The sequence below is a fragment of the Sphingobacterium sp. UBA7631 genome, from assembly GCF_002483935.1.
In the GTDB taxonomy this organism is placed as follows: Bacteria; Bacteroidota; Bacteroidia; order Sphingobacteriales; family Sphingobacteriaceae; genus Sphingobacterium; species Sphingobacterium multivorum.
This window is the reverse complement of record NZ_DLIX01000010.1, coordinates 1,125,587-1,183,257: the sequence shown is the minus strand read 5'-3', so window position 1 is coordinate 1,183,257 and position 57,671 is coordinate 1,125,587. Positions and strand designations below refer to the sequence as shown.

Here is a 57,671-nt window from a genome sequence, read left to right as displayed (position 1 = left end):
TGGAATCGTCCAAAGCGCTTCCACCCGCAAAATCAAAATAGGTATTTATTTCAAAGTGTTGTAATATTTTGTGGGCGAATATTTCGGGTTTGGAGGTCGCCAGATAGATGCTGTACCCTTTTGTTTTCAGGAGCGTTAAAAGCTCGGGTATGCGATCAAACAGGATGTTCTCGTACAGTCCTATGACTGAAAAGCGCTCCCGATATTTTTCTACACAGGCAATTGCTTCGCTTTCCCCAAATCCAAAGGTATGTATGAAAGAATCTTTAAGGGGCGGACCGATCAAGGGTTTGAGGCTATTCAGATCGGCTGTATGGATGCCTTTGGACTCCAAGGCATAGGCAATACATTTTGTAATCCCTTCTGCAGGGTCGGTCAGGGTTCCGTCCAGATCGAATAAGATATGTTTGTAAGACTTCATGCTGCAATATTACGGAATAGAATAGGAGTAAGCGAGTTTGTTTGCCCTGAAAGCAGATAATGACCTAGGGCAGACCAAAAAATAGGGAATATTATCATTTTTAAGACCTAAGGCATGCTCAATATTTGTTAAATTTGCCGAATGAAACAAAAGAAGAAAGTTCAAGAAGTCGAACCTTTACGTCCCGTAGATAAGTATTTTGCGGAGCTGGATGCTAATTTTCAGGATCCGACCAACCGCCTGATTCAGGCCATCTTTTTACCATTATTATTTTTTGGTATCATGGGCTGCATCTGGATGATTCCATTTCCACAGTTCGAATTCTTGGTCAAACTCAATTGGCATACCTTTTTGAATTGGGGCTCTTTCTTCATCGCTATTGTCATTTATTATTATTTAAAGCTGTCTGCAACCTTGTCCTATGCGATATTATTCTCGATCGGGGGTATGAGTTTCTTTATCGTGCAACTGGAATACGCACAGAAGAACGGTGGCCCGGCTGTCATCTGGGTGTGTTTGGGAATCGCATTGCTATCTATTGTCGCGCTGTTTATCGGTAAGGGAAAGGAAAAGAAGAAAATCACAGGACAACAGTTTCTGCAGTTTTTACTTGTCGGACCGATATGGCTGTGGCATTTTGTCTTTAAAAAATTGAAATTAAGATATTAATTGAGCTGTCCTTAGGAGCTGATCGCATTGCATCTGATCGCATCCTAATCGGGGGCTTAAAAGAACGGGGCCAAATTGCTTGCAATTTGGCCCCGTTCTTTTAGTTGAGCGCTGACATAGATCGGGGATATCCGACAGCCATGCGTAATTAGTTCAGTACATAACTAACTTTTGTAATTGAACCATTTGATGATTTCTTTGAGATTTGCCTTTTTTCCATAGATCAAAATCCCGACGCGGTAGATACGTGCAGCGACCCAGGTTACCAATAAGAAGGTCAGTATGAGCAAGGTCAACGAGGTCAGGATCTGCCATAGGGGTACACCAAAAGGTATGCGAACGAGCATGGCGATCGGTGAGGTGAATGGAATAAAGCTCAACCATGTTGCAATCGGTCCATTGGGATCATTGATAATGACGCCGAAAGAAAGAATATAGGTCAATAGCAAGGGCATGGTAATGGGCATGGAAAACTGATTGGCCTCTGTTTCGTTGTCGACAGCTGAGCCTGCAGCAGCGAAAATAGCACTATACAATAGGTATCCGGCAATAAAAAACAGAAAGAAGAAAATGATGACCTCCGTGAAATTAAAGCTTTGGATCGACGTAAGGATCGAAGCGGAATCATTCTGGGCCATAGCTTTTGATACGGTACTCATATTACCCGCTCCAGGTTGGCTAGCGGCTACTTCCTGCATATCCTGCGGATTGACAAACAGTAGCGTTGCTGTGATAAATAAGCCCCCGGTAAGCACAAGCCACATCACAAATTGGGTCAGTCCAACCATACCGATTCCAACAATTTTACCCATCATGAGCTGAAAGGGCTTGACCGAGGAAATAATAACTTCGATGATACGATTGCTCTTTTCTTCGATAATACCACGCATTACCTGGGCACCATAAAGAAACAGGGATAGATAGACTAAGATAGCCAAAGCGACACCAAGGCCCATTGCAATGGCCGTGTTGCTGTTCTTTTCTTCGCCGTCGGCTGTTATTTCTTTTGCATCGATGCTGACTTTCGGCTTAATGGACTGGATAATCTGCAGGTCAATTCCCTTGGCTTTATATTCCTTTTCACGGATGATCTCTTCCAGCTGTCCGCTAATGATCTCCTGTATGACAAAGCTGGTCTTGCCACTGGTAATGAGTTCGGCTCTTTGGCTTGTTAAAATATCTTTTGGGATATAAAGGATCGACTGTTTTCCTTCACTTTGGGTCAGCTGCGCTTTTTGTGCCTGGAGATCCAGTTTACTGATTGTATAACTTACATTTTTATTGCTTTGCAGTTTTCCCGCAAAGTCGCCTTGTTCATCTAAAATAAAGACTTCGGTGTGTGAATCTTTAAAGCTCTTTTTTGTCAGATAAAACATGCCTGCATACAATGCAAAAAAGAACAATGGCACGGCAAAAGTCATGACAATAAAAGATTTTTTCTTGACACGGGATAGGTATTCCCGTTGAATGATAAGTAATATTTTATGCATGATCTTGAGATAGGGGTGAGACTTGTGTAACTTTTTGAATGAAAATATCCGCCATAGAGGGAACGATTTCGATCAACTGGTTGAGCTGTATTTGGGGTAAGAAAAGCATTAAGACATTATTGATATGAATATTGTTATTTAGCTGAATTGTAGTGTTGTATGTTTTGTCGTGCTTTGTGTACGTGATGACTTTAAATAGGCTGTCTTCGGATAGAAGAAAATTATCTTCATTGGCTGTATATTCCAATCGATAGGTTTGATTTCGGTATTCTTTTTTAATCGCCTGTACGGAACCATCGAGTATTTTCTTGGATCGGTTGATGAGGGCGATATTATCGCAAAGCTCTTCCACAGTCTCCATACGGTGTGTGGAGAATATAATGGTCGCCCCCTCTTGATTCAATCGGAGAATCTGTTCTTTTATGATATTGGCATTGACGGGATCAAATCCCGAAAAGGGTTCATCCAAGATAATCAATTGTGGTTGGTGGATGACCGTGGCGACAAATTGTACTTTTTGCTGCATACCTTTACTGAGATCTTCAATTTTTTTGTCCAACCAGGATGTGATGTCCAGGCGCTGGCACCAATCTTGGATGCGTGCTAGGGCTTCTCGCTTGGAAAGTCCTTTAAGTTGCGCCAAATACAACATTTGATCGCCGATTTTCATTTTTTTGTACAGCCCCCGCTCTTCGGGTAAATAGCCGATTTGTGCAATATGCTGTGGACCCAGCGCTTCGCCATTAAACAAAATCTCACCGGAATCGGGCGCGGTAATTTGGTTAATAATACGGATCAGGGACGTTTTTCCAGCCCCGTTTGGCCCCAATAGTCCGAAAATTTTACCCTTTGGGATTTGAATGGATACGTCGTCCAATGCACGGTGATTGGCGTAATCTTTGGTGACATGATTGATTTCGAGTAACATCTATTTTAAGGTTTAATTAATTCGTTCTTTGAGTTTGTTAGAAATATTCCTTTTTTCCCAAAGACTGACGTTTATTTATGTGATTAGTATCTTGAGCAGCTGAATTGTTACAGCAGCTCCGAAAAATTTCTTGTTTGGTGATGCTTCCATTTTACCTATTGGACTTCTTATTACAAGATTTATTTTTTTTATGGCATGCAGGACTTCTTTTATTTGGCTAATAAGACGTATACCCAACCGCATAGTGCATCTTCGGAATGCGCTCAGTTGTTTGATGAATCGTTTGAAGTGAAAGTTAAAAATAATTGGGGACATTTTAGTCCCTGGCCAATTAAATAGGAGACGGAGCTTTTTTATGGAATAGAAGCGGTACACATCTTGTCAAAGGGATTCATTTAACGTACCTTTGTTCCATGGAAGTGAAAAAAGCCGAATTCGTGTGCAGTAACACGAGAGTTGACAAATTACCTGCACCCAATTTGCCGGAGTATGCGTTTATCGGACGTTCGAATGTCGGTAAATCATCGTTGATCAATGCAATGACCAACAAGAAAGGACTTGCCAAGACCTCCCAAAAGCCTGGTAAGACTCAATTGATCAATCATTTTATCATCGACGATACCTGGTATCTGGTGGATTTGCCCGGTTATGGTTTTGCCAAAGCCTCTAAAACAAGTCGCACGGAATGGGAGAAGTTTATCCGTAGGTATCTTACTCATCGGGACAATTTGCAATGTGTTTTTGTATTGGTAGATAGCCGTCATGAACCACAGAAGATAGACTTGGATTTTTGCTATTGGTTGGGTGAATGCGGTTTACCCTTTATGTTGGTTTTCACCAAGGCCGATAAGCAATCGACCGTCAAATCCGATGTGAACATTGCGAAATTTAAAAAATCATTGCTTCAGTGGTTTGAAGAGGTGCCGCCGATTTTCCTAACTTCAGCGGAAAAGAAAATGGGCCATGAGCCTATTTTAGAAGCCATTGATGAAGTTAATGGCCGATTTGTTCGCCCTGAACCCGAAGGAAACGAACAGTTTTAGCTAGATCTTAAGTTCAGATGAAAAAATACTTGTCCTTAGTTTTATTTGCCCATAGTGTATTTGCATTACCATTTGCCTTCATCGGCTTCTTTTTGGCATTGCACACAACGGACTACACCTTTTCGTGGAAATTATTGGTTTTGATGCTCGTGTGTATGGTAACGGCCCGTAATGCCGCTATGGCATTCAATCGTTATTTGGATCGCGATATTGATGCCATTAATCCGCGAACGGCCATGCGTGATATTCCTGCCGGAAAAATTTCTGCTAAAAATGCATTGATTTTTACGTTAGTAAATTGCCTGATTTTTATCGCAGCGACATATTTTATCAATTCTCTTTGCTTTATGTTGTCGCCCATTGCACTTTTTGTTGTGCTTTTTTACTCCTATACGAAGCGCATAACACCCTTATGCCATCTTGTGTTGGGAGCAGGACTAGGATTGGCTCCAATAGGTGCATATATGGTTATTACAGGACAGTTTGCGACTGTTCCGGTACTTTATGGCTTCGCAGTGTTGACCTGGGTGAGCGGCTTCGATATTATTTACGCGTTGCAGGATGAAGCGTTTGATCGGGCCAATCAGCTGAATTCTATACCCGTTTGGTTGGGAACGAAGGGAGCCATGCGCGTTTCGGAAGGTCTGCACGTGTTTTCTTTTATATTTATTTTAATACCAGCATTTTTGATGCCTGTCGGTTGGATTTATTATTTAGGTGTGGCCTTTTACGGTGCATTGCTAATTTACCAGCATACCCTGTTTTCATCGACTAATTTAAGTCGGGTCAATCGTGACTTTATGACAACCAATGGTTATGCCTCGGTGATTTTTGCGGTATTCTACCTCTTGGATATCTGGTTGATTAAATAAACGTTTTAGCATAAAATAAGAAAGGCTTTAGGATTTCCTAAAGCCTTTCTTATTTTTGCATCTAAACCAATACACATGCTATGAAGAAAAGTATTCTTTTTACGTCTATTTTATGTTTGTCATTGTCGTCGCAGGCGCAAAAGCTGTCGAGTTATGTCATTCAATATAACCAAAGTTTCAATGGGAATACAGCTGCCAATCAAAATGCCATCCTCGTCTATGCCAATGAAAAGGAGACTTTTGTCAGTTCAGCGAAGGAAATGCAGGGACAGTTGGCGCCGCCATACGAGCGGGTTGTGGTGGAGCGTTCCGGAGGCAATGCCTTACTTAAAATTGCTAAACTCAAAGATGGATCAATCATTCTAGCCAAAGATTCGCTCGCGCTTTCGAAGCAAAAATTTAACACAACAAATGAGACTAAAACAATCTTGGGCTATCCCTGCAAAAAAGTGGAGACCAGCATCAATTCCAATAAAATAGAAGTTTGGTATACCGATAAATTAGGGGTAAAAGGTGCACCCACCGAACTTGGTCAGGACCTTGGTCTGGTACTCGAGGTGATCCGCAACGGGAATACACGGACTTTTGCCACCAAAGTAGAAAAGGTAAAGACGATACCGGAGCAACTGCGGCTGAAAGGAAATGAAAAATTGTACGATGAACTTTCGTATAAAGATCTGATCTGGAAGAATCGTTTTATCCAAATACCTGTTTTTCGGAAGGAGCGCATACGTTTTGCGGATGATGTAAAGTCGGATTCTATTTTGCGTTTTGCCAATGGGACTGTTTTGGTAAAAAAGGTGAAGATCCCAAAAATAAAGACTAGCGATAATGTATTTGTGCAGTTGGTCGAACAATCGAAGGGTGATGCCTATGACCGTACGGGATCAGTTTTTATCATCCCGACCAACAAGGCGCAAAGCTTTTTGGATGGCATGAAAAATGGTATGGGTACCCTGCCTACGTATGAAAATGGAAATGGTAAAGCTTATCAAGGCGTTGTAAAAACAGCATCTTTTGAGCCCATTGTTGAATTGATGCGTTTCTTTACACCCTTTGGTGTTAAGCAGTTTAACTATCTTCAGTTAAAGGATAAGGTTTGGCAAGATTCAGTACTGTACCGTCAGGACGTAACGGAATTGGCTGGTATGTTGAGCGAGCAGGAAGTTTATGTAGGGGCCTTCATCGGCAATTATGATAAAAACGGACATGAGGTGAGTGTGGAGCTGACGGTGCATCCGGGTTTTGATGCCGAGTCAAAGGGCAGCCTGAAAAAGACGATGTCTTTATTCACCACAACCAACGTGATGGAAATGGGCGGCCAGGAGTATGGATCTATGTTTGATAAGGAGAAAGGTCTTACTGTTTCGTTTCATTTAGACCAGGACGCTAAAAACGTGCAATTACGCTACATTACCACAGGGCATGGAGGCTGGGGGAACGGAGATGAGTTTGTGCCGAAGGAAAACCGCATTTTCCTAGACAATTCATTACGCTTTAAATACACGCCTTGGCGTAATGATTGTGGCTCGTACCGTTTGTCAAACCCAGCTTCAGGCAATTTTGCCACAGGTCTGTCTTCATCCGATCTGAGCCGCTCCAATTGGTGCCCGGGTACAGTAACACCACCAATCTACATTGATCTGGGGGATTTAAAAGCCGGCGACCATACAATGCAGGTGCAGATTCCACAGGGAGCTCCTGAAGGAACGAGTTTTAGTAGTTGGAATGTGACAGGAACCTTGTTGTTCGATTAGATGTTTTTTCAGCGCTGTCATGTGCTATAGAGCACGGTGACACATGACAGCGCTTTTCTTTCGTTTTTAATACGACCTTTAAAGGGGGTAGGCCGTCTCGCTTTTTGTCTCCGATAATACAAAGTAGGTCTGTACGGTATTTACTTGCGGTAGTACGGCCAGTCGATGCCGCAGAAAAATATGATAAGCATCCATATCTTTGGTTGCGATACGTAACATAAAGTCGTAAGAACCCGCCATTTGGTAGCATTCCATCACCTCGGGAAATTTAGCTACCTCTTTTTCGAATTCATTCAACACTTCAAAAGTATGCGCCTTGAGAAAGACCTGAGAAAAGGAAATTAACCCAATGCCTATCTTGTGGCGGTCCAAAATTGCCACCGTTTTTTTGATGTAGCCCAACCGCTTTAGCTTTCTAACGCGTTCGTGAACAGCAGCGATAGATTTGTTAAGTTCAAAGGATAGCGCTTTATTGCTCATGGAGGCATCTTGTTGTAGGAGGCGTAATAATTTTACATCTATTTCATCCAATTCCATAATCTGAATATTTTCGGTACGGTTGTAAAAATACGCTATTGTTCTGAATTATTTATTGGTTTTGATATCTTTTAATTTAATTTTTATTGAAATTATAGTGATGTGTTGAATATTATCTTGTCAATGGTCAATTTTGCAACAGAATAATCATTTATAAGAAATGGCTGAACAAGAATTATTAAGTGCGTGTTTGTCACCTGCATTGGACAAGAGATTCAAACATCTGTGGAGATTGGTCGGAAATACACCGATGTTGGAACTACAGTATACTTACAAAGGTAAACCCGGACGAATTTTCGTGAAATGTGAGAACTACAATCTGACTGGTAGCATTAAGGATCGGATGGCGCTTTATATTTTATACAAAGCGTATATGAATTGTCAGATCCGGCCGAGTGATGTTGTCATTGAAGCCACAAGTGGCAACACAGGGATTGCCTTTTCAGCAATCGGTAAAGCACTTGGTCATCAGGTAAAGATTATTATGCCTAATTGGCTGAGTAAGGAACGTACCGATATTATTCGCAGTATGGGTGCCGATATACAGCTGATAAGCAAAGAAGAAGGCGGTTTTTTAGGAAGTATTCGTTTAAGTGAAGAGCTTGCTGCAAAAGGTGGTGTTTTTCTTCCACGGCAATTCGAGAATCAATATAATGCCGAAGCGCATGAGAAAACCACCGGTTATGAGATTGTCAAGCAACTGGAAGAACAGGGCTTAGTTGCTGATGCTTTTGTTGCTGGTGTGGGAACTGGTGGTACGGTCATGGGTGTGGGTAGAAGCTTAAGAAAGGTAAACCCAAATGTCCGCGTCCATCCGCTAGAACCGGCAGAAAGTCCAACTTTAACTACAGGGCATAAGGTAGGTTCACACCGTATTCAGGGAATATCTGATGAGTTTATTCCTGCCATTGTGGATTTGGATGAACTCGATACGGTCGTATGTGCCAACGATGGCGACTCCATTATCATGGCGCAGAAGCTATCGCGCCAATTGGGATTGGCTGTTGGAATCTCTTCGGGAGCAAATGTAATCGGAGCGATTAAATTACAGCAGGAGCTGGGCGATGAAGCTGTCGTGGTGACCTTACTTTGTGATGATAACAAAAAATACCTAAGTACCGATTTGGTGAAAGAGGAGCCGGTAAAAGAAGGGTATCTTTCTACGGACGTTGATTTCTCGGGTTTTCAACCGATCTGCAGATTGGCAAATCCGGTATTTGGTGCTTAAAAAGATTTAGTTTCATATGTTTATAGTTAACTCGGGGAGTCTCTAGCTCCTCGGGTTTCATTTATTCAAAAACCAATTTATACCTAAGAATAACACAACATGAAAGTCAATTTTAAATTATTAATCCTTTTGTTGTTGTTGGTTGCGCCTGTGGCAATGTTTGCCCAAGCGGATACAACAAACACGTTGGAGAGGCTTGAGTTTACGGATGGTACGATAAGTCCCGATTCACTGTCCTTTGAGGAGTCTCCAGATACCGCTACCGTAAAAGCCGATTCCGCCCAGATGAAATCGGTAGCTGGGCCAATCGTAGACAAAGCTGGGGCAGAAGGCAAAAAATCGCTGTGGAGTATCTTTATTGCGGGCCTTTTAGGCGGTTTTGCCGCTTTATTGATGCCTTGTATTTTTCCGATGTTACCGCTGACGGTGAGTTATTTTACCAAACAGGCGGGGAGTCGTGCCAGTGGTATTAGTAAAGCCCTGTTATATGGATTATTTATTATTGTGATTTATGTGGCTCTGGGGATGATTATCACGATCGCATTCGGGTCTGATGCACTCAATGCACTTTCCACCAACGGTATCTTCAACTTCATTTTCTTTTTGTTGTTGGTGGGCTTTGCGGCATCTTTTTTTGGTGCTTTTGAAATTACCTTGCCAAGCTCCTTTGTCAATAAAATGGATGCCAAATCGGATAAAGGTGGATTAGTGGGGTTGTTCTTTATGGCCTTCAGTTTGTCCTTGGTTTCATTTTCTTGTACGGGACCGATTATAGGGACACTGTTGGTTGAGGCAGCTTCGAAAGGCGAGCGATTGGGTCCAGCAGTTGGGATGCTGGGATTCTCCATTGCCCTGGCCATTCCTTTTGGTTTGTTCGCGATGTTTCCTTCGATGCTTAAATCCTTGCCGAAATCTGGCGGTTGGCTGAATAGTGTAAAAGTCGTTTTAGGCTTTTTGGAACTCGCTTTAGCGTTGAAATTTTTATCCAATGTCGACCTAGCTTACCACTGGAACTTGTTGGATAGAGAGGTGTTCCTGTCGCTATGGATTGCTATTTTTGCGTTGATGGGGCTATACCTGATTGGCAAGATCAAGTTCTCCCATGATAGTGAGCTGAAATTCCTGTCTGTTCCTCGAACTATTTTGGCCATTGTTGTTTTTTCTTTTGTGGTCTATATGGTGCCAGGTTTATGGGGAGCGCCTTTAAAATCAATTTCCGCTTTTTTACCGCCATCGGCAACACAAGATTTTGATCTTTCTTCGGGCGTAAGTGCCGGAGCTGTTGCGCATTCAGATGGAAAGGTGAAAAAATATGCTGAAATTTTTCATGACAGAGGCACGCCTAAGGGATTTGATCCTTATTATGATTACGACCAGGCCTTAGCTACGGCTAAAGAATTAAACAAGCCTGTTTTAATTGATTTTACGGGCTGGAATTGTGTCAATTGTCGTAAAATGGAAGCGAATGTCTGGACGGACAAAGCTGTGGCAAAATTATTAAAAGAAGAATTTGTGATGGCCGAACTTTTTGTGGATGATAAAACCGAGCTGGCTGCAAACGAACAATTTGTTTCAAAGTATAGTGGCAAAAAGATCAATACCATCGGCAAGAAAAACAGCGATTTTCAAGCGGCTACATTCGATAGCAATTCGCAGCCGCTGTACGTTATTGTCGATCCGACGGGCAAAAAACTGGTGCCCCAGAGTGGTGCCAACTACAATGTAGAAGAGTACAAGGCATTCCTACAAAGTGGCGTGGATGCATTTAAACATAAAAACTAACCATCGTCATATGCTAATTTTATCCTCCTTGTACTATGCAAGGGGGATTTTTTTGTTCATAAGCCATCGGTTTTTGTGTCTGCAGGCCTGATGCAGTGGGGCTTTCCTCGTATCGTGTTCGTACCAGCTTCGGAAGGCGACAATCTTGCAATAAATATTGACCAGCCCCTGACCAGGTAATTCCTGGTCAGGGGCTGGTCGGAATCTGATCAACATCTGTACAACATCTGTTGTATCTCCGAATAAGGTACGAAGCAGGTACGAAGCTTTCTCCGCTATTTCGTCCAGAAATCGTTGGCGGGGGAGCCTATGTTGCGGAAGTCTAGGGCAAAAAAAGAAGCCCCGTCATTTATATGAACAGGGCTTCAAATTATACTATAAATTTATGGAAACTATTAGAAGTCAAATCTGACCCGCGCACGAATACCCCAAGCTGGTGCATCGACGTGATCAAGATAATTTAGACGTTTTACGTAGTCCACGCGTAATATTTTAAAAATGTTGGATAGACCGATACTGGCTTCCATATAAGGTTCTGAACCGAAGGTATAAGAACTCTGTACACCTTCTGCATTGTGCTGCCAAGTGAATACCTTTGAGCCATAGTTAGGATCGTCAGGATTGTTTTCCTTGCGCAGTCCGCCATATACACCTTTGAAGCTAAATACTTCACGTAATTTAAGCTTTTTGATCAAAGGAATTTTATTCAACAGAAAACCGTTCATGTAATACTGCACGTTCAATGAGGCATTGTGGTCACTAACAAACTCCAGGAAGTTCATTAAGTTATACGAGTTCAATTGATAAGCATAGGTCTGATTGGCACGATGGATTGTCAAGAAAGGGAATGGGATCTCTTTACCTGCAATATAGTTGCCTTCAGCTGTTACGTCAGCAAATCCAAATTGACTAAAATAAAAGCGTTTGAATGCACCAACATTAAAGTTGTGATAATTGTATTCACCTTTAGCCAATCCTTTGATTCCAGCAGTATAATTGAACGTGAAGATCGGATATTGATTGAATATAGGTGTCCGGTAAATCTTGCCTTGATAGAACTCTTCATGTGGAGCATATCTGAAATTTACGGATACTTCTGTCGAGTTCAATTCATTAAACAGTCTACTTTCATTGTTGGCATCTACCATCTGGTAGGTAAGGCTTCCAGCAGGTGTTTGTCTGTTGATATTGAATGCCGCGCCAATAGCCAAGTGGTTTAAAAATTCTTTTTTATACTCTAAGCCGTAATTTGTCTCATAGATGTAACGGTCATTATCACCGCGTTTGAAAGACAGCAAGAAGTTGTCTTCCTGAATAAATTCCAGTTTTTGTCCTGGAATCTTCGTATCCTTTTTATAAGAGGCCCTGATGTAGTGCATTGGGAAGGAGTAGACCGATTTGTTGTTAAATGCGTAGGTACCGCTGAAAAAGTATTTCCATTTCTGATCTTTAAAACCATAGGCCGCATACGATTCAGCATAGAAACGCTTGCTTAGCGCTTCTGTTGTACGTCCGCCGACACGTAAACGGAAACCTTCTACGGGATTAAAGCTATAGAATGTATTGACTGGACCGATCTCAACTGGGCCGGCCTGTTTGTATCCTGACAGCAATAAGGCAGCGATATCCATGAACGAACGGAATGAAGGGATCTTTTGTAAGGTGTCAATATTATGATAAATATTCAGTTCGTTTTGCGCAAGGACAAGCGGACGTTGTGTCTCAAACAATGTTTTAATCGCTTTCTTATTTTCTACATTATAGGCAATGACCGTAGATGGACCATCATAGGTACTATCAGGACGCTGAATGCCGACTTTGTAATTGTTGTAATCAACTGTACGACTTCCGCGGATCCCCATGCCTTTTTCCGTTAAAGAAAAATCGATACCCAGGGTACTTGTTTTTAGGTAGAAGCGACTTTTGCTGTCTTTCTCAAATTTAAGCTGTATCTGAAGGTCACGTACAAAGTTTAGATTGATATCATCGGCCACAGTCATATTGGCGCCCTGCACTGCATAATTGCCGTCTAGCGTCACATACAGTTGACCTTTAAATAACATGTCGGCCTTGTTGCGTGGAAAGAAGCTTAATTCGACCAACCAGGGTTGAACAGTCTTAATGGTATCCGTTATAAAAAACTTATAAAAAGTAGGAGCGGAATTAGCAATTGGACTTAAAAACTGATTGGTAACCAATGAAATGTTGTTGTCGTAAATATCAACTTGTTCGTACAGTTTATTGAAGTAGGCTGTCAGACCATCATTATCAATAAATCTAGGGTCAAATTGTGCCCGTTGGTCACCAAGGATATACTGTTTGGTTTTGCTTGGATCTTTACGGTAATATACCTTGGACATTTTTTCTTCAATAAAGGCAGGCAAAACATATTTGTTGGCTGTTTTAGCGGAGTCGTCCGTTTCAAAAAGAAATTGATAGTTTTTGAATATTTTTTTATTGACGAATTTCTCCGAAAGATTGCTCAGTCCTAAAGACATCTTCTCATACTGGTCAAATTCAGCATATTGTTGTCCTGAAAGTCTATTTTTCTCCTTATTCTCGATGACTTTTCGGATCAGTGCGACAGCAGGATTATCTTTGTTGCTGTATTTTTTCTTTGTGGCCTTGACAACAACTTCTTCCAGCATGTTGTCCTGTTGATCCATCAGAATTTCTTTTGTTTGCGTTGCATCATTCGTAACAAAAGCGTCTTTGCTGTCATACCCAATGTAACTTGCTCTGATTTTTACATACGATGTTGGAAAGACAAGTTTAAATTCACCATTTGCATTGGTCGACGTCGTGGTTCCAGCAGAAGCCGGAGCGCCAACGACGGCTACGGTAGCATAGGGTATAGGATTCTTGGTCTTTGCATCTTTAACTGTACCGGTTACGGTCTTGTTTTGGGCAAAAGCCATGGACACCGTTAGTACGAGCGTTATCGAAAGAAAGAGTTTAGTTATGAAGGTTGTTGCGTCTATTTTAGCTCTCATTATATTGCTATAATCTTGAAAATTCAAAATTGTTTTCCTGTTTCTACTTTATTTTTGACTTTATAGGTATTAAAATCAAAAAATCAGTGAACAAAGGAAACAAAAAATTAAGAATAATTAAAATTTTATTGTAATGTAATAAAGGAAAGTAGTTGAATTACATTTGTTTGTAAGTCTTTGTTTGTGAGTTGTTTATGTTAAATTATTGATTTGGGTCAATAATTTTCACATTACATTTTGACTTGGCGATGATTTTCCGCTACTTTATTTACTGACTTTTGTAACGATATAGTCAGCGCTATTAAAAATCTGGCTCGATTTCGAAGGTCATTTCTTTTTTGGAACGAGGGTGTATAAAGGTAATTGAAGCGGCATGAAGATGTAATCTATTAGCTTTTTTGCCATAGAGATCGTCACCAACAATAGGTGTATTTAGCCCATTGGGGTGCACGGCATGCATGCGGAGCTGGTGGGTTCGGCCAGTCAACGGATAAAACCTGACCCTAGTTTGATTATTCTCTATCGCAATTTTTTCCCATTTTGTCTGCGCTGGCTTGCCATAGGTGTAGCAGACCATTTGTCGGGGTCTATCATCCAGATCGACGCGAAGAGGGAGGTCGATCAAGCCGGATGGAGCTTCGATAATACCATCAAGTAAGGCAATGTATGTTTTTTTGATGGTATGCTGAATAAATTGATCCTGAATAAATTTATGCGCTTCTTTGTTTTTGGCAACAACCAATAGGCCGGATGTCGACATATCCAGGCGGTGGATAATAATCGGGCCTGCTTTTGGATAACGTTGAAGAATACGGTTGTAGACCGAATCCTTGACATATATTCCTGGTACAGAAAGAAATTCTGCTGGTTTGTTGATGATGATAATATCTTCATCCTCATAAATTTGAGGAAGTGCGATATCCAAGGTCGTTTCCTGCTGCATGGGATTCGGATCTACGACCAAGCCTTGGAGCATATACCCTAAAATCGGTTCACATTTTTTGCGGCATGCCGGATAGTAGTTTTTGTGCCTGCGTATTTCAGATGCAGGGGAGCAGCCCCACCAAAATTCGGCCAAAGCTAGGGGTGTTAACTGGTTTTCATATGCATATTGCAGCAGTTTTGGCGCAGCGCATTCCCCCGATCCCGCAGGCGGAGTTATCGTGTCAAATTCATGGAATATGTCGACGACATTCTTGCGTTGCCCTTTTGCATTGCGAAAATTATATTGTTCGAAAAGCTGTTTTTGCAGATTGCCTGAGCGTGTTTTGCGTTCCTCTTTTAGCGCGGTAATCGTAGATAGCAATTGTTGTAAATGGTTACTCTCTGTTTCCAGAGCCAAATGCATGTCATATTGAAAGCGCTGAAGCTGTTGTTTGTCTTTTAAACTCTGGCTCCGCATGTCTTCCATCAATAATTCATATTCCGCATCGGATAAACTGACCTTCAGTTTTGTACGGGTTTCTTTTCGTTCCTTCTTTTGGATTCTTAATTTCGATTTTAGCTCATCGAGCGACTTATCCCATTCATTTTTTAACCGGTCAAGATTACGCTGCGTGTCTGCTAGCTCTTCACTATTTTCAAGCCTTTCTATTTTGCGGTTCAGTGCATTGAGATGCACCTCTTCGTTTAGAAAAAAACTGTTTTCTTCCAACATATCGAATATTGGCGGTACAAAATAGCGGTGTTTGTTGCTTCCGGCCAGTTTTCCCGAAACAGCGGCAAGGTAGCCAAGCTCATTGTGTTGGTTTCTGACAACCAGCACACCGAACATTTTTCCAATAGCGAGGCCCTCCATGGCGCTGTCCAGGCCAAAATTGTGGGTCCAGTCCTCTTGTGTTTCGATGTAATATTGAAGTTCTTTTGCGGCGGTTACGGCAAGGGGGTGCGGTTCATAGCAAAATGGGAAGGTAAATCGTGTTGGAAGTTCAATCGCTGAAATATCCTGTTTGAATTTGTGAAAATAGGTATTGTTGTCCATGTTGTCCGCAGCTTTCCCTCAAAATAAAGATGTCTGCAAAAATACAACATTATGTGCTTTAAATAATAGCTTGATCGATTTTTGTTTAAAATGTTTCGTTCATAAGGTACAATCTAGGTCTTATCTGTTTCTACAAAGAACACTGTCGGTGCAGCCTTCGCTTTTCATTTTTCAGTCTAGCAAACGCTTTGCAGTAATACGAAATGTAAGTCTGGTTTGGTATAGTGGGGTGAGGTAATTGTTGTGAATTTGACTGGCTTTTATTTGGTTTTTACCGCATTTTTGGGTAAATTTAACTAAGCATTTAAAACATATAGTTAACAAAAGATTATAATATGAAAACTTCAATTGGAATTAAAGATGCGGACTTGAAAAAAGTTGCAAAGTTGTTAAATGTGCTGTTGGCAGATGAACACATTGTCTACATGAAGACGCGTAACGCGCATTGGAATGTGGAAGGTGCGGATTTTCATGCTGCTCACTTATTTTTGGAATCACAATACGATGAACTAGCTGAAGTGATCGATGAAGTAGCAGAACGTGTACGTACTTTAGGGCATTATGCGGTAGGTACCTTTGATAAATATTTGAAATTGACTCGTTTAACGGAGTCTACTTCAGAAAAAACCGACAGTCAGTCCTATTACAAAGAATTGTTGGCTGACCATGAAGCTATAGCGATGTCAATTCGTGCCGACATTTCTGTGGTTAAAGGCACTTCAGATAATGGTACGGAGGACTTTTTGGTTGGACTATTGGAAAAGCATGAAAAGATGGCTTGGATGCTTCGTGCGCATTTTGTTAAGTAAGCTGTATAAGTTTATCCACAGGTATTGAAAAAAATCCCGTCTATCCCAATAGGCGGGATTTTTTTTTGTGTTTTGTTGTCAGCGCAGGATTAATTTTCTATCTTAAAGAGGAATTAAGCCTTCAGAAACTTTTTAACATATTACAATTATGCTTGAAGACGACAACCTAAATCAAACCACACTACATGAGGAGGAAAATGATGGTACTTTGGAGAGTATGCATCATGTGAATAATCCGGTATTGGATTTACCGAAAATTGAAAAGAAATACCTTGAAACGATAGTAGCCCACAATCAAAACGATAAGTCTTATTATTTTTCTGACGGCAAAGCCAAGGTAGAAATTAAGATCGTCACGGATGAGATCGTGCGAGTACGGCTGGCTCCACAAGGGACTTTTTTGGAGGATTTTTCGTATGCCTTGGCCAAGAAAGATCACCGCGTCAGTATACATCAATGCAAGGAAGAGGCAGATCATTATCTGGTGCATACGAATACTATTTCCTGTAAGATCAATAAGAATGACTTTTTGATTTCTTTTGCTGATCGTTCAGGTAAACTGTTCAATGCAGATTTGGCGCCGATGCACTGGGAGGAAAACCCTGATTTTGGAGGCTATTATGTATATAGCACAAAAGTGGCCTTTGAAAACGAAGCTTTTTATGGACTGGGGGATAAGGCCACTAAATTGAACCTGAGAGGTAAAAGACTTAAAAATTGGAATTCAGACACTTATGCTTTTGCTTACGATCAGGATCCACTTTATAAAACTATTCCGTTTTATATTGGTTTAAAAGATGGTGAAGCCTACGGTATATTCTTTGACAATACCTTTAAAACGTATTTTGATTTCGCCGCGGAAGATCCGGGAAAAACAAGCTTTTGGTCCGAAGGAGGGGAACTGCAGTACTACTACATCCATGGTCCACATATTATCGACGTTATCCGTCGCTATCATACGCTGACAGGTACGCATTACCTGCCACCGCTGTGGGCAATTGGTTACCATCAGTGTCGCTGGAGTTATTATCCCGAAGCGAATGTCCGGAAGGTTGCGGAGGAGTTTCGGAAGCGACAGATCCCCTGTGATGCGATTTATCTTGATATCGATTACATGGAAGGATACCGCTGTTTTACCTGGAACAAGCAGTATTTTCCCAATCCTAAGAATATGATCAGCGATTTGGCCAATGATGGCTTTAAAACGGTGGTGATGATCGACCCGGGCATCAAGGTTGATGAGAACTACTGGGTGTTCAGGGAAGGAAAGGAAAATAGGTATTTCTGTCGCCGCGGGGATGATTATTTTATGGAAGGATTTGTGTGGCCGGGACGTTGTCAATTTCCTGATTTTACTAATCCGGAGGTTCGTCAATGGTGGGGCACCTTATATCAGGGCCTTGTGGAAGATGGCGTGGCTGGCTTCTGGAACGATATGAATGAACCGGCCGTATTTGGCCGCGGAACGTTCCCCGACGATGTACGTCACCAATATGACGGGCATCGGGGTTCGCATCGTAAGGCACATAATATCTACGGCATGCAGATGGTCCGGGCAACCTATGATGGTTTAAAGAAATTGTATAAAAATAAACGGCCATTTACCATCACCCGAGCGGCTTATGCGGGAACACAACGCTATTCTTCGGTCTGGACCGGCGATAATTTGGCGAGTTGGGAACATCTCAAGTTGGGAACCTTGCAGTTACAGCGTTTGTCGACTTCGGGCATGTCCTTTTGTGGAACGGATATCGGTGGGTTTACGGGTGAACCCGACGGTGAGTTATTTACGCGATGGATGCAATTTGGCGTTTTCTCGCCTTTTATGCGTGTGCATTCCGCTGGCGATACCCGCGACCGGGAGCCCTGGAGTTTTGGGGAGGATTGGGAAAAGATCAATCGGAAATTTATCGAACTCCGTTATAAGTTGTTGCCGTATATCTATACCTGTTTTTGGGAGCAAACGAAGTATGGTTTTCCCATATTACGTCCGATTTCCATGGTCGAACAGCATATACCGACCAATTGGCAACGTGAGGAGGAATTCTGTTTTGGGGATAAAATATTGGTATCCCCAGTTTTGCAGCCGGGACAAAAAAGCAAGATTGTCTATCTGCCTGAAGGTACTTGGTTTTATTATTTCAATAATGAAACCTACGTGGGCGGTAAAGAACATACTGTTCCTACGCCGATTGATGAGATGCCGATTTTCATTCGTGGGGGATCTGTTATCCCCGAATATCCAGTGATGCAATATACTGGTGAAAAGAAAATTGAGGAGCTGCAGCTCAATGTTTACTTCGCTGAAGGTGTAACCCGTTCGTATGTGTATTCGGATCATGGTGACACCTTTGCCTATGAGCAGGATATTTATCTTGAAAAATGCTTTACCGTATCGGGGCTCAAAGATTCCCTGTCGATTAAACAGACGCAAGATGGGCTTTTTACGGAGCGGTATGAGGAATATAAATTACAGTTAATCGGCTTGCCTTTTCAGGTTAAGAAGGTGAAGACTGATGGTATTGAGACAAAAGTACAAGTAGATGATAAGGGGCGGTATTGGATTAATGTCGCACGAGAATTTGATAACATATTGATAGAAGGTTAAAACATGACCAATGAAGTAATTCTGCATAGTCTATTTTCTGAATTTGATGTCGCCTTATTCCAGTCGGGTAAGCACTTCAAATTATACGAAAAGTTCGGTTCACACGAGCTGGAAGTCAATGGTGAAAAAGGCGTTTATTTTGCGGTTTGGGCTCCAAATGCAAAATCGGTCTTTGTAACCGGCAACTTCAATTTTTGGGATAAAGCGCGTCACGCGCTCTATGTGCGCTGGGATGGTAGCGGAATCTGGGAGGGATTTATTCCGGGGCTTGGCAATGGGGAGGCGTATAAGTATGTTATTGAGACTTATACTGGCGAACAACTTGAAAAAGGAGACCCCTTTGCTTTTCAGTGGGAGATCGCGCCAAAGACTGCTTCCATTGTTCATTCGACCTGGTTCGAGTGGCAGGATAAGCAATGGATGCAGGAAAGGGCTGTTAAAAACAGGCTGGATCAACCATTGTCTGTCTATGAAGTGCATTTAGGATCTTGGTCGCGGGATCCCGAAAGTCCGGATACTTTGCTCAACTACCGCGAAATCGCTGTGGCGCTCGTATCCTATGTGAAGGAAATGAATTTTACCCATGTAGAATTTATGCCCCTGATGGAACATCCCTATTACCCTTCTTGGGGATACCAGATAACGGGCTATTTTGCTGCGAGTTCACGCTACGGATCGGCACAAGATCTCATGTATCTGATTGAGGAGCTGCATGCCGCCGGGATAGGGGTGTTGCTGGATTGGGTTCCGTCACATTTTCCAGGTGACGCACATGGTCTTTATCGTTTTGATGGCACGAGCTTATACGAGCATGAAGATCCCCGGAAAGGGTTTCATCCCGATTGGCAATCCTATATTTTCAACTACGGACGTAATGAAGTGCGTTCTTTTTTGATCAGTAATGCATTTTATTGGTTGGATCGTTTTCATATCGATGGACTTCGGGTCGATGCGGTTGCTTCTATGCTCTATTTGGATTATAGTCGAAACGCAGGCGAGTGGATTGCCAATGAGTTTGGTGGAAATGAGAATCTTGAAGCGGTACAATTTTTAAAAGAACTGAATGAGGCCGTTTACGGACATTTCCCACATGTGCAGACCATCGCGGAAGAATCGACTTCCTGGCCGGGTGTCAGTCGCCCAACCTATGCTGGTGGATTGGGGTTTGGAATGAAATGGATGATGGGCTGGATGCATGACACATTGGATTATTTTAAAGAGGATCCGATTAATCGCAGCTATCATCATGATCGACTGACCTTTGCGACAGTATATGCTTTCCATGAAAATTTTATGCTACCGCTGTCACATGATGAGGTTGTCTACGGAAAGCATTCATTAATTTATAAGATGCCGGGCGATGAATGGCAAAAGTTTGCCAACCTGCGGGCATTGTATCTCTTTATGTATACTTTTTCGGGAACAAAATTGCTGTTTATGGGCGGAGAATTTGGGCAGACTTCGGAGTGGAATGTAAACCAATCGCTTGATTGGCATCTTTTGGAATTTGCGCCACACCAGGGTATGAAGCAATTTGTAGCCGACCTGAATACGGTTTATAGGAGCCAACCAAGTCTTTACCAGAAGGCTTTTGACGCTTCGGGCTTTGAATGGATAGATGCTGGTGATCGTGAAAATTCGGTTGTGGTCTATTGGCGAAAGGGATTTGACGCCTGGGATGATACGGTTGTTGTACTTAACTTAACACCTGTTGTTCGGGAACATTTCCGTATTGGTTTACCTTACGCTGGTGAATGGGAAGTGCTGTTGAATTCGGATGATTTGACCTATTTCGGTTCTGGAATACATCAGCTGCTCATTCATAGTGAATACCTGCATTGGATGAACCAGGTACAGTCTGCTCAAGTTCATTTACCTCCGCTTGGCGGATATATTTTGAAAAGGAAGAGAGCGGTAAAGGAAGTCAATCCCATTAAACAAGGCGAGCGTATCCCTGTATAAAATCTTGTTATTAAATCTCATGCTGTAAAAGAAGAATGAACGTATTTCACTTGAGTGTAGAATGTTATCCCGTGGCCAAAGTAGGTGGTCTCGCGGATGTCGTGGGCGCGCTGCCCAAATACCAAACCAAACTGGGATGGGAGGCGGCGGTTGTCATGCCTTGGTATGATCGTCCTTTTGTTAGGGATCATGCTTTTAGCCTAGTTCATGAAGGTACTTTTTATCAAGGATCTGAATTGCTGCGCTACAGTGTTTATAAGGAAGATCATCAGGTACTTGGATTTGAGCTCTACCTGATTAAGATTCCAGGTAAACTCGATCGGCAGGAGGTATATTGTTATCCGGATGAAGGCGAGCAGTTTATCGCCTTTCAACATGCTGTTTTGGCGTGGTTTAAGGATAAAAATATAGTACCTGATATCGTGCATTGCCATGATCATCATGTCGGCTTAATGCCTTTTTTGATGAGGTATAGCAATGACTATAACTTTCTTGCCGACGTTAAAACGGTGGGCACCGTCCACAATGGGCAGTATCAGGGCTGGACGCATTGGAGTAAAGCTATTCTGTTGCCCGCTTTCGATAGTTGGAAATGGGGATTATTGGACTGGGATGGTTTAATTAATCCGCTTGCAGCCCTCATTAAATGTTGCGATGCGTACACAACGGTCTCCGAAGGTTATCTGGAAGAGCTTTATGTGGAAGCAAATGGTTTGCAGCAGCTGTTTTATGATGAGCGAAATAAATCTGTCGGTATTGTCAATGGAATTGACTGGGAAATCTGGGATCCTAAAATTGATTATACCTTGCTAGAAAATTACGATGCTGTACAAGCTTTTTCCGGAAAGTTGAAAAATAAGGAGGCTTTGGCGAAGCAGTATAAAATCAATCCAGATCGACCGTTACTTGTTTTTATCGGCCGATTTGCAACAGAAAAAGGAGCGGATTTACTTCCGGAGATAATTTTGGATTTGACGGAGAAATATCACGATAGATTAAGTATATTTATACTGGGTGCCGGAGACCCAGCGATCCAGTCACGTGTGAAATCACTCGTCGATGATGGAATTGATAATTTTGATGTGTTCTTTGGTTATGATGAAAATCTGGCCCATTGGCTTTATGCCAGTGCGGATTTTCTTTTAATGCCTTCCCGTGTTGAGCCCTGTGGACTTAATCAGCTCTATGCTATGAAGTACGGTACATTGCCGATCGTGCATCAGGTGGGGGGATTAAAAGATACGGTAATCGATCTGAAAAATGATGGCTACGGTATAGGTTTTGATAGTCTGACAATCACTGAAATTAGTGCAGCGATTGTTCGGGCTATAAATTTTTACGATAGTAAAAAGCAGTTTGAGGAGAATCAACGTAAAATGATGCAGTTGGATTTTTCTTGGGATAAATCTGCAGCGAAGTATATAAGTCTATATAACCAATTAATGTAATTTGATATGTCACGTCATAATGTAGTAGCTATCGTCTTGGGCGGAGGAAGGGGCTCACGTCTGTATCCATTGACCGATCAACGGTCTAAGCCAGCAGTTCCCATTGCCGGGAAATATCGCTTGGTGGACATTCCCATCTCGAATTGTCTTAATTCGGGTTTTAACAAGATTTTTGTGTTGACACAATTCAATTCTTCGTCGCTCAACTCCCACATTAAGAATACCTACAACTTTAGTATTTTTAGCAAGGGCTTTGTCGATATTCTGGCTGCTGAACAGACCAACGATGGCGACAAATGGTTCGAGGGTACGGCCGATGCCGTGCGACGATCGTTTCGGAAGCTGGCGAGTATTGATTATGACTATGTACTGATTTTATCAGGGGATCAGCTATATCAAATGGATTTTGATGCGCTGGTTGACTTCCACGTCGAAAACGAAGGCGACCTGACCATTGCGACTATACCAGTAAACGCCAAAGATGCCACCGGTTTTGGTATACTGAAATCGGATGAAAAGAATCATATCACCTCTTTTATCGAGAAGCCGAATAGCGAGCAGCTGGTAGACTGGAGTTCAGAAGTGAGTGATCATTTAAAGGGTGAGGGCAGAGAATTCCTGGCCTCTATGGGTATTTATGTTTTTTCAAAAGGCGTCCTGAAACGTATGCTTGAAGAGAATCGCGGAATGGATTTTGGTAAAGAAATTATTCCCGATGCCATTGATACAAGTCGGGTGCTTAGCTATCAATTTGAGGGCTATTGGACAGACATCGGTACCATAGGGTCTTTCTATGAAGCCAACATTGGTTTGACCGATAATATTCCGGCCTTCAATCTGTTTGATAAAAATACGGTTTTCACCCGTCCAAGGATGTTGCCGCCTTCTAAGATTTCGGGTACAACATTAATCAATTCGGTCATTTCGGATGGCTGTATTATCCAAGCTGATAAAATAGACCGTTCCGTCGTGGGCGTTCGTTCACGGATTGGTACAGGATCTGTTGTGCGCGGTACTTATATGATGGGATCAGATTATTACGAGGATCTCGTCGATATGGAGGAAGCAAAGCGTAAAAATATACCTGTGGTCGGTGTTGGCGAACGGTGTTATATTGAGAATGCTATTTTGGATAAAAATTGTCGTATCGGCAACGATGTCCGGATCAATGGTGGACCTCATTTGCTGAACGCCAATCACCCCACCTATACCATTTGTGACGGCATTGTTGTCATCAAAAAAAATGCTGTAATTCCAAATGGAACAACAATAGGATTGACAAGCTTATAAAATTTATAGAACAAGGGAGATAATATATTGTTATCATTTCATGTTATTCATATAAAAGTATCTTGAAAAGTAATTACCTGAAGTCAAAATTTGCCTAATACCGGCAAATTAACGTCAGATGGTATTGTCTTTGCTAGCAAAGAATAGATATTATAATGAATAGTATGCGATTGAGACAGATTATCTCCCTTTGTTTTGTGTTGTTTGTTCTTTTGGGCTGCCAAACGTCATTGATGGTTCAAGGTACAGGTGTCTTGCGTGATGCCTCACGAAAATTCGAGCTTCGCCATGGCGATCGATCAGTCGTTTATATTCCAATGCGGCATCTGGGTACGCGGGTGTACTATGATCAAATTCAGCGCGCTGTAGACTCCCTCCAACGTTCGGGCTATGTTGTTTTTTATGAAAGTATCGCCTATCAGGTGGATAGTGCGGCACAACGTGATCTGTATGACCGCAAATTTAGAAAACTTACAGGCAATCGGCTCGGGCTGCAGCAATGTATTGAAATACCGGGCGATACCTCCCGGGTTCTTCGGGCGCCCATGTACCGTAAACTGGGGCAACGAATCATCAGTCAGCCCGATTATTCCTTTTTCCTGGTGAATTATGAAACGGCGGTGAATGCGGATATTCCCAAAAATAAATTGCTTGACGAGTTTGAATACCTGTATGGTACGATCAAACTGGATGATTGTGATTACAAAACACCGCTCCAAGAACCTTATTCCTGTAAACCGATCAAAGCAGCCTTAAAGAACAAATTTGATAAAGAATTTGTCATGAAAAAAAGGGAAGAAAACCTGGCATCATTAGTTGCTGACGCCCCACAGCAAAAGATTTTAATCTTATTCGGAACCTCACATTTTAAAGGCTTTTTGCGTAATTTGCAGGCTCGGGATCCCAAATGGATACAGATCAACTAATATGTTAGGAAAACTATTTATTATACTGCTTATACCAGTAACCATTTATGTTGTTTATTACCTGTTAAATCGTACGGCCAAAAACAGCAAAGCCATTAAACGTGTATTAAGCGACGAAGGAAAGGAAATTCTGGAAAAAGAAGTTGCCTATTACCGCAATCTGTCCGATGCGGATAAAATGGAATTTGAAACCCGCTGTTTAAAATTTTTGGATACAGTCAAAATTGAAGGTGTGGGCGTAGCGGTTGAGCTGAAAGATTATATGATGATTGCCGCCAGTGCAATTATCCCAATATTTGCCTTTAAGAAATGGACTTATCCCAATTTGACCAATATTATGGTTTATCCTTCCCAGTTCAATACAGCGTATGAATTTGAAGGCCATGCTGACCGAAATATAATGGGAATGGTAGGTGAGGGAGCCATGAACGGACAAATGATATTGTCCAAATCGGCATTGGAGTATGGTTTTAGGAACCCAAAAGATGGACAGAATACAGCGATACATGAATTTGTACACTTGATCGATAAAACCGATGGTACTGTGGATGGCATTCCAACACGTCTGATGGATAAAGCTTCAGTCATTCCTTTTATGAATCTGATACGGGAAGAGATTGCCAAAATAAAGGCGAATAAATCTGATATTGATGTCTATGGCATGACCAATCCAGCCGAGTTTTTTGCAGTTGCGTCTGAATATTTCTTTGAGGACCCAGCGAAATTCAAGACCCATCATCCTGAACTGTATAAAGCACTTTCTGAAATTTTTGAACAAAGTTAGTTATAGATAAATAAAATTTTACTATTTTTAAGGCAAACAGAAGTTGTTTGCCTTTTTTCTGCGAGCACCCTGCTCCTGGGCTGGAAAGAAGATCATCGCTTCGCTAAAGTTTTGTTAATTATAACTGTTATGCCTAAAACTACAATTTATTCTTCTATTGCCCTGGCTTGTATGCTATTTTGCGGCAGTAATCCGGGATTTTCCCAGCAGCGTTTTGCTACAGGGACAACATTTACTGAAATGGCCGATCCGACAAAGGATACGTTATCCAACTGGTCGAATGTTAAAGCCGGCCTACATGCTTCGTTTGTATCGATAGACAAACGTTACCCCAAATCTGTCAATCCAAATCTGACAACACAACGTACGGCGACTGTAGATGCCTGGAAAGGTGAACAAGTATCGGCGCAAGTATTGTTATGGACCAGTGCTGCCACTGCGCATGTCGCTGTATCAGCAAGTGAATTAAAATCTACAACAGGCAAGGTGATTGGCAGCGATGCGGTACAAGCGCGTTTTGTTCGTTATGTCATGACTGATGAATTTGCAAGTGGCTGTGGCCATCGTAAGCCAGAAGATTTTAAAGCTTCTCTTTCGGCAGATATGTTGGATGATCTCAAAAGCTATGACCTTGAAGCGAAGAAAGTCCGTCCTGTATGGATTACCGTAAAGGTTCCCAAGGAAGCTGCCGCAGGACAATATAAAACGACAATTTCGGTTCAGCAAAATGGCAAGGTGAAAGAGCAATTACAGCTTATCGTCAATGTTCAAAATCATGTGCTGCCGCCATCGTCGCAGTGGACTTATCATTTGGACCAATGGCAGCATCCTTCTGCTGTGGCTCGGGTCAATAATGTGAAGATGTGGAGCGATGAACATTTTGAAGCGTTGAAGCCGACCATGAAACAGCTTGCAGCTGCTGGGCAAAAAGTGATTACAGCGACTTTAAATAAGGATGCGTGGAACGTACAGACCTATGATCCCTATGCGGATATGATCACCTGGAAGAAAGCAAAAGACGGTTCCTGGGCTTATGATTATTCTGTTTTTGATCGATGGGTAAACTTTATGATGGATCTAGGGGTCAACAAACAGATCAATTGCTATTCGCTTTTACCATGGAACAACGAGGTACATTATTTCGATGAGAGCAAAAATGAACTGGTCAATGTGATTGCAAAACCCGGTACAGCAATATTTGAGGAGCTATGGACGCCTTTCTTAAAGGATTTTAGTAAGCACATTACCGCAAAGGGCTGGTTAAAGATTACCAATATTGCGATGGATGAAAGAGGCCGGGAAGAAATGGATCCAGCGATCGCCTTGTTGGAAAAAGTAGCGCCCGAATTTGGTGTTGCATTTGCTGATAATCACAAAAGCTACCAACGCTATCATAAGAGTACAGATATCAGCGTCGCCGCTGGCGATCCTTTTGATCAGAACGATCTTATTGAGCGACGTAAAAAAGGATATATCACGACATTTTATGTGTGCTGTTCGGACGAATTTCCAAATCAATTTACGTTCTCGGATCCAGCAGAATCCACCTATATGGCTTGGTATGCGCTGGCGGCAGGTTTCGATGGGGCACTGCGTTGGGCATTCAACTCCTGGGTGAAGGATCCACTGCATGATTCAAGGTTCCGTACGTGGCCGGCAGGAGACACCTATATCGTTTATCCGCAAGGAAGAAGCTCTATCCGTTACGAGCGTATGTTGGAAGGTATTCAGGATTATACCAAAGTCGGCATTCTGAAAGCCAAGTTGGAGAAGTCAAAAGATCAAGCCAACTTAGCGAAGCTAAATGCAAAAATTGCAAAATTAAATACCGCAAAACGCTATGCGGACTGGAATAAAGATCTCAATGATGCAAAGCGTTTTGTCGATGAGTTGTCGCGACAAATCAATTAAGGATTTATCCAAGCTATCATTTTAAAAAAGCTGTTTCAATTAATTTGAAACAGCTTTTTTTGTTGAATACAATTTCTTTTTATTTCAAGTATAGCGAATTGTTGGCTTAAATTTGGGCTCAGTGTATACCTGCTCCCAATTGAGGCTGTCATTGCACATTCGACCAGATTATACGCTTGGGAAGCGACAGACCTGTTCAGCTAATGTCCCAAACCATTACGCTACATTATTGTTGTTATTAAATAGCGGCAATATAATTTGCACGATGCCGCTATCACAAAATCTTAAATTATAGTATAAGTATGAAAAATGTAGCACACCAGATTGTGGGTCTTTTAAAGGATGCGGGAATTCAGCGTATTTATGCCGTAACGGGCGATAGTTTAAATTTTTTCAACGAAGCTGTTCATGCAGATGGAACGATGCAATGGATACATGTCAGGCATGAGGAAGTGGGGGCGTTTGCTGCAACGGCAGAAGCTGATTTGCACGGGATCGCCTGTTGTGCGGGAAGCAGTGGGCCTGGGCATGTGCATCTGATCAATGGTGTTTATGAAGCACACAAGACACGTGTACCCATGCTTGTGATCGCATCAACATGTGCTACCTACGAATTTGGAACCGATTATTTTCAAGAAACCAATCCAATCAAACTGTTTGATGATTGTTCTTGCTACAACCAAATGATCACTCGGCCGGAGCAGGTGCAACGTATGGTGCAAAATGCATTACAACAGGCTATCTCTAAACGGGATGTTGCAGTTATCGGCCTACCTGGTGATGTATCAGAAATGGAAGCGGTTCAAATGAATACTTCAACGAAGGTGTTTTTTACCGAGCCGCAAATTAGACCTTCGGAGATGGAAATTGGGCGATTGGCACAATATATCAATCAGGCAGAAAAGATAACCTTGTTCTGTGGTGTGGGCGCCAAGAAAGCACAGCAGCAAATCGTAGCGTTATCACAAAAGATCCATGCGCCAGTAGGTTATTCATTTAAAGCAAAGTTGGATATCCAACGCGACAATCCCAATGAAATCGGGATGACAGGACTTCTAGGAATGGCTTCAGCATTTCAAAGTATGCATCATTCCGATCTTATTTTACTTTTAGGGACTGATTTTCCTTACAAGGATTTTATACCGACCAACAAAACCATTATCCAGATTGATATTGAAGGTGAAAAGCTAGGGCGTAGATCCATCGTAGACTATGGGCTTGTCGGCGATATTGAGCATACCTTAAAAGCGGTATTGCCCTTTGTAGAAGCGCGTTCGGATACGAAATTTCTGGAGAAGCAGCTTGCTTCTTATGAAAAGGTCAAGGAAGATCTCATGACGTATGTGGAGGATTCAGGCAGCGAATGCGCAATACAGCCAGAATTTGTCGCTCATACCATTGATCAGAAAGCCAGTGATGATGCTATTTTCTTGCTTGATACCGGGATGTGCTGTGTTTGGGGAGCACGTTATATTAATCAGCGAAAGGATCGAATCATGCTGGGGTCTTTCAATCATGGTTCTATGGCTAATGCCATGCCAATGGCTATTGGAGCTGCATTGACACATCCTGAGCGCCAGGTTATTGCTTTTTGTGGCGATGGAGGCCTATCCATGTTGTTGGGGGATCTTGCAACAATAAAACAATATAACTTACCGATCAAAATCATCGTCTTCAACAATCGTGCACTTGGTATGGTTAAATTGGAGATGCAGGTATCAGGTCTTAAAGATCAGGAAACTAATATGGTCAATCCAGATTTTGCGATGATCGCCCAGGCGATGGGCATACGTGCATTTACGGTGACTCAACCCCAGGAGGTGGATGGTGTTATCCATGAGGCTTTTGGGATTGTCGATGAGCCTGTCCTAATTGATCTATATACCAATCCCAATGCATTGGCTATGCCACCCAAGATATCCTTCAGTCAAATGAAAGGGATGACAGAAAGTATGGCAAAATTAATGTTGTCGGGTAATTTCGAAGAGGTGTGGGATACCATTAAGTCTAATTATAAACATTTGAAATCGCTTTGATCCCTCGTCATCGAATTATTGAATATATTAAAAGCCCCAAAAAGCATAAAGCAGAGGGGCTTATTTTGTGTTAAAAGTGACTTGAATGTGTGGCGGTCAGACCATAAGAGGCTGATCGGCGGATAGTCGAAATTTGAAGGAAAATGTTATCTCAACATTGACGTTGAACAAACCAAAGGCTTTTAAGTAATTCTTCTTTACAGCGTCTGAGTTTTTCAATTTTGGATTCGGAAGGAATCGTAACTTGCTCTTTAACAATAATAGCCAAGTCTGTTTCAATGGACAATTTTGTGAGTGATGTACATCCACTATCAAATTTCTTAAAGCTTACATCTTTCATACTAATATTGGTTAAGAATTCCTGAATTTTATAATGTACAATTTACTAATAAAAATTAGCTTTACAATAAGCCTACGATAATTTTATTGTTACTAAATTGTTTATTTTTAATAGCTTATATCGTGCTAAAATAGTAGACTGCTATCTAACTTATAAACAATATTCGCTTGCTTTTTGTTTTTTGAATTTGAAAATTTTAAATGGTAGTTATTTAAAACAAAAATTCTTTTGAATTGCTATCTATACGATCAAACAAAAAATAGACGATGAGAATAATCAATTTCGGATTTATAGCGTTGCTGTGTTGTGCGGGCTGCCATCAGGAACAAAAAAAACAAGTTACTTCATCGAAACGCGATGATACTGTTCAAACTACTCAACCGTTGGATACCGCGGGGTTTCTTAGTGGAAAGAGTACATATCAGTACCTTAAAAATGGCGATACCATTTCACTGTCAATCACTGTTGATGGAGAAAAGGTGCATGGTGATCTTAGCTATGCCTGGAAGGAAAAAGATCGTAATAGCGGACATATTGATGGTGTATTGAAGGGGGACATTTTAACGGCCGATTATACTTTTTCTTCTGAGGGACAAGAATCGGTCCGTCAGGTGATATTTAAATTATCTAAAGCTCGTGCAATGGAAGGTTATGGTGCGATGGAGGAGAAAGCTGGAAAAATGTCTTTTGTTGATCCGAAGAAGATTGCATTTGATGAGAAATTCGCGTTAGAAAATGTAACGAAGGGCCAATGAGATCAGCTTGGGGGTAAAAATTAATAGGCCGATCAATAGCGCGGTGATGCTGCTTATCATCACTGCCGCTGCGGCGACATCTTTCATCTTTTTGATGTTTGGGTTATGTTCTGGACAGATAAAGTCAGCCATATTTTCCAATGCAGTATTTAACAACTCACAGACGAATACAAAACCAATGGCAAAGAGTACAGCAATCCATTCGTGGGTACTGATGTGAAGCACAACGGATAGCAGTATGGCCATAATGGCCGCTATACAATGCACCCTGAAATTATGTTCTTCATGCCAGGCTGTTTTCAACCCACTGAAAGCATAGTGAAAACTCTTTAATCTGGCACGGAATGAAAAGTTGTTTTTGGCCATAGTTGTTATGCTATTTTCTGTAAAGATAGCGCTTTCTGCTTATCCAGGTATACTGGATTTTTTTATTGCATGTTGTCTATTATGTCCGCGAGTTTTGTTATGTATATTAGCCTTCACTAGGTAATTTATCGTGCGATCTGAACCCCCTTTTACTTTATCATATTTTTTTTGCAAATGCCTCCTAATTTTAATTAAATTGCTGTATGATCTATAATTTTGACAAAACGATTGTTCGTCGTGGTACCGATTCGGTCAAATGGAATCAACACGATTATGCCGATTTGATTCCACTCTGGGTTGCGGATATGGACTTTCCAGCAGCACAACCAGTCGTGGATACACTTGCGCAACGGGTTCAACATGCGGTATATGGTTATGCTACGATTCCAACTGCTTTTTACAGCGCAGTGATGAGCTGGTCCTCACAGCGGCATAAATTTGTACTTCAACCGGAATGGATACTTCCTGTTATCGGTGTCGTACCGGCGCTTTCGGCTTTGGTAAGCGCATTGACATCACCCGGAGATAAGGTTTTGGTGCAAGAACCTGTATATCATTGTTTTTTTTCTTCCATAGAACGCAATCAAGCCCAGGTGGTTTCCAATGACCTGATTTATCGTAATGGCGAGTATACGATCGATTTTGAGGATTTTGAGCATAAAGCAAGTGATCCGAAAGTCAAGTTATTTATTTTATGTAGCCCACATAACCCGGCTGGGCGAGTTTGGACCCGAGCTGAGCTTGAACGTCTTGGTGAAATCTGTTTGCGACACCAAGTTTTAGTCATTTCGGATGAAATTCACTGCGATCTGGTATTTGAAGGCTATACACATATTCCTTTTGGAAGTATCAGTGCAGCCTTTTTGGCGAATTCGATTACCTGTGTAGCACCGAGTAAAACCTTTAATTTGGCGGGATTGCAGGTCGCTACAGTTCTCGTGGCCGATCCTGAACTCAAGAGGAAGGTGCAACAGGCTTTCTTAGCTAATGAGATCAGTAGCATAAGTCCCTTTGCCATTACGGGCTTGATCGCTGCGTACGAGTGGGGCGGGGAATGGTTGGATCAGGCTTTAAGCTACATCCATGCAAATTATCTGTATTTGAAAGGCTTTATGAACGAACATCTGCCTGCTTTGCATGTGTTTCCTTTGGAGGGTACTTATCTGGTGTGGGTAGATTGCGCCGCTTTGGGGATTTCAAGTCGAAAATTGGGAAAGCTCTTATTGGACGAAGCGCATGTGCAGGTGAATGTAGGTGCGATGTACGGGAAGGGGAGTGATGACTTTATTCGCCTCAACATTGCTTGTTCGAGGGAGGTATTGACAACAGGCTTGTTGCGTTTGAAGACTGTTTTCTCTTCTTTGCTCCAAGGGGCAAAATAGTATGCGAAGCTATTCTGAGTTAGATGAATAGGTTCTGATTTACGGTGATTCTTCGTTCGTAGTGGCATGCCGCCGGGCGAATCGGAAATAGCGTGGTGAACAAAAAAAGCCGCTGCATCTCTCGATGCAGCGGCTTTCTTGCGCCTTGTTTTAGACCAGATTAGATACCCATTTCTTTCAGGATAAAATGCGCGTTGTCAATTTTATCGGCAACCCAGAGGACATAACGAATGTCGACTCCGATGGATCTGCTGTAACTCTCGTTCCAAGCGAAATCATTAATTGTTGCGTCGTAAGCACGGTCAAAATTTACACCGATTAATTCACCATTGGCATTCATTATTGGAGATCCTGAATTTCCACCTGTAGTATCCATATCATATAAGATATTAACCGGCACGGACCCCAGGTCTTTTTGAACATAGGGACCAAAATTTTTGTTGAGGTAAGCTGTCTTGATTTCTTGTGGATAGTCAAATTCTGCTAAACCAAGATTTCCTTTTTGAATAATCCCTTCGATTGTTGTAAACGGTTTCATATAGGTTGCGTCAGCAGGCGAGTAGCCTTTGATGTGCCCGTAAGTCAGACGTAAGGTTGAATTTGCATCAGGAATAAAGTTCTTGGCCTGGAAAATTTCCTTAACGGCGACATAATCGCCCATTAATTTGTTCAGTACCCCTTCACGTCTTTTTTGTTCAGCAGCGAACTGGACAATATCATTGTTCAATTTGCCCTGGAAATCCAATAATTTGTCGTCAAATTTCTGAAGTGCATCGGCATTGGCCAAGACGGTATTTAGTATGTAATTTTGATCGCCAAGTTTACTGTTCTGAATAATCTCTGTTGCAAATTCTTGTGCAGTAGCCGTATTAAATTGCAATTTCTGAATGGAGGCCAATTGATTTTTACCTTGGAATGCAATGGCATCTTCCAACATTCGGGAGAAAATACGCTGATCAGCTTGCTTATTGTAGCTTTCGTAAGTTTCTTTAAGTGCTGTTTTTAACTTTTCAATATTTAAATCGAAAAGCTGTTTGGCCGCCTGGGATGATTTTTCCTTGGCTAACTTGGTTTTCAGAACGTTTAGGTCGCGAGCTACTTTCAATAAGCTTGTGCTGTTGTAAATATTGTTGATCCAAAGTTCTTTCAGGGCATCTTGATCACTGAGCTGATAATAGGCATCAATATCAGCGAGTAGACTTCCATATTTGTTTTTCAATTCGGGTTTACTTAAGATAAACGCTGCCAGTGCTTCGTCTTCTTGTTTTTTTGTCGATAGCAAGTCGATTCCTCGTAAGCCCTTGAGTTTACCACGATAGTTTTTCAATACATTCGCATTACGTTTTATGCGTGTTGCCAAGGATAGGGCGATATCGGTATTGTCTTTTCCTGCTTCCTCCATCTGTTTATTTTGGAAATCATACAGGTTGGATACGTAGGGCAAAAGATATTCCTGTTGATATTGAATATATTGTGCTGGTCTGTGTCGGAATGTTTTTCCGGGATAACCAAGGATAAAGGTGAAATCATTTTCCCGTACCCCATTTGGATTGACTTTAAGGTGTTTTTTGGGCTGGTAAGGAACGTTATCTTTAGAATAAGGTGCAGATTTTCCGTTTTTGCCGACATAAGCTCTCAGAAAAGAATAATCTCCCGTGTGGCGTGGCCATACCCAGTTATCGGTCTCTCCACCAAATTCTCCGATGTTTTGACGTGGAATATAAACTAAACGAACGTCTTCAATTGTTTTATAACGGAATAGGACATAACTTTTGCCGATAAACATTTCCGATACTTCAGCTTTAATCGTCGGATCTTCCTTTTCAGCTTGTTTAACCAGTTCTTGTTGTTTACGTTTGATCGTATTGATACGCTCCACTGGATCGCTGATGTTAGCGACAGCATTTAATATTTTAGCGGAAACATCCTCATAAGAATCGGTAATTCTTATTTTTAATCCTTTTGCCTCAATTTCCTGCTCTTGATTTTGTGCGACAAAACCGTTTTTTAGGTAATTGTTGATTGCTGTACTCGCAAGTTGAACGGCAGAAAAAGCACAATGATGATTGGTAATAATCAGACCACGGTTTGAGACAAACGATCCAGTACATCCACTGACTTGAACCAGGGCATCTACCAGTCCGACCTGGCCAGGATTGTAGATGTCTCTCTCACTGATCTTTAATCCGGCTTTCTTCAATCCAGCTCTATTTAATTCGCTCAATGGAAACATTCCCTCATCAGGATTTGCCTTGCTATAAGGACTGTTTGCCATGGTTAAGAATAAAGCTAGTGCAATTGTCGTACGATTTATAAACTTCATAGGATTTTAACTATCAACTGTTGTAAATCTCCAAATTTAAGAAAAGCATTTCGATGAAATCGATTTTTTATGTGAACTAATGTAACAATAGTGGATATACAGGATCTTTTTGGCAAGGTATTTATTGTATAATCAGCAGGCCCAATACCCCTGTTGACTTTAATTGTAAAGGATTTGACATTGGTTTACGACAGGAATCGTAATTTTGTGCTTTAAAGATAGTAAGATGACCTTAATCCAATTGGAATATATTATAGCTGTTGATACCTACCGAAGTTTTGTTGCAGCTGCAGAAAAATGTTTTGTCACGCAACCTACGTTGAGCATGCAAATACAAAAACTTGAAGAGTCTTTAGGGGCAAAAATCTTTGACCGGAGCCGTCAGCCTGTTGTTCCTACAGAAATCGGCGAGAAAATTATTCTTCAAGCTCGAATGGTATTGACGGAAAGCCGAAAAATCAATGAGATTGTACAGGATAAAAAAGGGGAAATTGAGGGTACACTAAGGGTCGGTGTTATCCCGACAATCGCACCATATTTACTTCCGAATGTGCTGACCACATTTATGGAAAAATATCCGAAGCTACAATTGCAGATATGGGAATATACCACAGAACGGATTGTGCATGAATTGAAGGTCGGACTTTTGGACTGTGGTGTGCTATCTACTCCTTTAAATGACCCTGGGATTTTGGAGTCGCCTTTATTTTACGAAAATTTTGTCGCCTATATCTCAGTCAATAGCCCCCTGTTTCCGAAAAAAATACTGAGTGGCGATGATATTGCCGATGATAAACTTTGGTTGCTCAATGAGGGGCATTGTATGCGTGGGCAAGTACTTAATATTTGTCACCACAAACACAATCAAGATCTTACAGGAAGATTTGAATATAACACCGGTAGCGTAGAGACCTTAAAACGTATGGTCGATATCAACGATGGCATCACCATATTGCCTGAATTGTCGATTTGGGATTATTCCGACGAACAATTGGATCGTATCCGTTATTTCAAATCACCAGAACCGGTACGTGAGATATCATTGGTGACCACACAGAACTATGTGAAGAGACAGGCCATCCAGGCGCTGGAAAGAGAAATATTGGCCGTAGTACCCGATAAATTCAAAACAAAAAAGAAGAAGGAAGTGTTGAGCTTTCAATAGAACGATATGGGAAACCTCAAAAGACGTTTTTTTAAAAAAATAGACCAGATCAATCAATGGCGGATGAAGAAAGTTTCGAATCGGAACTTTATCATTATACTCGCATTTTTGGTTGGAATTGTCGGTGGTATTATGGCATCTGTACTGAAAAGATTAACCCATTTTATTGCAACGACAATACAAGATGATATCGACTGGAAAGTAAAATACTCAGTTTACTTAATTTTTCCATTGATCGGAATATTGCTCAGCGTGTTTTTTGTTCGCAAATTTCTAAAAGGGAAGAAGATGGAACATGGGATTACACCCATTATCTATGCCATCAGTCGGAAAGGCAGCCGATTGGATCCCAGTAATATTTATTCTCAGGTAGTGACCTCAGCTATAACCGTTGGCTTTGGCGGTTCCTGTGGTTTGGAAGCACCAGTTGCTTTGGGCGGGTCTTCTATCGGTTCTAATATCGCCCGTTTTTTTGGACTGCAGTATAAGGAAGTTACCATGTTATTGGCTTGCGGTGCAGCAGCAGGAATTTCAGGTGCATTCAACAGCCCTTTGGCCGGAATGATCTTTGCCATCGAGATTTTGCTTCCAGAATTTTCAATTCCCGTGTTCATTCCTTTGCTGATCTCATCAGCATTGGCTTCTGTTGTCTCTCGTGTGCTTTATAATGAACCCTTATTCAGTACATTCAATTCCGACTGGCAGGTTTCGGCCTTAATATTTTACCTCTTGTTGGCCGTGTTGATTGGGCTTTATACGATTTACTTTGCACGTGTTTCCAGAAGTGTGGGTAAATGGTTTTCTAAGATTAAGAATCCCTATAATAAAGTCTGGGTCAGTGGAATTGCTTTAGGTCTGATGATTTTTGTATTCCCGGCACTGTATGGCGAGGGCTATATTACCATTCAGCAGATTCTGAATGGTCAGTTTAACTCGATTGTTAAGAACAGTTTGTTTTCAGACTATAAAGATATGGGATTAGTCGTCCTGGGTTATACGATATTGACTTTATTTGGAAAGTCCCTTGCCGCATTATTTACTTTAAATGGCGGTGGAAATGGTGGTGTATTTGGACCAAGTTTAGTCATGGGCGGATTATTAGGATTTGCATTTTCGTATGGTGTAAACTTAACCGGAATAGCCGAGTTAAATGTGCCAAATTTTGTGGTTGCGGGGATGGCCGGTGCGTTGAGCGGCATTATGCATGCGCCGTTGACGGGCATATTTTTGATTGCTGAAGTGACCGGAGGTTATACGTTAATGGTTCCATTGATGTTGGTTTGTTCCATTTCTTATTTGATTAATCGAGCCGTGCTAAAGCATTCCATTTACACCAAGGTATTGGCCGAGTCTGGCGATCTGATTTCTTATGAAGATAAGGATCGATCCGTGTTAAGTATGATGCGGATTAAATATGTATTGGAAACTAATTTTGTGATCTTACGCCCTGACGAAACACCAAAAGGTCGACAAACAGACATCATCCATAGTAAACGCAATATCTTTCCCGTGGTTGATTATGAGGGCAAATTTATGGGACTTCTTTATAGTGAGTTTCTATTTTCAGTCTTATTGGGCGAAGTGGATGGGGGAGATACCACCTTTGAGAAATTAGCGCAGAAGCCAAATGATACCGTTGGGATCAACGAAAACATGGAAATCGTGATGGCTAAAATGAATAAGGACGATACGTGGATACTTCCGGTTTTAGGGGACGAAAATAAATATATGGGCTTTGTTTCCAAATCGAGTGTATTCAATAAATATCGCGCATTACTGATCCGTCAGGGGCACTATTTGGAATAAATCAAGCATACAATTAGGACCCGAAATAAAGCGTGTAAGGATGAACTTCCTTGGATTACCTTTAAACCCAAGGAAGAACAGTGAATTTTTTAAGCGCGCAAAGCCATTATCTTCGTGACATATTTCCCGATGATATCAAACTCCAAGTTGACTGTGCTCCCCACTTCAACCTGCTGCAAGTTGGTATGCTCTAACGTATATGGAATGATGGCAACGGAGAACTGATCGTCTTTAGAATCGACTACTGTCAAGCTGATACCATTTACGGTAATGGATCCTTTTTCTACGGTGATATTTTGTTTGGAAACATCATATTGAAAGGTGAAAATAAAACTACCATTTTCATCTTTCTTTTGGATACAACGCGCAGTCTGATCTACATGTCCCTGAACGATATGTCCATCAAATCTTCCGCCTGCCAAAGTACAGCGTTCCAGATTGATCAGATCGCCCACCTTCAACTGAGCCAGATTTGTCTTCTGTAGGGTTTCGTCAATTGCTGTCACTTTATGGAGATCATTGTTTAATCCTACTACAGTAAGACAAACACCATTATGACTAACGCTTTGGTCTATTTTAAGTTCATTGGAAATAGCAGAACTGACGTAAAAATGGATATTACTTTTCTCCTGTTCGATATTTTCTATTTTTCCTAAGGTTTCTATGATTCCAGTAAACATGTTATTTTATTTTTGATTGTTTCCAAAGTTACTAAATAAAAAAATGAAATATGATTGTTAAGGTCGCACAAATACTGTCGCGATAAGTCAGGCGTATGCTAGTTGAAACTGGACTTGATGTTCAAACTAGCAGGATCGTTATAGCGATTGTTAAAAGGATCTTTAAAAAGGGCAATCCATCATTTCGGACCCTGTTTATGCATCCAATTGAACCTGTAAAGAATAAGAGTGCTTGATAAAACGAAGCAAAGGAGTGCTCCCTTATTACATAGTAAATTTAAATAATGCACGAGTTAAATACTGTGGTTGGGAGGCGCTGAGCGAAGCTACCAAAAAAAAAGCTTGTTGAAAAATGCAAAAAGATTGTAGTGTACATTGTACACTTACTATTCCTTTTGTGATTGCTATGCTAAAACAAATTTATGGGAGTTGAAAAAAAATATAACAAAATTTTTGTTTATATCATTTGAAGCACTATCTTTGTCCTAGGTTTAGGTTGATTGCCTCTTACAAAGAGGTATTTATAAAAGCTTAGCAGGTCGCCCGACCGAATGCTAAGCTTTTTTTTGTTTCTAGTTTTTTAAAATTATTGCTTTCTTAGTTTACTGATAAACAGTTGTTTGTATTTTTTAAACCGTTCCAACGTTGGACGGGAAGTATTGCCTGAAGGTGGTTAACCTTAGGGGGGATGCTGTGTGAATAGCCTATTGGTCTATCTAGGGGTCGGATGCGGGAAATTGAAGGGAGTTAATTATCCTTTGAAGGCATACCATACAGATAGCATAAGAACACTGAGGTATTCAAATTTTTTAGATTTGAACCTTTCTTTTAATGCGTATAATGCCTTAGACCTTGCATAATAGACGGTCGATGCGGTTGTGTTTAATGTTTCACAAATTTCTTCGGTATTCAAGCCGTCCAAAAAGCTGAGCTTGAAGATCTGAGCCTGCTGTCTGGGGAGCAAATTTATTTCAGCAAGCAGCAATTCGGTGAGTTCTGTCCGGAATATTTTCTTGAGTACATCGTCTTCCGGAACCGACATATGCTGAAGAATATCGAGCTCCTCTTTCCGTATTTTGAATTGCGTCGTTCTTTGCATATCGATACAGGCATTTTTAGTAGCGATAAAAAGAAAGGCTTTCAGGCTTTCATAATTCTCTACCTTTTGTCGATTATTCCATAACTTAACAAAAACATCGGAGACAATTTCTTCGGCGTCGGTTTTGTTGCGGAGGTAGGAAAAGGCAAAATAGCGTAACGAATGACCAAAATGATCCATAAAAAAGCATAAAGCCATTTCATCACCTTCTTTTAGTGTATTGATGTATGATTCTATTTGCCGCATACTTGGTTATTGATCCTTTTACGTTGGCCTTCGGAATATGTTGTACTCCTCTATGGTCGATACGTCATTCAATAGGTACATTCACCTTAGACTCCAGCTGTGGATTGCTGTGCTAAATTACATAAAAAACTTGGGTTGTCATGATTCAATCCGGACAACCCAAGTTTTTTAAGATAAAAAAATGAAGAAAGAAATCGATTTATTTTTTAATCATCTTATTCGCTACAATTTCCCATTCCTGAATATGGGCAGGTCGGTGTTCATGCTGAACAATTTCATCAAAATGTCGCAGCATTTGTGGGTATTGTGCAGCTAAATCATTTTCTTCCCAAGGGTCTGTCGTTAAATCAAACAATTGCCATTTTGCTTTGGGGTTTTTCTTCAGATCGAGTTTGACGACCTTCCAACGTCCTTCGCGTATGGCGAGCTGGCCGCCCTTTTCTGGATATTCGAAATAGAGGTATTGATGTTTCTGTTGATTCTTCTGACCCAGCCAGGTTGGAAGGAGGGAGAGCCCATTGCTGTGTCCGGGGCTTTGTTGAACCAGCTGTGCGAAGGTTGCCATGAGGTCATATTGGGCCGAGATAAGGTCCGTGTCAGCATTGGCTTTGATATGGTTTGGCCACCTGACAATTAACGGAACTTTGATACCACCTTCAAAAACATCCATTTTTAATCCCCTAAGCGAATCGACACTGCGGAAAAAGCGATAATCTATGCCCCCATTAAAACCAGTTCCGTTGTCACTGGAAAACAGAATAATGGTATTGTCATCTATTCCCAATGATTTGATATGTTTCATAATCGTACCGACTTGGTCATCCAGATAGGTGATCATACCCGCATAGGTCGCTCTTGGATAGGGGGTAGCGGTATAGCCGTCCTGTCCGTAATACGGTTTGTCCTGGAAGAGGTCCTTATATTTATCCACATATTCCTGGGGAACTTGTAGTGATAAGTGCGGCAAAGTATAAGGAAGGTATAAGAAAAAAGGTTTACTTCGGTTTTTGTCGATAAAAGCCAGCGCTTTCGCTGTCATTAGTTCAGGTGCATATTCCTTACCGTCAAACTGCTTGAAGTCCTCTGCCGTGGCCTTACTGGAATCTAAAGGAGTATGTACAAATTTTTCCTTGTTTTGAAGGGGATATTTTGTTTCATTTTCCCAAAGATGAGTTGGGTAGTAATTGTGGGCCTGTTTTTGGTCCAGGTAGCCAAAAAAATAATCAAATCCCTGTTTGTTGGGGCTTCCGGTGGAATTATTCATCCCAAGTCCCCACTTTCCAATGGCTGCGGTCTGATAGCCGGCTTTTTTAAATAGGTGAGCCATGGTATACGTTCCTTCAGGAAGTGGCATCTGGCCAGCTTCGAGACTATCTGCAAAACCGCCCAATTCATAATTTCCGCGAATATAGGATTGGCCACCATGCTTGCCCGTCAATAACATGCAGCGGGCGGGGGCACAGACAGGCGTACTTGTATAGTGGTTTATAAAACGTAGACCTTCACGTGCCAGCTGTTGGATATGTGGTGTTTTGATCAATCGCTGTCCATAGGGCTCCGTTTCGGCATAACCTAAATCGTCCGCATAAAAAAATATAATATTGGGCAATTTTTGTTGCTTTTTCTTTTGTTGTGCAAAAAGAGTCCCCCATCCGAGGAGGATGAGGGCGAGTCCAGCTTTTATTTTCATTTTTTACGTTCTCCTTCCAATAACTGCTTGAGTTCAGCGACCTTTTCTGGATATTTTGAAGCCACATTATTCTTTTCGCCGATATCATTTTTGAGATCGTATAACTGATCTTCCGGAAGACTTCCTGTTTCAGTATCGGTTAGTTTCATGTAGGGGGCACCTTTGCTGGGTGCAATATATTTCCATTCGTCCTTTACGATAGCCAGTGTCTGCGCATGCTGTACCATACTGCTACGTCCCTTATTATCTTGACCGGTTAAGGTTTTCAAGAGTGGGGCGCTGTCTTTTGCTTCATCTGCTTTTAGTGGAACATCCAATAATTGGGCACTTGTTGCCAACAGATCTATTTGGCTGATCAAAGCATTGGAAACTTTCCCCTGTGCAACACCTTTGCCGCTCACGATAAAGGGCACGCGCGTTCCGCCTTCGAAGATGCTATATTTGCCACCGCGTAGTGGGCCTGCGGGTAGATGGCCATTTTGTTGGGCCACAGCTCCATCCATATAGCCGTCGTCGAGAACGGGCCCGTTGTCGCTACTGAAAATTATAATCGTGTTTTTGTCAAGTCCCAAGAGCTGCAACTGCTGTTGAATTTGTCCGACGGTCCAATCCAATTGCAGAATAGCATCGCCGCGGTAGCCGAGTTTGCTTTTCCCTTTAAATTGTGTTGCGGGCATACGTGGGACATGTGGTTCTGTCAAGCAGAAATAGAGAAAGAACGGTTTGTTTTGATGTTGGGAAATAAAGTCCTGGGCTTTGTGGAGAAATGTTGTGGAAACTTCTTCATCCACCCACTTGGCACGTGTTCCGCCGCTCATGTAGCCGATTCTTCCGATACCGTTGACGATAGTCTGATTGTGGCCCTGACCCGGTGAAGAATGCATTTTGAGCAGTTCGGGGTGTTCTTTGCCCGTAGGGTCGTTCCCAATTTTCTTTTCATAGTCCACCAGAATTGGATCATTGGCTTCAGCGGCCACAACTTGATCATTTTCAAGAAACACTGTTGGGACGCGATCTGCTGTTGCAGGAAAAATGAATGAATAGTCAAAGCCTACATCATTAGGCCCGGGTTTAATGGGGGCATTCCAGTCTTTTTGGACCTGATTTCCGAGTCCCATATGCCATTTTCCAACAATGGCAGTAGCATAGCCGGCATGTTTAAATACCTTGGGTAATGTAATTTTATCCGTAGGAACGATTAGTTTGGCATCGCCGGGCAGAATGCCTGTCCCTTCCTGGCGCCATGGATACGTCCCGGTCATCAATGCAAAACGGGAAGGGGTGCAAGTTGCCGATGTACTATGTGCATTGGTAAATCGGACGCCGTTCCGGGCGAGCTTATCCAGGTTGGGTGTCTCGATTTGTTTGGCACCATAGCTACTTAAATCACCGAAACCAAGATCATCCGCATAAATATAGATGACATTCGGTTTACTTGCCTTTTGGGCAAAACTAACGGTGGGTAGCGTAACAAAAAGGCTCGCGGAGAGTAATAACGCTAGAGATAGTGGCTTCTTCATGTACGTTGAATTTTGTTTAAAGGGCATCGTTTGACAATTGACGATACCCAAGGTACTATTTTAAATTTGGATTGATATTAATTTCATTCTGTGGAATTGGCCAATGTTCATCTTGGCCAGCTCGGAAGGCCTTACTGGTTACGTACCATCGGCTATAAGGATCTTTGTTTCCACCTGCTTTTATGCGGAGATTTTTCGCACCTGGGAATGGTGCCCCATAGAAATCGCCCTTTAGTACATCTTTTGCGATACCCCAACGTAATAAATCCCAATAACGGAGTCCTTCCAGTGCAAGTTCGACACGTCTTTCGTTACGTAAGGTCGAACGCAGTGCGCTACTGCTTTGGACGGTGATGGCTGGCATATTAACGCTGCTTCTTTTTCTGACAGCGTTGATAGTTTTGTCCAGTAGGTCGCTGGTAATAGGATCACCATTTTCGAGTTTGGCTTCAAGGTAACTCAGGAGGACTTCGGCGTAGCGTATAATAGGAACATCGGCTCCAGAGTTTTGTAAGTTTCCACTAAAGCCTTCGTCGTTGAACTTGCGCAATCCGTAGCCCGTGCGTGTTGCCTGTTTTGTTGTTGTCAATTGATCAATAGACAATGTGGAATCTGGATGTGAGGTGTATTTTAAATTTTTAAAGCGGTCTCCATTTGTTATCACCGTGAAGGCTAAACGCGGATCCCGGTTTTTGCTGATGTCTTGCGCATTATATCGCGCATCATCGTACGAAAATGCCGTTCCATCGGTGAAACCATAGCTTTCTACAAGGCTACCAAGCGGGCAATGGAGATGCCAACCCCCAGCGACTGCGGGAAAATTGTGTTGGAACATACCGTTTCCAGCGAGATCAACAAGATACTGCGTGGCAAAAATAATCTCTTTGCTCGTTTCGTTGGTTCCATTAAATAAGCCTGAATAGTTGGGATCAATGCTGTTTTCATTGGCATTGATGATCTGCTCATAACTTTTGATCGCGTCGGCGTAGGCTTTTTCGGCCAGTTGGATGCGTCCCAGGAAAGCGAGGGCTGCCTGTTTGCTTGCGCGGCCCCGTTCTGCGGCAGTCAATTTGCCATAACTCGGTAAGTCGTTTGCCGCTTCCTGTAATTCACGTTCAACAAAAGTAACCAATTCCTGTTTTTTTGCTTTGGATACCTGGTTTGCCTCATTGGGTGTTAAGGTTTTGGTCACCAAGGGAGCGTCACCCCAGTATTGAGAGAGGTAGAAATATTGACAGGCACGTATAAAGCGCGCTTCTGCCTTGAAACGAGCGAGTAGTTCAGCTGAAATCGGCGTCTTATCAATATTTTCAAGGAAATAATTTGCACGGGCGATTTTCTTATAGGTATACTGCCAATAATTGTCTAAGTTGCCGTTATTGCTCGTTAATGTTCCATCGGATAGCTTGTTGAAAACCGAATTATCACCACGTCTATCGTAGGCATTGTCCGAAGCAAACTCCAGATAAAGTAGCCCGTTATAGGACCACCAGTCTGTGGGGCTGAATTCGGCGAGGGAGTTCATTTGGATTTCTGCTTTGTATAATCCTGTCAGCGCTGATTGCGCATTCGTTTCACTGGTCCAAAAAGTCTCGTTTGCAAATTTATCAAGCGGATTGGTTTCCAGCTGTTTTTTGCAGCTGATGCTCAGGCTTGATGCAAGAAGAATGCATAGGGCCAATTTTATATGTCTGTGTGTGCTATGTATCATGGTTTTTTATCGATCGGTTAAAAACTAAGGTTAACCCCAAATGTAAAATTGCGCATAATAGGGTAGTAGGCGCCGCTTGAATTGATTTCCGGATCCCAGCCTTTTCTATAATTGCTTTTGGTAAATAGGTTTTCGGCGTTTGCATAGATCCGCAGGCCTGACAATTTCCATTTTGCAAGGGTGTTCTTGGGAATGGTATAGCCTAATTGCATATTTTTGAGGCGTAAGTAGCTCGCATCCAAAAGCCAGTAGTCTGACAGCAGGGTATTGGGAGTACCTGTGCTTGGCAATTGTTCAATTCTTGGGTAAACCGCATTGCGGTCGGGATTTGCTGCTGTCCATCTTCCATCAGCTTGCCAGCGTTGGATATTGCCGTTTTGTGTCAACGCAAATCCAGCATAATTGTCCAATAAGCCTTTAACACCACTTACACCTTGAAGAAGTATTCCTAAGTCAAAACCTTTATAGCTCATCCCGATATTCATCCCGTAGGTGTATTTGGGGATACGTGATCCGATCACAGTTCGGTCATATGTGGCATCTACTTTTCCATCAGGTATGCCGTCGGGGCCACTAATGTCTTTGTATCGGATATCGCCTGGCTGTGGCTTTGGGTTGATGCTGGTTTGATTGGCCCAGCTTGCAATATCAGCAGCATCGATAAATAGGCCATCGGCTTGGTAGCCATAGTAAGCCTGTATGGGGTAACCGATAAATAGGGTTGAACCATTTCCAACTAAGCCATTTGGCTGGTTGATATTGCCGACACCCAAATCGACGACTCTATTTTTGACGGTAGAGAAGTTTAGATTCACATTATACGAAAATTCGTTCAACTTCTTTTGATGTCCTAAGGTGAATTCCCAGCCACTATTTCGAAGTTTTCCAGAATTCTGTACGCCTACTTCAAACCCCAAAACTTTGGAAACACTAGAACCTGGGCTCACCAAAATATCGTAAGTATAACGGTTATAATAGGTACTACTGAATGTCAATAAATTTTTAAATAAAGCCACTTCCATGCCCGCATCTGCCGTTCTGGTTGATTCCCAGCGTAGCGTAGGGTCAACAATGGTGGTTCTGGCGACCCCTGGAGAAATGGTGTTTCCAAAAGGGTAATTATAACCCGGATTTAAAACATCCTGGTATGGGTAGTTAGAGACAACACGCTGTTGTATATTGCCGACAATATTTTGGTTTCCAAGTACCCCATAAGATCCTTTGATTTTCAATTCGTCGATCCAGCTATAATGGTCCTTTATAAACGATTCTTCACTCAGCAACCAACCTACTGCAATCGAAGGGAAGGTCGCATATTTTTTATCGGTTGGAAAACGGGATGACCCATCGTATCGAACAACACCCTCGACAAGGTATTTCTTGGCATAATTATATTGTACGCGTGCAAATAATGATTCTAATGCCCACTCTGAGGCTGTCCCAGCGTTCTGTTGCCCATCTGGTGAACCTACATTTAACTCGGTAAGATCATTACTGGGAAAATTCTGGCGGTAAGCGCTTAAACCTTCGCTGTAGCCTTTTTCGAAAGAATAACCACCTAATATTTTCAGGTTATGCGACCCGAAAGTCTTCGTGTAGTCTGCTAAAGCTTGAAAAGTTTTGTAAGTGTCGTAGGGCGCACTTTGGTTCAGATTTGAGGGGCCCAGAATTATGGAATTGTTGATCCGTTGCGAAGCTCTGAAAAGTTTTGTACGGCCATTCGTCTGCGTATACCCGCCAATAGCGGATAAGGTCAGATCTGAAATCGGTTTCCAATCGAGCCTTGCGTTTCCCGAGATATTGGATACTTTTTCTTTGTAGAAGGATTCGCTCTCCAGGAAAGATACGGGTGTCCCTTTCAGGTTATTTCCTGCGCCCCAGTCACCGTTGCTCAACCGAATAGGGTATATGGCGGGATAGCGAATCACCTGAGAAATGATATCCGTCATGCGGGAGAAGTCGAGCGTTGCCGGTGCTGCCGGTTCGTCTGTTTCGGTCTGAATTGCTGCTACCCGCGTCGTTAATTTGAGCTTGTCATTGAGGTTTGATATGAGATTGAGGCGGACATTGTATTTGTCAAAATTGTTTTTGATGACAATACCTTTTTGATTCAAAAAACCAGCAGATAAGGTGTATTGTATTTTATCTGTGGTATTGGATATATTTAAATTGTGGCCTGTTTGTGTCGCTTGCGACTTAAATGAGCTTGCCATATAATTGGCATTGGGATAATTGTCAGGATCTGAGCCATCCTTAAATTTTTGGATTTCTTCGGCCGTATAACCACCGCCACCACTTGTGGTTTCGTTGAGTAAGGAAGCGTACTCCCAAGAGTTGACAAATTCGGGGAATGCTGTTGGCTTTTGGATCCCATAATAACCATTGTAATTGACCGTTAATTTTCCGCCAGCTGCGCCTGTTTTTGTTGTTACCAGAATAACGCCGTTTGCGGCTCTAGCTCCATATATGGCTGCTGAGGAGGCGTCTTTCAATACCGATATCGAGGCAACATCATTTGGATCAATATCATTAAAGGAATTGGTGGGGATACCATCAACTAAAATAAGTGCGTCGGTACTGGCGCCGAATGATCCCACACCACGAATCTGTATCGTATTGTTTGCTGCCCCGGGTTGGCCAGATCGCTGTATGACGGTCACGCCCGGCATTTGACCTGTGAGGGCCTGAGCAAGCTGGGGAACGGAGCGTTTGGCGAGTTGTTTCCCATCAACTTGGGAAACCGAACCGATTAGTTCTTTCTTTTTTGTCGTACCGTAGCCTACGACGACGACTTCCTCCAATGCGTCGATATGCTGGCTAAGTTCAATATTGAGGTAGGGCTGGTTGGCCAACGGGATTTCCTTGGTTTGGTAGCCGATCATTTTAATGACAAGTACGGCGTTATTATTTGCTTCAATCTGAAAGTTACCACTTGCATCTGTAGTAGTTGCTTTTGTCGAACCTTTTATCATAATTGTTGCACCTTGGAGCGCGGTTCCTTTGCTATCGTGAACATTTCCCTTGATGGTGCGGTTTTGTTGCACTAAGACGTAATTGCTTGGAAGGTCATACGTTAGGTGGTTTGTTTTTAACTTCGTTACGACAAGCATATTATCCTGAAAACTCCAATCCACAGGTTGGCCTTTTAAGAGGATCGGTACAGCTTTTTCTAAAGGCATATTGCGAACCTGCGCCTCAATTTTTAGTTCAGCAAGTTCTTTACCATTCAATAGAAAGGGGACGCCACTCTGTTTTTGGATGGTACGTAGTACCTGCACCAATGACATTTTTTTGGCGTTAATCGTGATTGATTGTGCGTAGCTGGCTGCAGACAGCTTAACAACACATGCAAGAGTAAAAAATGCGCTCAGCTTCATTTTGGTCTTCCATTGCTTGGGAATGTTCACAGCAATTCGATTTCTATGAACAAGAAATTTAAAATTCATAAATTTGTTGAATTAGGGATATAATCTATTGTTAAACTGATTGGGTAAATCGGTCAAAAATGGAGATCGCTATTATGGCCGATTAATGTTCGTAGCATTGGTCGGCTTTTTTTTTTATCTCGTTTTGTCTCCTTAGGTTGGTTTTCTCATAATTGTTGTTTTTGGGTTATTTCATGGATAATTGGTTAGTTTGAAACAAAGAGTTTACGGATGCCATTTTCTTGAATCAATTCAAATTTAATATGGCTACGTTCCAAAATTTTTAGGACTGCCGATAGACTTTTCGTACGTTGAATTTCGCCATATAATAGTGTTTCTTTTATCGGTTGCGTGTAGATGATTTGCAGGTCATACCATTGACCGATCAATTGTAGGGCAGTATGAAGGTCCGTTTCATTAAAATAGAATTTATTGTCGAGCCATGCGATGTAGTTAGCGGGATCGACCACTTTTTTGGATAGTTGACCCGAAGCTAAGAGCGCTTGTTGGTTGGGTGTGAGCTGTAACGTTTGCCCTTGCGCGGATAGATTGATGCTTCCCTCCACAAGCGTTGTACTACTTTGGGATTTCGAATAGGTGTTTACGTTGAATTCGGTACCGGTGACTTCGATGAGCTGTCCATTGGAAACGACCTGAAATGGAACCTTTTTATTTTTTGCAATTTTGAAATAGGCTTCACCGTCAACTTCAACAACACGTTTGTTTTTTGCAAAATGAAGCGGGTATTTGAGTGTTGTTTTCGCATTGAGTGTAATTTCCGAGCCATCTTCCAATTGGAGTTTCAGCATTGTGCCGGCGGGGGTATTAACTGTGGCCATCAGATCTTCTTTTAAAGATTCGTTTTGTAGAACAGTACCGTCTTCGTAGGTCAATTTATCCCCTGAAACCAGGGCTCCTTTCTGACTCGATACCTGAAGTACTTTGCCATTCGAAAGTCGTATTTCAGCGTTGTTGTTCTGTGCTTCTACATCATTTAAGACCATTCGATCGCTGATCGGTGTAGCCTGTTTTTTTACCACTATGAAATACATCAGACCACCTAAAATTAGGCTTATTAAAGCTGCAGCGTAGGGTAGCAAACGCTTTAGGTTTCTTATAGGAGATGGTTTAATGGCGGAGGTTCGAATGGTTTCTAGGGTCTTTGTCTTTAACCTTTCGTTCCAATTCATCGTATCTGAGGCCTGGAGTAGGCTCCATTGATTTAAATCATTGATAAAATCATCGCGATCTAAAAGGTCTTCAAAAAAAATACGGTGTTCTGCTGATTCGTCCAACCATAGCTTTAAATCGGTCTTTTCATCCGACGTTAAGTTGTCGCCGATGTACTTTATGATTAGTTGTTTGATATCATCAGTCAATCTCATGGTGTATAATTTTAGATAGATACGTAACAGGAAGGATAAACCTTAGTAAAAAAATGAAAAAATATTCAGGTGTAGCATGCCGACAAATATTAAGGTCCATCCGTCAAATATCGTCAGGACCACGTCCAATAGTGCTTTGGCATTTATCTTTCAAGGATTAATTTGCATCTTTAAAAAGATTCTTGTCGTTTAAAGGTTACGCGGGTTTAGCAGTTATGCTATGTGAGAAGTCAGCCTTGAATTCGGTTTTGGAGTTGAGGCGCTCGGAAGGGGCCTGGTCGAAATTTATTAAGGGAAAATAGGAGGGGACGAGAAGTTCAGGCCTATTCGCGGTTTTGTTTATTTTAAAATATTGTGCCGATGAAAAGAAAGCTAAGTTTTATTTTTCTGCGAATTATAGGGTTTAGTGTATCGACGACCTTTGTCCTTACAGCCATACTTCAGGCAAATAATGAGGCTGCAAAAAGAGCACGTTGCTACATGCCCTTTTTTACAGAATCGTTGCTTTCATTCGTAGCACTCTGTATTGCGATTGGTACGATATCTATTTTTCTAAATTTAAATAAGCAATTCAGAAGCAGTAGGCTTGCACGGGCACTTTCCTTTGTTTTATTGCCCGCTGCTATTAGCCTATTGTTTTCGTCCTTTCTGATCCAAACTGGTGGAGCATCCAATATATTTGAAATGCTCCACATGGCTGCAACCATAGTTCCGGTTTGGGGGCTGATCTTATGGCAATATAATAGATTTAGTCGTTGGCTGGCTATTACGACTTACCAACATTAATTATGATGACAGCCATTAAAATCAGGAGTATGCCAAACCATTGGAACCCTGAAACAACTTCCTGCAGAACCAACATGGCAGATAAGGTTGAAACGGGGATTTCCAGACTTGAAATAATATTTCCCATCGCTATTCCAGTTTTCGGGATTCCCTTTGTAAATAGTAAGGGTGGAAGAATCGTTCCAAAAATGGCAATCAATAATCCCCAGGGTAATGCGTTAGGTTGTATATACCGAATAATATCCATGTTCCAAAATGCTACGATGAGCAGCAGTCCGCCTAAAACCAAGAATTGGCTTCGTACCGAACTCGGTAACTCTTTCTCCACTGTGCTTGAAGCATAAATTGCCAGCGCATAACTTATTCCCGCTCCGAAACCCAGTATTATTCCTCTGTAATCAAGCGCATTATTGTTTTGGAATAAATTGGTTGCTAAGGTCGTGCCGAGCAAAACAATAATCACTCCTGCTAGTTTACCTTTTGATGGGAGCTTTTTCAGTAGCACTGCTTCTGCCACTAAACTTATCCAAATAGACTGCATCAGCAGGATAATCCCAACGGATACGGGAATATATTGGATGGAGAGATAGTAAAGTGTTGTTGTTAGACCAAGGGAAATGCCCCAGACCATCAGTTTAATTTTTGATGAAAATTTGATGATGTTATGTTCTTTTGTGTGACGTTTTGACAACAGATTAAAGGCCAGCAAAAAGAGAAAACCAAACATAAACTGCAGAAAAGTCAACAGACTTGTGTGTATCCCTAAGTGGTTTGCATATTTCACAATTGTTGCGAGTAGTCCATAGCTGCAAGCGCCTGCAGCAACATAGAGTGTCGATCTATAATCCTTCATGTTGAAAGTAGTTTTGAAATAAAGCCAACTGTTGTGATAGTGATTTGCTCCAATAAGCAGTATCGTGTCCGCCTTTTGATTCGATGTAAAGATGCTCGATGTTTTTGTTGGTCAGATGCTTGTGGAATGTACGGTTCATTTCCAGCATTTGCAGGTCTTCAGTTCCACAATCGAGGATATAGCGTTGTTTATTGTGCTTCATTTTATCTTCGTTGCTGTAGATGCGGTCTACATCGTTCAGATTTTTGAAATCGCCCAATACCTTGTCTACCTGATATTGCTGGTAGGCCTGTCCGAAGCGGTCAAAATCAAGTGCGCCGCATGAACTTCCGACGATCGAAAATGTTTGTGGGTAGGCTATGCCGATGTGCAATGCTCCGTAGCCACCCATGCTCCAGCCCAGTATTCCGCGCGCATTTCGGTTTTGTTGCGTCGGGTAGTGATGATCGATGTAATTGACTAGCTCATTTCCGATAAAGGTGCTGTACTGTGAATGTGGATCGATGGGGCTATCTACGTACCAAGAATTGAAATTTCCATCTGGTAGCACGTAAATAGTCTGAAAAGTTTTTGCTTTTTGGATTAAGTCGGGAATGTCTTCTTGCACTGTACGGGTGGGGGTGCCGCTATAACCATGGAGAATATAAACTGTTTTATAATTGATCCCGTCTTTCATGTCGGGCGTAATTATAATGGTTTCAATGTTTTTGTCCATTTTGGCACTATGGATTTTTGTCTTAACGACTTTTTGTGCCGCCAGTGGTAGGCTAAGGGCAGAAAATAGGAGGGTGTATACTGTTTTCATAGCTTAAAATTTTATCTTTATAAGGCAAAATTCAAGAGTATAATCTTTAAAAACGTATACAGATGTTGATGGAATTATTCTTTTAATTCCTTACGGATGCGGCTTAATTGCGTGGGAGTTACACCAAGATAGGAGGCGATATGATGCTGTTTGAGGCGTTTGAAAAGCACTTGATTCTGATGAAGTTCAAGGTAACGTTCCTTCGCAGATTCCCATTTCAGCTCGATTTCAAGTGGTTCTTTTTTGACCACCCAATTCTTTTCCAGGTAGGCTATCTGAAAGAGTGCTAAATCATGCTTTGTCCGGACAAGCTCACGGAAAGCCTTGGCAGAATACTGAATCAACTCAACATCTTCGAGTGCAACGATGTTGAACGCGCTCGGTGTTTCTGTGATGATGGCGGCGGTGGAAGCACAAAAGCTATTTTCTTCAAAAAACATTTTATAGATGGTATTACCATCAGCGTCTAATTTATAATAGCCTAATAATCCTTTGCAGATAAAATAATAGTACTTGGCATATTCTCCAGCACGTAGAATATGTTCATTTTTTTTGAACTGCTTCACCTGAAAGATAGTTTTCAAAATGTCTGTTGTTTTTGCACTGAGCGCAGCATAAGTATTCATTTCGAAGAGTAGTTTTTCTATCATCTGGGGCAATTGTTTTTGTACATGCTGGTCTGTCTTATTAACAAAGTTAGTGAAATGACAGCTGCAATAGTGTCTTTACGGACTGTAACTTGGAAATTAATGATTTTTACACTAGTCTTTGATGTAATACTCTGTTCCATTTAAGCCGACATAGATTTCCTTATCGAGGTCACCGCGATAGCCAATAAATAGCGGATACTGCTGTTCACGTAGTGGATTATTATAAAGTTCCTCGATATTCGCATACTTTGCTTTAACAACGATCTGATTGGTTTCGCTATTTTTTATTCCCTTCAGTAAAGTGTGTTCACTGGTAAAATCTATGTAGGGTATTTCTTTTCGTTTGGGCTGAAAAACCAATTTAACACCTTCTTCAATCAACTCCTTGTTTTTTGTTCGAAATTCCTGAATGGATTGCTCGTCCGGAAATAGTTGTTTTCCGTTCCGGTTGTCTCTGATGTGTTGAAAGAGTGTGTTTTGATCTATGTTGTCGCTATAATAAACAGTTGAATTTTTGTACAGATAAATGGTTGTTTCACCTGTTTTAAAATCGGTTGGATTGTATTTATATACTCGTGTACCCTTTTTATCGATGCGGTATCGCTCACCATTGAATAGAACCCAGGCATAGTCTGCTGTTCCATATTTAATGATCTCGGCATTATTCACATGGAAAAGTTGGAAATTGTAATCAGCCTCGAATAATTCTGCCTTTTCAAAAAGCGCTTTTATCTTAATGTTTAGCGATTTGTCAGAGTAGCCATATAAGCTGTTCTGCATGAGTGTCGGAATTAAATCAGGATACGCCAAATCTGTTGAGGCTAATTTATCTTGGGCATGAGCAGGAATACATAAAAAGGTTAGAAGAAGTAAAACAAAATTTTTCATCCGTTGTGCTATTTAATGTGCCTAACAAAGCTATTAAATTAGCTCTGTAAAAAAATCAATGGAAATAGTGATTTTTAATATTGCTGAGCCCCGAAAGGATCGAACCCGGCCGAACTTTTTTTCGGATCCTAATAGCTTTAAAACAAAAAAAGCTAATCTTGCGATTAGCTTTTCTTTTGTGATCCCGCTGGGATTCGAACCCAGGACCCATACATTAAAAGTGTATTGCTCTACCAGCTGAGCTACGGAATCTTACTTCTTTGTTTTTGAACTACCGTTCCTTGTTTGAAGTGATGCAAAGATAGGGTTAATCCCTATTCCACGCAAGTATTTGTGCCATAAAAATGCGCTACAGCTGTTTAGGGCTTCATTTTTAGTGGTTTATTTTTTCTTTTAGGAGAGGAATTCTCGATCTTCATCCGATAATTGAGGTTTTTTGTGATCGTTTTCTTCTTCCGATTCGTCTATTTCTTCCTCTTCATACGCCCGCTGTTTCTTTTTTCCGATTTTCAATAGAGATACAAATACAATTCCCGCAATAAAAAAGGCCAATAGTAGCTTCCATAGTGCCACTTGCGATTCCCCGATAAAATTGAGCTGCACCGATTGCGGGTTCTTGACACAGACAACTGTGATGATAACCGTAATTAAGATTAAAAAGATATTACGCATGTTACTGTAAGCTATATGTCGTTATTGTAGCAGCGAATATAGGGAATATCTGTTTTTAATCGATATCGATCTTTGCACGATTTAAGCGCAAAGAATTCAAAATAACCGAAACGGAACTAAAACTCATTGCGGCAGCTGCTATCATGGGTGACAAGAGAATTCCGAAAGATGGATATAGCAGGCCGGCTGCCAATGGAATACCGAGTATATTATAGACAAAAGCAAAACCCAGGTTTTCCTTAATGTTACGAAGCAATTTATGACTCAGTACTTTTGCTTTGGCAATTCCAGTAAGATCTCCTTTCAACAAAGTCAAAGAAGCACTTTGTATGGCAACGTCGGTACCCGTACCCATGGCAATGCCGATATCGGCTTGAGCAAGGGCAGGGGCATCATTGATACCATCACCGGCCATCGCGACCACATGGCCTTGTTGCTGTAATGTATGAATCTCTTGCAACTTATCTTTGGGCAAGGCATTGGCTTTGAAATGCTTGATGCCGACTTGATCCGCCACAGCCTTTGCCGTATGGACATTATCTCCAGTCAGCATGATTACATCGACTTGATGTTTTTGGAGGTATTGAATTGCCTGCTTCGATGAAGCCTTGATTTGATCTGAAATACTAAAATAGCCCAATAAGGTTTGATCTTTTGCGAGGAAAGACACCGTTTTTCCATTGAACTGAGCGGTTTCAGCCATCTGCTTCATATCGTGTGGAACTGCTATACCGATAGACTCCATCAACAATTGATTGCCAAGTGCTATACTGTTTCCGTTTATGTTTCCTTTGATTCCTTGTCCCGCTACGTTTTCGAAATCGGAAACTTTACTTTCTGTTTTACTATTTTCTTTTTTTGCTCTTTCAATAATAGCATGACCTAAAGGATGTGTGCTATTGGCATTTAAAGCGGCAGCCAAAGACAATATTTCGTCTTTGCTACTGGAGGAGTTTGGTTGAATATCATCGACGGTGGGTTTTCCTTCGGTGATGGTACCGGTTTTGTCTGTTAGTACCACATCGACCTGGTTCATTTTTTCCAGCGCACTTGCGTCTTTGATCAGGATACCATGTTTGGCCCCTTTTCCGACACCAACCATGACGGACATCGGTGTCGCGAGCCCCAAGGCACAGGGGCAGGCAACAATTAATACGGCAAGTGCATTGGCAAAGCCGAACGCCAAGGAAGCAGACGGAACCCAGAGCCACCAGGTAAGAAATGTCAAAATTGCAATGATTATGACAATCGGAACAAATACCTCGGATACTTTATCTGTTAACCGTTGAATGGGTGCCTTGCTTCTGCTGGCATCATTAACAAGTTGAATAATCTGAGCCAAGAGTGTGTCCGAACCAATACGCTCTGCTTTCATGAGGAAACTGCGGTCGCCATTGATGGTTCCTGAACTGACATGATCGCCTTCCTGCTTTTCTACTGGAATAGGTTCACCCGTCAGCATGGATTCATCGATGCTGCTGTTGCCATCCGTAATTTGTCCGTCGACTGGAATTTTATCACCGGGTTTTACTTTGAGTATATCACCAAGTTGAATTTGATCTATGCCTATTTTTTTATCGATTCCATTTTCCACGCGCGTAGCTTCGGAAGGACTCAGCTTGATCAGTTCTTTGATCGCTGAATTGGTTTTGGAATGTGCTTTAGCCTCCATCACCTGGCCTAACAATACCAGCGTTAGAATGACGGTAACGGACTCGAAGTAAAGCGCAATGTAGCCATGGTGATTTTTTAATTCGTCAGGAAAGATCTGCGGAAAAAATAGACCTACCAAACTATAGACAAACGCAGCTCCAGCACCAAGTGCAATCAGGCTAAACATATTAAGGCGCCAGGTTTTGAAAGATACCCAGCCACGTTGAAAAAAAGACCAACAGGTGTAAAAAACAACCGGTAAAGATAAAACCAGTTGTATCCATCCCGACCAGCTCGGCGGAATGATTTTACCGATCGGGTTGCCCGGAAGCATTTCACCCATGGAAAGTATAAATATGGGGACAGTAAATAGGATAGAGACCCATAATTTCATACGAAGATTACGATAGGTATGATCGTCGTCCGCATTATTACCATTGGCTATAGGCACAAGGTCCATACCACATATGGGGCAATTTCCGGGATGGTCTTGTACAATCTCAGGATGCATTGGGCAAGTATATTGAAGGTCTGTCTTTAATATGGGGACTTTTTCCAGGTTCATGCCGCATACGGGGCAGTTTCCGGGTTCGCCGTAAAGCTTGTCGCCTTCACAATGCATTGGGCAATAGTATTTATCTGCAGACGGATTACCATGTGCTTTGTCGGCAGGGGATGCTGTCTTTGGCTGATGTGTCGTATTATGATCGTTGTGGACGTGACTATGGGGTGTAGGAACTGCTGTACTTGATTGAATAGGCGGATTATGTTGATGTTCCTGATCGCTGTGCGAGACTGAATCGTGTTTTACCAAATGCATGCCACATACGGGGCAGCTTCCTGGTGAATCATAAAGCTTATCGCCTTCACAAAGCATCGGACAATAGTATTTATCTGCAGACGTACTATGATGTACTTTGTCGGGCGTAGCTAATGTTTGTGACTGATGCATTGTCGCATTTGACTGAGCGGAATGATTGTGTTGCTGTTCGCTATGGATAGGCGGAACTTCCATGGATTGATCGGAGGGAACTTCGGAAGTATGCTGATGTGCTTCGCCGATTTGATATGGCCCCAATTTGGATATTATTTCCTGTAATTGCTGTAACGGAATGTGTTTCTGGGATGTTATTGTGATGCTTGGTGGGTTTAAAGTCACCTCGGCATGAACCCCAGGTAACTCGTTCAATGCATGTTCGATTGTTGTTTTACATCCATCACAGGACATTCCTGAAAGTGTATAGCGGTGTTGCATAGCGTTGTCTTTGTTGCCTAAAGTTAAAAGTTATATCGAGGTGATTTTTACACTTTTACCGGGTTTTTTTGTAAAATTTCCCGTTGATAATATGCTTTCAATTTGCCCCCATTTTCTAGGTCGAGCCAGCTTTTTAGTCTTCGGGAGACGGAATGTGATGTGAAAAACATCGAAATCACGCTATGATAAACACAATCGAACTATGTTTTGTTTGCTTGGGGGTAGTTATGGGGGGTGGAATATCTCGTTGATTAAGCTAATAGCATCACTTGGGGATGTTTGATCAATGTATTGATGCTGACCTGCTCTTTCAGCAATGCTTCGTGAAAAGGTGCCGGGATCATCAGTTTAAATGTTTTTTTTGTGGTTTTGACCATGAATAGGGCGCCGTGAACGACCTGTTTATCATCTATGATCAACGTGTGCTGTTTTACCAATTGGCTTCCCAATTTTTCCTTTTCGATGAGCTGTATAAGTTGTTGCATTGTATCAGAATATTTAGCCAAAATTACCAAATACTTAGCATTTATTGTTTTTTTTTCTAATCGTCGCTCTTTGAAATTTATCCACTGCTTTCCACCTTTTATTATCTTTTTAATAGCTAATAATCGTTTTAGCAAAGAAGAGTTTTCAAAACTTAGCGCAATCGATTGCGTATTTGGTCTGCTAAAATGCTAAATATGAGCAGCATGTGTTTGCTAAAGTTTGTTTAACTTTTTTAGCTTTGTGCAACAAATATCC

The 57,671-nt window shown here is 41.7% G+C and carries 43 protein-coding genes and 1 tRNA gene (1 of these 44 cut by a window edge); 20 read left to right on the top strand and 24 right to left on the bottom strand.

From position 1 onward, the window contains the following. Positions 1-421, bottom strand: partial view of an HAD-IA family hydrolase gene (locus tag B3P16_RS21565; protein WP_286832012.1) — the 5' portion only. 230 nt of this gene lie to the left of the window's left edge; 421 of the gene's 651 nt are visible here — the first part of the coding sequence; its start codon is at positions 419-421; its stop codon lies beyond the left edge, outside the window. Between the two features lie 141 nt (positions 422-562). On the opposite strand from B3P16_RS21565, the gene B3P16_RS21560 reads away from it, so the two are divergent. Beyond that, a complete protein-coding gene (locus tag B3P16_RS21560) occupies positions 563-1,090 on the top strand; it encodes an Mpo1-like protein (protein ID WP_046675834.1) in 528 nt (175 codons plus the stop codon). A gap of 164 nt (positions 1,091-1,254) precedes the next feature. On the opposite strand, the gene B3P16_RS21555 is transcribed toward B3P16_RS21560, so the two are convergent. Together B3P16_RS21555 and B3P16_RS21550 are read right to left on the bottom strand one after the other, a co-directional pair. Next, on the bottom strand, positions 1,255-2,580 hold the full coding sequence (locus B3P16_RS21555; protein WP_046675835.1) for an ABC transporter permease: 1,326 nt from the start codon (positions 2,578-2,580) through the stop codon (positions 1,255-1,257). Further along, positions 2,573-3,508: an ABC transporter ATP-binding protein gene (locus B3P16_RS21550; RefSeq protein ID WP_286844288.1), complete on the bottom strand. Its 936-nt coding sequence runs from the start codon at positions 3,506-3,508 to the stop codon at positions 2,573-2,575. The genes B3P16_RS21555 and B3P16_RS21550 overlap by 8 nt, the downstream gene beginning before the upstream one ends. Before the next feature lie 413 nt (positions 3,509-3,921). On the opposite strand from B3P16_RS21550, the gene yihA reads away from it, so the two are divergent. The 3 genes from yihA to B3P16_RS21535 all read left to right on the top strand — a co-directional run bounded on the left by yihA (position 3,922) and on the right by B3P16_RS21535 (position 7,180). Further along, the gene (yihA, locus tag B3P16_RS21545) at positions 3,922-4,551 is read left to right on the top strand and encodes a ribosome biogenesis GTP-binding protein YihA/YsxC (RefSeq protein ID WP_046676372.1); all 630 of its coding nucleotides are present in this window, start codon (positions 3,922-3,924) and stop codon (positions 4,549-4,551) included. A 17-nt stretch (positions 4,552-4,568) separates the two neighbouring features. Next, the gene (locus B3P16_RS21540) at positions 4,569-5,423 is read left to right on the top strand and encodes a UbiA-like polyprenyltransferase (protein WP_286754414.1); all 855 of its coding nucleotides are present in this window, start codon (positions 4,569-4,571) and stop codon (positions 5,421-5,423) included. 80 nt (positions 5,424-5,503) lie between these two features. Then, on the top strand, positions 5,504-7,180 hold the full coding sequence (locus B3P16_RS21535) for a PNGase F N-terminal domain-containing protein (protein ID WP_286844287.1): 1,677 nt from the start codon (positions 5,504-5,506) through the stop codon (positions 7,178-7,180). Positions 7,181-7,258: 78 nt separating this feature from the next. Here the strand turns inward: B3P16_RS21535 and B3P16_RS21530 are convergent, their stop codons facing one another. Then, positions 7,259-7,717, bottom strand: a complete 459-nt coding sequence (locus tag B3P16_RS21530) for an Lrp/AsnC family transcriptional regulator (protein ID WP_046675839.1) — start codon at positions 7,715-7,717, stop codon at positions 7,259-7,261. 160 nt (positions 7,718-7,877) lie between these two features. Between B3P16_RS21530 and B3P16_RS21525 the strand changes: the two genes are divergently transcribed. Together B3P16_RS21525 and B3P16_RS21520 are read left to right on the top strand one after the other, a co-directional pair. Further along, complete coding sequence (locus B3P16_RS21525; protein ID WP_115048063.1) at positions 7,878-8,945, top strand: PLP-dependent cysteine synthase family protein; 1,068 nt, start codon at positions 7,878-7,880, stop codon at positions 8,943-8,945. Positions 8,946-9,044: 99 nt separating this feature from the next. After that, a complete protein-coding gene (locus tag B3P16_RS21520) occupies positions 9,045-10,727 on the top strand; it encodes a protein-disulfide reductase DsbD family protein (protein WP_286844285.1) in 1,683 nt (560 codons plus the stop codon). A gap of 395 nt (positions 10,728-11,122) precedes the next feature. Here B3P16_RS21520 and B3P16_RS21515 read toward each other — a convergent pair whose 3' ends face one another. Both B3P16_RS21515 and B3P16_RS21510 read right to left on the bottom strand, forming a co-directional pair. Then, the gene (locus B3P16_RS21515) at positions 11,123-13,720 is read right to left on the bottom strand and encodes a DUF5686 and carboxypeptidase-like regulatory domain-containing protein (RefSeq protein WP_286754418.1); all 2,598 of its coding nucleotides are present in this window, start codon (positions 13,718-13,720) and stop codon (positions 11,123-11,125) included. Between the two features lie 301 nt (positions 13,721-14,021). Next, complete coding sequence (locus tag B3P16_RS21510; protein WP_286832007.1) at positions 14,022-15,701, bottom strand: RluA family pseudouridine synthase; 1,680 nt, start codon at positions 15,699-15,701, stop codon at positions 14,022-14,024. A 335-nt stretch (positions 15,702-16,036) separates the two neighbouring features. Here B3P16_RS21510 and B3P16_RS21505 point away from each other — a divergent pair, with 335 nt between their 5' ends. From B3P16_RS21505 to B3P16_RS21465, 9 genes are all read left to right on the top strand, one after another. Beyond that, a complete protein-coding gene (locus tag B3P16_RS21505) occupies positions 16,037-16,510 on the top strand; it encodes a Dps family protein (RefSeq protein WP_286844283.1) in 474 nt (157 codons plus the stop codon). A 148-nt stretch (positions 16,511-16,658) separates the two neighbouring features. Further along, a complete protein-coding gene (locus B3P16_RS21500) occupies positions 16,659-19,118 on the top strand; it encodes a glycoside hydrolase family 31 protein (RefSeq protein ID WP_286769716.1) in 2,460 nt (819 codons plus the stop codon). A gap of 3 nt (positions 19,119-19,121) precedes the next feature. Beyond that, positions 19,122-21,080, top strand: a complete 1,959-nt coding sequence (gene glgB / locus B3P16_RS21495) for a 1,4-alpha-glucan branching protein GlgB (protein WP_286832006.1) — start codon at positions 19,122-19,124, stop codon at positions 21,078-21,080. A 35-nt stretch (positions 21,081-21,115) separates the two neighbouring features. Next, positions 21,116-22,528: a glycogen synthase gene (locus tag B3P16_RS21490; RefSeq protein WP_286844282.1), complete on the top strand. Its 1,413-nt coding sequence runs from the start codon at positions 21,116-21,118 to the stop codon at positions 22,526-22,528. A gap of 6 nt (positions 22,529-22,534) precedes the next feature. Next, complete coding sequence (locus B3P16_RS21485; RefSeq protein WP_070569746.1) at positions 22,535-23,818, top strand: glucose-1-phosphate adenylyltransferase; 1,284 nt, start codon at positions 22,535-22,537, stop codon at positions 23,816-23,818. A gap of 164 nt (positions 23,819-23,982) precedes the next feature. After that, positions 23,983-24,744 (top strand): hypothetical protein, encoded by a 762-nt coding sequence (locus B3P16_RS21480; RefSeq protein ID WP_139145087.1) that lies wholly within the window; start codon positions 23,983-23,985, stop codon positions 24,742-24,744. A gap of 1 nt (position 24,745) precedes the next feature. After that, on the top strand, positions 24,746-25,528 hold the full coding sequence (locus B3P16_RS21475; RefSeq protein ID WP_286769714.1) for a zinc-dependent peptidase: 783 nt from the start codon (positions 24,746-24,748) through the stop codon (positions 25,526-25,528). A 129-nt stretch (positions 25,529-25,657) separates the two neighbouring features. Then, positions 25,658-27,439, top strand: a complete 1,782-nt coding sequence (locus B3P16_RS21470) for a DUF4091 domain-containing protein (RefSeq protein ID WP_286832003.1) — start codon at positions 25,658-25,660, stop codon at positions 27,437-27,439. A 302-nt stretch (positions 27,440-27,741) separates the two neighbouring features. Continuing rightward, on the top strand, positions 27,742-29,475 hold the full coding sequence (locus B3P16_RS21465; RefSeq protein ID WP_286754425.1) for a thiamine pyrophosphate-dependent enzyme: 1,734 nt from the start codon (positions 27,742-27,744) through the stop codon (positions 29,473-29,475). A 151-nt stretch (positions 29,476-29,626) separates the two neighbouring features. On the opposite strand, the gene B3P16_RS21460 is transcribed toward B3P16_RS21465, so the two are convergent. Then, complete coding sequence (locus B3P16_RS21460; protein WP_112374468.1) at positions 29,627-29,815, bottom strand: hypothetical protein; 189 nt, start codon at positions 29,813-29,815, stop codon at positions 29,627-29,629. A 266-nt stretch (positions 29,816-30,081) separates the two neighbouring features. Here B3P16_RS21460 and B3P16_RS21455 point away from each other — a divergent pair, with 266 nt between their 5' ends. Further along, positions 30,082-30,570 carry a hypothetical protein gene (locus tag B3P16_RS21455; RefSeq protein WP_286832002.1) on the top strand — a complete coding sequence of 163 codons (489 nt, stop codon included), beginning with the start codon at positions 30,082-30,084 and terminating at the stop codon, positions 30,568-30,570. Here B3P16_RS21455 and B3P16_RS21450 read toward each other — a convergent pair. Then, a complete protein-coding gene (locus tag B3P16_RS21450; RefSeq protein ID WP_286769711.1) occupies positions 30,544-30,936 on the bottom strand; it encodes a diacylglycerol kinase family protein in 393 nt (130 codons plus the stop codon). The two genes, B3P16_RS21455 and B3P16_RS21450, sit on opposite strands and share 27 nt — an antisense overlap. Before the next feature lie 203 nt (positions 30,937-31,139). Here B3P16_RS21450 and B3P16_RS21445 point away from each other — a divergent pair, with 203 nt between their 5' ends. Then, entirely contained in the window at positions 31,140-32,318 is a 1,179-nt protein-coding gene (locus tag B3P16_RS21445; protein WP_286844281.1) for a MalY/PatB family protein, read from the top strand. A 160-nt stretch (positions 32,319-32,478) separates the two neighbouring features. Here B3P16_RS21445 and B3P16_RS21440 read toward each other — a convergent pair whose 3' ends face one another. After that, positions 32,479-34,641 carry a S46 family peptidase gene (locus B3P16_RS21440; protein ID WP_286844280.1) on the bottom strand — a complete coding sequence of 721 codons (2,163 nt, stop codon included), beginning with the start codon at positions 34,639-34,641 and terminating at the stop codon, positions 32,479-32,481. A gap of 226 nt (positions 34,642-34,867) precedes the next feature. Here B3P16_RS21440 and B3P16_RS21435 point away from each other — a divergent pair, with 226 nt between their 5' ends. Both B3P16_RS21435 and B3P16_RS21430 read left to right on the top strand, forming a co-directional pair. Beyond that, positions 34,868-35,806, top strand: coding sequence for a hydrogen peroxide-inducible genes activator (locus tag B3P16_RS21435; protein ID WP_046675858.1), 939 nt, complete (start codon positions 34,868-34,870; stop codon positions 35,804-35,806). A 6-nt stretch (positions 35,807-35,812) separates the two neighbouring features. Then, positions 35,813-37,612 (top strand): chloride channel protein, encoded by a 1,800-nt coding sequence (locus B3P16_RS21430; protein ID WP_070569765.1) that lies wholly within the window; start codon positions 35,813-35,815, stop codon positions 37,610-37,612. 89 nt (positions 37,613-37,701) lie between these two features. Here B3P16_RS21430 and B3P16_RS21425 read toward each other — a convergent pair whose 3' ends face one another. The 7 genes from B3P16_RS21425 to B3P16_RS21395 form a co-directional block, all read right to left on the bottom strand. Continuing rightward, on the bottom strand, positions 37,702-38,292 hold the full coding sequence (locus B3P16_RS21425) for a riboflavin synthase (RefSeq protein ID WP_046675860.1): 591 nt from the start codon (positions 38,290-38,292) through the stop codon (positions 37,702-37,704). 751 nt (positions 38,293-39,043) lie between these two features. Beyond that, the gene (locus tag B3P16_RS21420; RefSeq protein WP_070569769.1) at positions 39,044-39,637 is read right to left on the bottom strand and encodes an RNA polymerase sigma factor; all 594 of its coding nucleotides are present in this window, start codon (positions 39,635-39,637) and stop codon (positions 39,044-39,046) included. A 199-nt stretch (positions 39,638-39,836) separates the two neighbouring features. Next, positions 39,837-41,327 (bottom strand): arylsulfatase, encoded by a 1,491-nt coding sequence (locus B3P16_RS21415; protein WP_286844277.1) that lies wholly within the window; start codon positions 41,325-41,327, stop codon positions 39,837-39,839. Then, the gene (locus tag B3P16_RS21410; RefSeq protein WP_286844276.1) at positions 41,324-42,847 is read right to left on the bottom strand and encodes a sulfatase-like hydrolase/transferase; all 1,524 of its coding nucleotides are present in this window, start codon (positions 42,845-42,847) and stop codon (positions 41,324-41,326) included. Before B3P16_RS21410 ends, B3P16_RS21415 begins: the two co-directional genes overlap by 4 nt. Positions 42,848-42,902: 55 nt before the next feature. Beyond that, positions 42,903-44,558 carry a RagB/SusD family nutrient uptake outer membrane protein gene (locus B3P16_RS21405; RefSeq protein ID WP_112374474.1) on the bottom strand — a complete coding sequence of 552 codons (1,656 nt, stop codon included), beginning with the start codon at positions 44,556-44,558 and terminating at the stop codon, positions 42,903-42,905. A gap of 17 nt (positions 44,559-44,575) precedes the next feature. Beyond that, on the bottom strand, positions 44,576-48,004 hold the full coding sequence (locus B3P16_RS21400; RefSeq protein ID WP_112374475.1) for a SusC/RagA family TonB-linked outer membrane protein: 3,429 nt from the start codon (positions 48,002-48,004) through the stop codon (positions 44,576-44,578). A 185-nt stretch (positions 48,005-48,189) separates the two neighbouring features. Further along, entirely contained in the window at positions 48,190-49,368 is a 1,179-nt protein-coding gene (locus B3P16_RS21395; RefSeq protein WP_201639391.1) for a FecR family protein, read from the bottom strand. A gap of 360 nt (positions 49,369-49,728) precedes the next feature. Here B3P16_RS21395 and B3P16_RS21390 point away from each other — a divergent pair, with 360 nt between their 5' ends. After that, positions 49,729-50,154 (top strand): hypothetical protein, encoded by a 426-nt coding sequence (locus B3P16_RS21390; protein WP_070569779.1) that lies wholly within the window; start codon positions 49,729-49,731, stop codon positions 50,152-50,154. Here B3P16_RS21390 and B3P16_RS21385 read toward each other — a convergent pair. From B3P16_RS21385 to B3P16_RS21350, 8 genes are all read right to left on the bottom strand, one after another. Next, positions 50,135-51,007, bottom strand: a complete 873-nt coding sequence (locus B3P16_RS21385) for an EamA family transporter (protein WP_070569781.1) — start codon at positions 51,005-51,007, stop codon at positions 50,135-50,137. The genes B3P16_RS21390 and B3P16_RS21385 overlap by 20 nt on opposite strands. Then, complete coding sequence (locus B3P16_RS21380; protein WP_286831995.1) at positions 50,994-51,812, bottom strand: alpha/beta hydrolase; 819 nt, start codon at positions 51,810-51,812, stop codon at positions 50,994-50,996. The genes B3P16_RS21385 and B3P16_RS21380 overlap by 14 nt, the downstream gene beginning before the upstream one ends. A gap of 74 nt (positions 51,813-51,886) precedes the next feature. Beyond that, positions 51,887-52,462 carry a Crp/Fnr family transcriptional regulator gene (locus B3P16_RS21375; RefSeq protein ID WP_286844275.1) on the bottom strand — a complete coding sequence of 192 codons (576 nt, stop codon included), beginning with the start codon at positions 52,460-52,462 and terminating at the stop codon, positions 51,887-51,889. Between the two features lie 111 nt (positions 52,463-52,573). After that, a complete protein-coding gene (locus B3P16_RS21370) occupies positions 52,574-53,350 on the bottom strand; it encodes a hypothetical protein (protein ID WP_070569787.1) in 777 nt (258 codons plus the stop codon). Between the two features lie 179 nt (positions 53,351-53,529). After that, a tRNA-Lys gene (locus B3P16_RS21365) sits at positions 53,530-53,602 on the bottom strand. 141 nt (positions 53,603-53,743) lie between these two features. Continuing rightward, a complete protein-coding gene (locus B3P16_RS21360) occupies positions 53,744-54,022 on the bottom strand; it encodes a lipopolysaccharide assembly protein LapA domain-containing protein (RefSeq protein ID WP_070561913.1) in 279 nt (92 codons plus the stop codon). A 55-nt stretch (positions 54,023-54,077) separates the two neighbouring features. Next, positions 54,078-56,930, bottom strand: coding sequence for a heavy metal translocating P-type ATPase (locus B3P16_RS21355; protein WP_286831991.1), 2,853 nt, complete (start codon positions 56,928-56,930; stop codon positions 54,078-54,080). Between the two features lie 251 nt (positions 56,931-57,181). Next, positions 57,182-57,415: a hypothetical protein gene (locus B3P16_RS21350; RefSeq protein ID WP_046676375.1), complete on the bottom strand. Its 234-nt coding sequence runs from the start codon at positions 57,413-57,415 to the stop codon at positions 57,182-57,184. Positions 57,416-57,671 lie beyond the last annotated feature (256 nt).

Coding starts and splice junctions, on each gene's coding strand:
- glgB (WP_286832006.1), top strand. CDS start 19,122: ATGACCAATGAAGTAATTCTGCATAGTCTATTTTCTGAATTTGATGTC.
- B3P16_RS21350 (WP_046676375.1), bottom strand. CDS start 57,415: ATGCAACAACTTATACAGCTCATCGAAAAGGAAAAATTGGGAAGCCAA.
- B3P16_RS21435 (WP_046675858.1), top strand. CDS start 34,868: ATGACCTTAATCCAATTGGAATATATTATAGCTGTTGATACCTACCGA.
- B3P16_RS21505 (WP_286844283.1), top strand. CDS start 16,037: ATGAAAACTTCAATTGGAATTAAAGATGCGGACTTGAAAAAAGTTGCA.
- yihA (WP_046676372.1), top strand. CDS start 3,922: ATGGAAGTGAAAAAAGCCGAATTCGTGTGCAGTAACACGAGAGTTGAC.
- B3P16_RS21530 (WP_046675839.1), bottom strand. CDS start 7,717: ATGGAATTGGATGAAATAGATGTAAAATTATTACGCCTCCTACAACAA.
- B3P16_RS21410 (WP_286844276.1), bottom strand. CDS start 42,847: ATGAAGAAGCCACTATCTCTAGCGTTATTACTCTCCGCGAGCCTTTTT.
- B3P16_RS21440 (WP_286844280.1), bottom strand. CDS start 34,641: ATGAAGTTTATAAATCGTACGACAATTGCACTAGCTTTATTCTTAACC.
- B3P16_RS21450 (WP_286769711.1), bottom strand. CDS start 30,936: ATGGCCAAAAACAACTTTTCATTCCGTGCCAGATTAAAGAGTTTTCAC.
- B3P16_RS21405 (WP_112374474.1), bottom strand. CDS start 44,558: ATGATACATAGCACACACAGACATATAAAATTGGCCCTATGCATTCTT.
- B3P16_RS21470 (WP_286832003.1), top strand. CDS start 25,658: ATGCCTAAAACTACAATTTATTCTTCTATTGCCCTGGCTTGTATGCTA.
- B3P16_RS21465 (WP_286754425.1), top strand. CDS start 27,742: ATGAAAAATGTAGCACACCAGATTGTGGGTCTTTTAAAGGATGCGGGA.
- B3P16_RS21390 (WP_070569779.1), top strand. CDS start 49,729: ATGAAAAGAAAGCTAAGTTTTATTTTTCTGCGAATTATAGGGTTTAGT.
- B3P16_RS21520 (WP_286844285.1), top strand. CDS start 9,045: ATGAAAGTCAATTTTAAATTATTAATCCTTTTGTTGTTGTTGGTTGCG.
- B3P16_RS21385 (WP_070569781.1), bottom strand. CDS start 51,007: ATGAAGGATTATAGATCGACACTCTATGTTGCTGCAGGCGCTTGCAGC.
- B3P16_RS21560 (WP_046675834.1), top strand. CDS start 563: ATGAAACAAAAGAAGAAAGTTCAAGAAGTCGAACCTTTACGTCCCGTA.
- B3P16_RS21535 (WP_286844287.1), top strand. CDS start 5,504: ATGAAGAAAAGTATTCTTTTTACGTCTATTTTATGTTTGTCATTGTCG.
- B3P16_RS21415 (WP_286844277.1), bottom strand. CDS start 41,327: ATGAAAATAAAAGCTGGACTCGCCCTCATCCTCCTCGGATGGGGGACT.
- B3P16_RS21485 (WP_070569746.1), top strand. CDS start 22,535: ATGTCACGTCATAATGTAGTAGCTATCGTCTTGGGCGGAGGAAGGGGC.
- B3P16_RS21360 (WP_070561913.1), bottom strand. CDS start 54,022: ATGCGTAATATCTTTTTAATCTTAATTACGGTTATCATCACAGTTGTC.
- B3P16_RS21400 (WP_112374475.1), bottom strand. CDS start 48,004: ATGAATTTTAAATTTCTTGTTCATAGAAATCGAATTGCTGTGAACATT.
- B3P16_RS21455 (WP_286832002.1), top strand. CDS start 30,082: ATGAGAATAATCAATTTCGGATTTATAGCGTTGCTGTGTTGTGCGGGC.
- B3P16_RS21445 (WP_286844281.1), top strand. CDS start 31,140: ATGATCTATAATTTTGACAAAACGATTGTTCGTCGTGGTACCGATTCG.
- B3P16_RS21380 (WP_286831995.1), bottom strand. CDS start 51,812: ATGAAAACAGTATACACCCTCCTATTTTCTGCCCTTAGCCTACCACTG.
- B3P16_RS21555 (WP_046675835.1), bottom strand. CDS start 2,580: ATGCATAAAATATTACTTATCATTCAACGGGAATACCTATCCCGTGTC.
- B3P16_RS21500 (WP_286769716.1), top strand. CDS start 16,659: ATGCTTGAAGACGACAACCTAAATCAAACCACACTACATGAGGAGGAA.
- B3P16_RS21355 (WP_286831991.1), bottom strand. CDS start 56,930: ATGCAACACCGCTATACACTTTCAGGAATGTCCTGTGATGGATGTAAA.
- B3P16_RS21370 (WP_070569787.1), bottom strand. CDS start 53,350: ATGAAAAATTTTGTTTTACTTCTTCTAACCTTTTTATGTATTCCTGCT.
- B3P16_RS21490 (WP_286844282.1), top strand. CDS start 21,116: ATGAACGTATTTCACTTGAGTGTAGAATGTTATCCCGTGGCCAAAGTA.
- B3P16_RS21475 (WP_286769714.1), top strand. CDS start 24,746: ATGTTAGGAAAACTATTTATTATACTGCTTATACCAGTAACCATTTAT.
- B3P16_RS21540 (WP_286754414.1), top strand. CDS start 4,569: ATGAAAAAATACTTGTCCTTAGTTTTATTTGCCCATAGTGTATTTGCA.
- B3P16_RS21425 (WP_046675860.1), bottom strand. CDS start 38,292: ATGTTTACTGGAATCATAGAAACCTTAGGAAAAATAGAAAATATCGAA.
- B3P16_RS21420 (WP_070569769.1), bottom strand. CDS start 39,637: ATGCGGCAAATAGAATCATACATCAATACACTAAAAGAAGGTGATGAA.
- B3P16_RS21430 (WP_070569765.1), top strand. CDS start 35,813: ATGGGAAACCTCAAAAGACGTTTTTTTAAAAAAATAGACCAGATCAAT.
- B3P16_RS21510 (WP_286832007.1), bottom strand. CDS start 15,701: ATGGACAACAATACCTATTTTCACAAATTCAAACAGGATATTTCAGCG.
- B3P16_RS21375 (WP_286844275.1), bottom strand. CDS start 52,462: ATGATAGAAAAACTACTCTTCGAAATGAATACTTATGCTGCGCTCAGT.
- B3P16_RS21525 (WP_115048063.1), top strand. CDS start 7,878: ATGGCTGAACAAGAATTATTAAGTGCGTGTTTGTCACCTGCATTGGAC.
- B3P16_RS21480 (WP_139145087.1), top strand. CDS start 23,983: ATGCGATTGAGACAGATTATCTCCCTTTGTTTTGTGTTGTTTGTTCTT.
- B3P16_RS21550 (WP_286844288.1), bottom strand. CDS start 3,508: ATGTTACTCGAAATCAATCATGTCACCAAAGATTACGCCAATCACCGT.
- B3P16_RS21395 (WP_201639391.1), bottom strand. CDS start 49,368: ATGAGATTGACTGATGATATCAAACAACTAATCATAAAGTACATCGGC.
- B3P16_RS21460 (WP_112374468.1), bottom strand. CDS start 29,815: ATGAAAGATGTAAGCTTTAAGAAATTTGATAGTGGATGTACATCACTC.
- B3P16_RS21515 (WP_286754418.1), bottom strand. CDS start 13,720: ATGAGAGCTAAAATAGACGCAACAACCTTCATAACTAAACTCTTTCTT.